The 57,671-nt window shown below is 59.8% G+C and carries 40 protein-coding genes (2 of these 40 only partly in view); 25 read left to right on the forward strand and 15 right to left on the reverse strand.

What is annotated here, in order from left to right; translation table 11 throughout:
• A protein-coding gene (locus V6582_RS13525; RefSeq protein ID WP_337739239.1) for a TetR/AcrR family transcriptional regulator crosses the window boundary here: on the forward strand, positions 1-81 show its final stretch. It extends 540 nt beyond the left edge of the window; 81 of the gene's 621 nt are visible here — the last part of the coding sequence; its start codon lies beyond the left edge, outside the window; the stop codon is at positions 79-81.
• A 2-nt stretch (positions 82-83) separates the two neighbouring features.
• Here the strand turns inward: V6582_RS13525 and V6582_RS13530 are convergent, their stop codons facing one another.
• The 7 genes from V6582_RS13530 to uxaC form a co-directional block, all read right to left on the reverse strand.
• Positions 84-1,643, reverse strand: coding sequence for a UxaA family hydrolase (locus V6582_RS13530; protein ID WP_420360184.1), 1,560 nt, complete (start codon positions 1,641-1,643; stop codon positions 84-86).
• Complete coding sequence (uxuA, locus tag V6582_RS13535) at positions 1,627-2,820, reverse strand: mannonate dehydratase (RefSeq protein ID WP_156631738.1); 1,194 nt, start codon at positions 2,818-2,820, stop codon at positions 1,627-1,629. Before uxuA ends, V6582_RS13530 begins: the two co-directional genes overlap by 17 nt.
• Positions 2,817-4,286, reverse strand: coding sequence for a mannitol dehydrogenase family protein (locus V6582_RS13540; RefSeq protein ID WP_156631850.1), 1,470 nt, complete (start codon positions 4,284-4,286; stop codon positions 2,817-2,819). The genes uxuA and V6582_RS13540 overlap by 4 nt, the downstream gene beginning before the upstream one ends.
• Positions 4,264-5,010, reverse strand: coding sequence for a 2-dehydro-3-deoxy-D-gluconate 5-dehydrogenase KduD (kduD, locus tag V6582_RS13545; protein ID WP_337739241.1), 747 nt, complete (start codon positions 5,008-5,010; stop codon positions 4,264-4,266). The genes V6582_RS13540 and kduD overlap by 23 nt, the downstream gene beginning before the upstream one ends.
• Entirely contained in the window at positions 5,007-5,828 is an 822-nt protein-coding gene (gene kduI, locus V6582_RS13550; RefSeq protein WP_156631739.1) for a 5-dehydro-4-deoxy-D-glucuronate isomerase, read from the reverse strand. The genes kduD and kduI overlap by 4 nt, the downstream gene beginning before the upstream one ends.
• A gap of 18 nt (positions 5,829-5,846) precedes the next feature.
• Positions 5,847-6,170, reverse strand: a complete 324-nt coding sequence (locus tag V6582_RS13555; protein WP_156631740.1) for a cupin domain-containing protein — start codon at positions 6,168-6,170, stop codon at positions 5,847-5,849.
• A 407-nt stretch (positions 6,171-6,577) separates the two neighbouring features.
• Positions 6,578-7,978: a glucuronate isomerase gene (gene uxaC, locus V6582_RS13560; protein WP_156631741.1), complete on the reverse strand. Its 1,401-nt coding sequence runs from the start codon at positions 7,976-7,978 to the stop codon at positions 6,578-6,580.
• A 282-nt stretch (positions 7,979-8,260) separates the two neighbouring features.
• Between uxaC and V6582_RS13565 the strand changes: the two genes are divergently transcribed.
• The 8 genes from V6582_RS13565 to V6582_RS13600 all read left to right on the forward strand — a co-directional run bounded on the left by V6582_RS13565 (position 8,261) and on the right by V6582_RS13600 (position 16,462).
• Positions 8,261-8,956: a GntR family transcriptional regulator gene (locus V6582_RS13565; protein WP_156631742.1), complete on the forward strand. Its 696-nt coding sequence runs from the start codon at positions 8,261-8,263 to the stop codon at positions 8,954-8,956.
• 15 nt (positions 8,957-8,971) lie between these two features.
• Positions 8,972-9,904: a sugar kinase gene (locus V6582_RS13570; RefSeq protein WP_156631743.1), complete on the forward strand. Its 933-nt coding sequence runs from the start codon at positions 8,972-8,974 to the stop codon at positions 9,902-9,904.
• A 212-nt stretch (positions 9,905-10,116) separates the two neighbouring features.
• Positions 10,117-11,169, forward strand: coding sequence for a dipeptidase (locus tag V6582_RS13575; protein ID WP_156631744.1), 1,053 nt, complete (start codon positions 10,117-10,119; stop codon positions 11,167-11,169).
• 52 nt (positions 11,170-11,221) lie between these two features.
• Positions 11,222-12,865 carry an ABC transporter substrate-binding protein gene (locus V6582_RS13580; RefSeq protein ID WP_156631745.1) on the forward strand — a complete coding sequence of 548 codons (1,644 nt, stop codon included), beginning with the start codon at positions 11,222-11,224 and terminating at the stop codon, positions 12,863-12,865.
• Positions 12,866-12,952: 87 nt separating this feature from the next.
• On the forward strand, positions 12,953-13,951 hold the full coding sequence (locus V6582_RS13585; protein ID WP_156631851.1) for an ABC transporter permease: 999 nt from the start codon (positions 12,953-12,955) through the stop codon (positions 13,949-13,951).
• On the forward strand, positions 13,948-14,877 hold the full coding sequence (locus V6582_RS13590; protein ID WP_420360183.1) for an ABC transporter permease: 930 nt from the start codon (positions 13,948-13,950) through the stop codon (positions 14,875-14,877). The genes V6582_RS13585 and V6582_RS13590 overlap by 4 nt, the downstream gene beginning before the upstream one ends.
• Complete coding sequence (locus tag V6582_RS13595) at positions 14,874-15,707, forward strand: ABC transporter ATP-binding protein (protein ID WP_156631746.1); 834 nt, start codon at positions 14,874-14,876, stop codon at positions 15,705-15,707. The genes V6582_RS13590 and V6582_RS13595 overlap by 4 nt, the downstream gene beginning before the upstream one ends.
• Positions 15,704-16,462, forward strand: a complete 759-nt coding sequence (locus V6582_RS13600; protein ID WP_156631747.1) for an ABC transporter ATP-binding protein — start codon at positions 15,704-15,706, stop codon at positions 16,460-16,462. The genes V6582_RS13595 and V6582_RS13600 overlap by 4 nt, the downstream gene beginning before the upstream one ends.
• Here V6582_RS13600 and V6582_RS13605 read toward each other — a convergent pair.
• The 3 genes from V6582_RS13605 to V6582_RS13615 all read right to left on the reverse strand — a co-directional run bounded on the left by V6582_RS13605 (position 16,459) and on the right by V6582_RS13615 (position 19,188).
• On the reverse strand, positions 16,459-16,908 hold the full coding sequence (locus V6582_RS13605) for a GNAT family N-acetyltransferase (protein ID WP_156631748.1): 450 nt from the start codon (positions 16,906-16,908) through the stop codon (positions 16,459-16,461). The genes V6582_RS13600 and V6582_RS13605 overlap by 4 nt on opposite strands.
• The gene (locus V6582_RS13610) at positions 16,908-18,068 is read right to left on the reverse strand and encodes an alpha-D-ribose 1-methylphosphonate 5-triphosphate diphosphatase (RefSeq protein ID WP_234889666.1); all 1,161 of its coding nucleotides are present in this window, start codon (positions 18,066-18,068) and stop codon (positions 16,908-16,910) included. Before V6582_RS13610 ends, V6582_RS13605 begins: the two co-directional genes overlap by 1 nt.
• A gap of 118 nt (positions 18,069-18,186) precedes the next feature.
• Entirely contained in the window at positions 18,187-19,188 is a 1,002-nt protein-coding gene (locus tag V6582_RS13615) for a P1 family peptidase (RefSeq protein WP_156631750.1), read from the reverse strand.
• Between the two features lie 202 nt (positions 19,189-19,390).
• Here V6582_RS13615 and V6582_RS13620 point away from each other — a divergent pair, with 202 nt between their 5' ends.
• Genes V6582_RS13620 through V6582_RS13630 form a run of 3 tightly spaced genes read left to right on the forward strand, consistent with a single transcriptional unit; the run spans position 19,391 to position 24,314 of the window.
• Complete coding sequence (locus tag V6582_RS13620; RefSeq protein WP_156631751.1) at positions 19,391-20,431, forward strand: HlyD family secretion protein; 1,041 nt, start codon at positions 19,391-19,393, stop codon at positions 20,429-20,431.
• 11 nt (positions 20,432-20,442) lie between these two features.
• Positions 20,443-23,187, forward strand: coding sequence for a ribosome-associated ATPase/putative transporter RbbA (gene rbbA / locus V6582_RS13625; protein WP_156631752.1), 2,745 nt, complete (start codon positions 20,443-20,445; stop codon positions 23,185-23,187).
• A gap of 5 nt (positions 23,188-23,192) precedes the next feature.
• Positions 23,193-24,314 (forward strand): ABC transporter permease, encoded by a 1,122-nt coding sequence (locus V6582_RS13630; protein WP_197434371.1) that lies wholly within the window; start codon positions 23,193-23,195, stop codon positions 24,312-24,314.
• Between the two features lie 25 nt (positions 24,315-24,339).
• Here the strand turns inward: V6582_RS13630 and V6582_RS13635 are convergent, their stop codons facing one another.
• The 4 genes from V6582_RS13635 to V6582_RS13650 form a co-directional block, all read right to left on the reverse strand.
• Entirely contained in the window at positions 24,340-25,260 is a 921-nt protein-coding gene (locus tag V6582_RS13635; protein ID WP_156631753.1) for an ABC transporter permease, read from the reverse strand.
• Positions 25,253-26,263, reverse strand: coding sequence for an ABC transporter permease (locus V6582_RS13640; RefSeq protein WP_015917205.1), 1,011 nt, complete (start codon positions 26,261-26,263; stop codon positions 25,253-25,255). Before V6582_RS13640 ends, V6582_RS13635 begins: the two co-directional genes overlap by 8 nt.
• A gap of 123 nt (positions 26,264-26,386) precedes the next feature.
• Positions 26,387-28,093 (reverse strand): peptide ABC transporter substrate-binding protein, encoded by a 1,707-nt coding sequence (locus tag V6582_RS13645; RefSeq protein WP_156631754.1) that lies wholly within the window; start codon positions 28,091-28,093, stop codon positions 26,387-26,389.
• 364 nt (positions 28,094-28,457) lie between these two features.
• A complete protein-coding gene (locus V6582_RS13650) occupies positions 28,458-30,179 on the reverse strand; it encodes a peptide ABC transporter substrate-binding protein (RefSeq protein WP_156631755.1) in 1,722 nt (573 codons plus the stop codon).
• 279 nt (positions 30,180-30,458) lie between these two features.
• Between V6582_RS13650 and V6582_RS13655 the strand changes: the two genes are divergently transcribed.
• From V6582_RS13655 to V6582_RS13685, 7 genes are all read left to right on the forward strand, one after another.
• On the forward strand, positions 30,459-31,622 hold the full coding sequence (locus tag V6582_RS13655) for a M20 aminoacylase family protein (protein WP_070166908.1): 1,164 nt from the start codon (positions 30,459-30,461) through the stop codon (positions 31,620-31,622).
• Positions 31,623-31,710: 88 nt separating this feature from the next.
• Positions 31,711-33,552 carry an ABC transporter ATP-binding protein gene (locus tag V6582_RS13660; protein ID WP_156631756.1) on the forward strand — a complete coding sequence of 614 codons (1,842 nt, stop codon included), beginning with the start codon at positions 31,711-31,713 and terminating at the stop codon, positions 33,550-33,552.
• A gap of 114 nt (positions 33,553-33,666) precedes the next feature.
• On the forward strand, positions 33,667-34,305 hold the full coding sequence (locus V6582_RS13665; protein WP_156631757.1) for an exopolysaccharide biosynthesis protein: 639 nt from the start codon (positions 33,667-33,669) through the stop codon (positions 34,303-34,305).
• 223 nt (positions 34,306-34,528) lie between these two features.
• Positions 34,529-39,145, forward strand: a complete 4,617-nt coding sequence (locus V6582_RS13670) for a beta strand repeat-containing protein (RefSeq protein WP_156631758.1) — start codon at positions 34,529-34,531, stop codon at positions 39,143-39,145.
• A 141-nt stretch (positions 39,146-39,286) separates the two neighbouring features.
• Positions 39,287-39,676 (forward strand): DUF6165 family protein, encoded by a 390-nt coding sequence (locus tag V6582_RS13675; RefSeq protein ID WP_070166904.1) that lies wholly within the window; start codon positions 39,287-39,289, stop codon positions 39,674-39,676.
• 182 nt (positions 39,677-39,858) lie between these two features.
• Entirely contained in the window at positions 39,859-44,883 is a 5,025-nt protein-coding gene (locus tag V6582_RS13680) for a tetratricopeptide repeat protein (protein ID WP_197434373.1), read from the forward strand.
• Positions 44,880-46,391 (forward strand): tetratricopeptide repeat protein, encoded by a 1,512-nt coding sequence (locus V6582_RS13685; protein WP_156631760.1) that lies wholly within the window; start codon positions 44,880-44,882, stop codon positions 46,389-46,391. Before V6582_RS13680 ends, V6582_RS13685 begins: the two co-directional genes overlap by 4 nt.
• On the opposite strand, the gene V6582_RS13690 is transcribed toward V6582_RS13685, so the two are convergent.
• Positions 46,375-47,577, reverse strand: coding sequence for a glycosyltransferase (locus V6582_RS13690; protein WP_156631761.1), 1,203 nt, complete (start codon positions 47,575-47,577; stop codon positions 46,375-46,377). The genes V6582_RS13685 and V6582_RS13690 overlap by 17 nt on opposite strands.
• Before the next feature lie 278 nt (positions 47,578-47,855).
• Here V6582_RS13690 and V6582_RS13695 point away from each other — a divergent pair, with 278 nt between their 5' ends.
• From V6582_RS13695 to lysS, 6 genes are all read left to right on the forward strand, one after another.
• On the forward strand, positions 47,856-50,066 hold the full coding sequence (locus V6582_RS13695; protein ID WP_156631762.1) for a peptidase domain-containing ABC transporter: 2,211 nt from the start codon (positions 47,856-47,858) through the stop codon (positions 50,064-50,066).
• A complete protein-coding gene (locus tag V6582_RS13700; protein WP_156631763.1) occupies positions 50,038-51,408 on the forward strand; it encodes an HlyD family type I secretion periplasmic adaptor subunit in 1,371 nt (456 codons plus the stop codon). The genes V6582_RS13695 and V6582_RS13700 overlap by 29 nt, the downstream gene beginning before the upstream one ends.
• On the forward strand, positions 51,405-52,742 hold the full coding sequence (locus tag V6582_RS13705; protein ID WP_156631764.1) for a tetratricopeptide repeat protein: 1,338 nt from the start codon (positions 51,405-51,407) through the stop codon (positions 52,740-52,742). The genes V6582_RS13700 and V6582_RS13705 overlap by 4 nt, the downstream gene beginning before the upstream one ends.
• Positions 52,743-52,957: 215 nt before the next feature.
• Entirely contained in the window at positions 52,958-54,718 is a 1,761-nt protein-coding gene (locus V6582_RS13710; RefSeq protein ID WP_156631765.1) for an SLC13 family permease, read from the forward strand.
• A 397-nt stretch (positions 54,719-55,115) separates the two neighbouring features.
• Entirely contained in the window at positions 55,116-56,570 is a 1,455-nt protein-coding gene (gene gltX, locus V6582_RS13715) for a glutamate--tRNA ligase (protein WP_156631766.1), read from the forward strand.
• A 118-nt stretch (positions 56,571-56,688) separates the two neighbouring features.
• A protein-coding gene (gene lysS / locus V6582_RS13720) for a lysine--tRNA ligase (RefSeq protein ID WP_156631767.1) crosses the window boundary here: on the forward strand, positions 56,689-57,671 show its 5' portion. 514 nt of this gene lie beyond the right edge of the window; only the first 983 of its 1,497 coding nucleotides appear in the window; its start codon is at positions 56,689-56,691; the stop codon falls past the right edge of the window.

Raw genomic sequence — 57,671 nt, forward strand, 5'->3', positions numbered from 1 at the left:
GCACGACGCGGTACATTGCAAACGACAGACGTCAGGAGTGAGCTGATCCGGTTAATTCAATCCTATCTATCAGTGGCTTAACATCACATCACCGCCCCAACCTGCCAAGGCACAAATTCGTTATCCCCCAGGCCCAAAATCTCCGACTTTGTCTTCTGCCCCGAAGCTGAGGCCAGCACGAGATCGAGAATCTCCCGGCCTTTTTGCTCCACCGAAATCCCGGCACTGATGATGTCGCCGCAGTTGAGGTCCATGTCGTCGGGCATGTCCTCGTAGAGTTTGCTGTTGGTGGCGAGCTTGATGGTGGGGGTGGGCTTGGAACCGAAGGCGGAACCGCGCCCGGTGGTGAAGACCAGCATTTGCGCGCCGCCAGCGATCTGGCCGGTGGCAGAGACCGGGTCGTAGCCGGGGGTGTCCATGAAGACGAAGCCGGGGGTTTCGATCCGTTCTGCATAGTGCAGCACGTCGGTCAGCGGCGTGCTGCCTGCCTTGGCCGATGCGCCCAGGGATTTTTCGAGAATGGTGGTCAGCCCGCCCAGTTTGTTGCCGGGGCTGGGGTTGTTGTCCATCGAGCCACGGTTCATTTTTGTATAGTCTTCCCACCAGCGAATGCGGGCGATCAGCTTCTCGCCGATTTCGCTTGATGCGGCGCGGCGCAGCAGCAATTGTTCGGCACCGTAAATTTCCGGTGTTTCCGAGAGAACCACCGTGCCGCCCAGGCCGACCAGCAGGTCGGAGGCGATGCCAAGGGCCGGATTGGCGGTGATGCCGGAAAACCCGTCAGAGCCGCCGCATTGCAGCGCGAGTTTCAGCTCCGAGGCCGGGATCGGTTGACGCTTGATGGCGTTGACCACGGGCAGGATGGATTTGATGTGTTCGACCAGATGCGCGATGGTCGCAGCGGTGCCCCCACTGTCCTGAATGGTCAGGCCGAAGAACCGGTTTTCGTCATTGCCACCATAGAGCATTTTCATCCGGGCGAGTTGCATGACTTCGCATCCCAGACCGACAAAAACCGCAGCGCCGACATTGGGATGGGTGGCGTAGCCCCAGAGCACCCGTTGCAGAATATCCGCCCCTTCGCCGCCTGCATCCATGCCGCAGCCGGTGCCATGCGCAAAGGCAGCGACCCCGTCGATATTGGGGTAGTCTGCCAAAATGCCAGAACGGTTGATGTCATCGGCAGCGCGCCGGATGACGGTGGCGGAACAGTTGACGGTGGCGCAGATGGCGATGAAATTGCGCGTTCCCGCCTGTCCATTCGCCCGGCGATAGCCCATGAATGTCTCAGGTTTAACAACGGGAATGGCGGCCAGCGCCTTCTGGTAATCGGCACCCACCTCATACTGCTGGTCATGGGCGCCGAAGGAACAGTTGTCGGTATGCACATGCTCACCCGCCCGGATCGGGCGGCTGGCATAGCCAATCACCTGTCCGAACTTGATGATATTGCCACCCGCATCCATATCCTGCCGGGCAATCTTGTGGCCACGCGCCACCGAATGATCAAGGGGCGCGCCAAATCCAAGCGGCTGCGTGCCTGCCGGGGCGGGATTGGTCAGGATGGCGACGGTGTCATCCGGGTGCAGCAGCACTGTCCCTGTCTCTTTGCCTGTCCGTGGGGCTTCAGCCATAATGGACATGTCCGTGAGAGAGGGCGCGAATGACCCCGCGCAGTTCTGCCAGCCCACGCAGGCGCCCGACCAGCGGATAGCCGGGATGGGTGCCACGGCTGACATCGTCAAGCAATTCGTGGCCGTGGTCAGGCCTGAAGGGAATGTCGAAATCGGCGCGACCGTCTGCCTTTCGGCGGCGCTCTTCGGCAATCAGCACGGCAATCAGCGTCACCATGTCGGTATCGCCGTCCAGATGGGCGGCCTCCTGGAAGGAACCGTCCGGCTCCTTGGCCACATTGCGCAGATGGGCAAAATGGATGCGATCGGCAAAGCGTGCGGCAATGGCCGGAACATCGTTTTTCGGATTGGCGCCCAGCGAGCCCGCGCATAGCGTCAAGCCGTTGGCAAGGGCCGGTTGCTGTTCCATAATCCAGGCAATGTCGTCTTCGCAGGAGACGATGCGCGGCAGGCCGAGAATATCGCGCGGCGGATCGTCGGGATGTACGCAAAACCGCATGCCAAGCTCTTCTGCCGTCGGGATGACCTCGGCCAGGAAACGGGCATAATTGGCGCGGATCTCATCGCGGCTGATGCCGTGATAGCGCTTCAGTGCCTCGCGCAACCCACGGATGTCGTAGCGGTCAAAGGCGCCGGGCAGTCCGGACATGATGCTGTTCAGCAGGTTTTGCCGCAGGCCCTCGCTGGAGGCGTCGAACCAGGCCTTGGCGGCCTCGCGCACCTCTGGCGAATAGTCGTTTTCAGCACCGTCGCGCTCCAGCATATGGATCTCGAAGGCGGCCATATGCGGTTCGGAAAACCGCAGGGCGCTGCCGCCGCGCGCGACCGGCGCATCCAGCTGGGTGCGGGTCCAGTCCAGCAGCGGCATGAAATTATAGCAGATCGTATAGATACCGGCATCGGCGAGATTCTTCATCGACTGGCGGTAATTGGAAAACAGCCGCTCAAGATCGCCTTCGCCGCGCTTGATATCCTCATGGATCGGCAGGCTTTCCACCACATTCCAGGTCTGGCCTAAGCCGCTATTGGCGATCTCGTCGCGGCGGGCCTCAATGGCATCGCTGCTCCAGACTTCGCCATAGGGTATTTCGTGCAGCGCGTTGACGATGCCGGAGGCGCCGGTCTGGGCGACCTCGGCCAGGGTAATGCGGTCGAACGGGCCGTACCAGCGCCAGCTCTCTTTCATGCGGACATGTCCTCTATTGTTTGTCTTGACCCTTTGGCGGCGAGGCTTTGATAAGCTGTCGTCAGCGCGTTGCGGAAAGTTGGGTTATCGGCCAGCGGTGCAGGGAAAATCTCGCGCACCGAAAGCAGGGCCGCTACCTTGTCGACAGGCTCGGCAGCGCCATCGCTCAAGCTTTTCAATCGCGCGGCCAGCGGGTCGCGGACGTCGATGGCGTCGCCCTTTTCATCCACGCCACCAACATAGCGCATCCAGGCGGCAACGGCCAAAGCCAATCCCTTGATCGGCCGGTTGGCGGCGAGGTTCTCAGTCAGGGTGCCGAGAATCCGCTGCGGCAGCTTCTGCGAGCCGTCCATGGCAATCTGCCAGGTGCGGTGGCGGATGGCGGGATTGGCGTAACGGTCAAACAGCGCAGCTGTATAATCGCCAAGGCTCACGCCCGGCGGGGCTTTCAGGCCGGGGGTGATTTCCGTGTCCCACAGCATTTTGCAGAATCGGGCAAAGACCGGGTCGGCGACCGTCTGGGCAATGGTTTCGTGACCGGCGAGATAGCCGAGATAGGCAAGTGACGAATGGGTGCCGTTCAGGCAGCGCAGCTTCATATGCTCAAACGGCGTCACATCCTTGACCAACTCGACCCCGACGGCTCCGAGATCCGGCCTTGCCCCATCAACGAAACGGTCTTCCACCACCCATTGCCGGAAAGGCTCATGCATGACGGGGGAAAGATCCAGCACGCCGGTGATCTGCGCCAGCCGGTCGATATCCTCCGGCTTGGTGGCAGGCACGATCCGGTCCACCATGGTCGAGGGAAAGGCACCTTCACTGGCAATCCAGCCTTGAAGATCGGATGAGATCAGCCCGGCCAGTTCCAGGACGACGCCCCGCACCACCTTGCCATTTTCCGGCAGGTTGTCGCAGCACAGCACCGTGAAGGGACGCAGGCCAGCCGCATGGCGCTTTTCCAGCGCCCGCACCAGAAAGCCGAGTGCGGAGAGGGGGGCTTCGGGATGGGTCAGATCATGCTTGATGTCGGGATGGTTACGGTTCAGCTTGCCGGTGGAGGGTTCGTGGCAATAGCCTTTTTCCGTTACCGTCAGGCTGACGATCTTGACAGCCGGATCGCTCATCACGTCGATCACGGCTCTCGGATTTTCCCGTGCCACCAGCACATCGTTGATCACGCCGATCACATGCGGCGTTTCGCCATCCGGCCCAAGCTCGACGGCGGTATAGGCGAAATCCTGGGGGGCGAGCGCATCGCGCTGGTCTGGCCGCATCAGGCTGACGCCGATAATGCCCCAGTCCCCGCCGGATTTCTCCATGGCCTGTTCGATATAGATCGCCCCATGGGCGCGGTAAAAGGCACCGAGGCCGAGATGGACGATACCTGTCTGCGGTCTGGTGCCTTCGGGGCGGTGCAGCCGTTGCGGATTGGCGGACATATCAGCGGGCAAGCCAGCCTCCATCGACATTGAGAATGGCGCCATGGATATATTTGGCCGCCCTTGAGGAAAGAAACACCGCAGCGCCGCCAATGTCTTCGGCCTCGCCCCAGCGACCCGCCGGAATGCGCTCCAGGATTGCTTTGTTGCGGGCCGCGTCATTGCGCAGCGCCTCGGTATTGTTGGTTTCGATATAGCCGGGGGCAATGGCGTTGACATTGATGCCCTTGGCCGCCCATTCATTGGCGAGCAGCTTGGTCAGCCCTGCGACGCCGCTTTTCGACGCCGTATAGGATGGCACCCGGATACCGCCCTGGAAGGACAGCATCGAGGCGATATTGACGATCTTGCCGCCCGATTCTCGGGCAAACAGCGCCTTGGCGAAGGCCTGGCAGAGGAAGAATACCGCTTTCAGGTTGACATCCATCACCGCGTCCCAATCGGCCTCGGTGAAATCCACCGCATCGGCGCGGCGGATGATACCGGCATTGTTGACGAGAATATCGACCGGGCCGAGATCTTCGAAAATGCCGCTGCCCGCCATCGGGTCGGAGAGGTCGAGGGTGAGGCCGGATGCCTTGCCACCGGCATTGGTAATCTGCTCGATAGTTTCCGCCACCGGAGAGCGGCCCGCACAAATCACGCTGGCGCCAGCTCCGGCCAGCGACAGGGCAATGGCCTGGCCGATGCCGGTATTGGCGCCTGTCACCAGCGCCGTCTTGCCCTTGAGGGAAAACAGATCGCTCACTTCAGCGTCTCCATCGACACCACTTCCACATCCTTATAATCGACATTGTCACCGGCCATCGCCCAGATGAAGGTATAGTTGGCGGTGCCTGCGCCCGAATGGATCGACCAGGGCGGCGAGATCGCGCCTTCCTCGTTTTTCAACACCAGATGCCGGGTCTCGTCCGGCTCGCCCATCATATGGAAAGCGCGCTGGCCTTCCGGCAGGTCGAAATAGAGATAGGCTTCCATGCGCCGGTCATGGACATGGGCAGGCATGGTGTTCCAGACGGAGCCTGGGGCAAGCTTGGTCATGCCGACCACCAGCTGGCAGGCCTTCATCACATCAGGATGCACGAACTGGTAGATGGTGCGCTCATTGGAGGTTGCCTGCGAGCCGAGCGTCACATTGGCGGCTTCCTCAATCTTGATGAGGCGCGACGGATAGGTGTGATGGGCCGGGGCCGAGAGAATGTAGAACCGGCCAGCGCCTGAAAAGGTGATCTTGCCCGCGCCCATGCCGAGATAGAGCATGTCACCCTTGCCCATTTCATAGGTGGCATCCGCCTCGACCGTGCCTGTGCCGCCGATGTTGACGACGACAAGTTCGCGCCGGTCGAGAATGGAGGCGGTGCCGCATTCCTTCACATGGTCAAGCACCAGCGGAGCGCCGCCGGGTACGGCGCCGCCGACGATCATCCGGTCGTAATGGGTATAGATCAGCCGGATTTCGCCCTCCGCAAAAATATCGCCGACATGGAAATGCTTGCGCAGGGCCGTGGTGTCGAAGCCTTTGGCGGTCTGCGGGTCGATAGCGTGGCGGGTTTCAACGGTCAGCATGGCTTAACTCCTCAAATATCAAAGAAAATCGTCACGCCGGGGCGTGAATGTGTCGATCAGCACGCCGGGCTCGATTGCCCGGCAGCCGTGAAAGGCAAGGGAAGGAATAACGAAACTGTCGCCCGGGCCGACGGTGAACGTCTCGTCGCCGATGAAAAATTCGAACCGGCCGGACTGAACATAGGTGGATTGCACATGCGGATGATGGTGGCGCAGGCCCTCCGCTCCCTTGGCGAAGGTGAATTTCACCACCATCAGTTCTGGGCTGTCGGAGAGAACCTGGCGGGTCACCCCGTGGCCGGCTTCGACCACCGGAAAGGTCCTGACGAAGTCTGTATCCATGGCTGGCTGCTCCTCCATCGAGGCTGTCTGGTTCAGTCTGAACCCAGAGTACACGACACAAAGGTCTTGCGGCTTTGCCGCCCCCCTCAACCGGCTGCCGCCACCTTCTCCCCGATGGGGAGAAGAGACTTGCCGCAGCGCCCAGCGCTTTCTCTGGTGCTGCAAAGAGCGAGTAAAGCCCTTTTCCAACATCAGAATAAGGCTGATTGCTATCGCCTTTGCCTCTTCTCCCCAGCTGGGAGAAGTCCCCGTGCAGGGGGATGAGGGGGGCGAAGCCCATAAATCCTTTGGGCGTGTACTGTGGTCCGAACCAGAAAACCTCTCGCTTTCCTTTGTTTTCGTTTGTCTTTTCGGGGAAATCGGTATCCAGTTTTCCCTGAAAAACGCTAGGCCCCGCTGCTCCTCAGCTAGAGCCGATATGCCTTTTTCGCCAATCCATAGGCGAGATCGCTTGCCAGCTCAAAGGCTTCGTCCTCCTCCAGACGGCCCGTCAGCACCAGTTCGGACAGATAGGCGCAGTCCACCCGCCGGGCCACATCATGGCGGGCCGGGATGGAGCAGAAGGCGCGGGTATCGTCGTTGAAGCCGACGGTATTGTAGAAACCGGCGGTCTCTGTGGTGGTTTCGCGGAAGCGGCGCATGCCATCAGGGCTGTCGAAGAACCACCAGGCGGGGCCGAGCTTCAGGGCCGGATAGGCACCTGCCAACGGCGCCAGCTCGCGTGAATAGCTGGTTTCGTCCAGCGTGAAGAGAATGACCGTCAGATCCTTTTCCATGCCGACCGCATCCAGAAGTGGCTTCAAGGCGCGGACGTAATCGGTGCGGGTCGGGATATCGAAGCCCTTGTCGCGGCCATGTTTTGCCATGATGCCTGAGGAATGGTTGCGGTAGGAACCGGGATGGATTTGCAGCACCAGCCCGTCTTCCAGGCTCATCCTGGCCATTTCCGTCAGCATATGACCTCGGAAGGCATCAGCTTCTTCGGGGGTGATCCGCCCGGTCAGTGCCTTATCGAACAGCGCCTTGGCCTGATCCTGTGGCAGATCCTCGGTGCGGGCCGTGGGATGGCCATGGTCGGAACTGGTGGCACCATAAGATTTGAAGAAGGCACGGCGGTTGCGATGCGCTTCCAGATAGCCGCTCCAACTGGTGGCATCGACATTAGCCAATTGCCCGAACCGCTCGATATTGGTGGTAAAACCTTCAAACTGCGGATCGACCACCGGATCGGGTCGATAGGCGGTGACGACGCGGCCATTCCAGCCGGAGGCGCGGATCGCCTCATGCCATTTCAACTCGTCCAGCGGACTTTCCGTGGTGGCGATCACTTCGATGTTGAAGCGCTCGAACAGGGCGCGGGGGCGAAATTCCGGTTTTGTCAGGCAATCGGCGATATGGTCATAGGTCTGGTCCGCCGTTTTGGCTGAAAGCCTTGTGGTCAGTCCGAATACGTCTTCGAAGGCATGGTCCAGCCACATGCGGCTCGGCGTGGCGCGAAACAGGTGGAAGTTTTCGGCAAACAGCCGCCAGATCTTGCGGCCATCGGTTTCCGTCATGCCGCCATCGACACGCGGCACGCCAAGCGCCGTGAGGTCGATACCCTGGGAATAGAGCATGCGAAACACATAATGGTCCGGCACCACGAAAAGCTGGGCCGGATCGGGAAAAGCTTCATTTTCCGCAAACCAGCGCGGGTCGGTATGACCATGCGGACTGACGATGGGCAGGTCACGGACCGTGTCATAAAGCGTGCGCGCCAGCGTGCGTGCTGCGGGGTCAAGGGGAAAAAGCCTGTCTGGATGAAGCAATGCCGTGGTCTCCGCGTGCGCCCCGTATTTCTAATACTGCATAATATCGCAAGCCGATTTCGGTCCGGCGTATTATGGCCTAAAACAACTGCCGCCCCTTGCATTGGCCGTCGTCTTTTGATCGATGGCCTGAGCGGTGGCAGTGGTGGCGAAACGCAATTGCATTCCGCCGTCAATCTAATATGTTAGTATGCAAATTGTGTCAATGCGGTCCGAGGGATGATCCCGGGTCCTTGGCCAGGCTACTTGGAGTGACGATGGCGGTGGTATTCGGAGGTTGGGATGATTGATACGGTCAATGTGCGCACGCTGGACGTTCAGCGGCAACCTTCGGTCACCGAGCAGGTCTTCGAGCTGTTATATCGGCAGGTGGTTGAACTGGAGCTGCCGCCGGGGGCAAAATTGTCGGAAGTGGATGTTGCCAAGCAGATGGGCGTGTCTCGCCAACCGGTGCGCGATGCCTTCTATCGCCTGTCCCAGCAGGGGTTCCTGATGATCCGCCCGCAACGGGCAACCGTGGTAACGCATATTTCCGAACGTGGGGTTTTGCAGGCCCGCTTCATCCGCACGGCACTGGAAATGGAAACCGTGCGGGCCGCCGCCGATCGGTTGAGCAAGGAGCAGATCGAGGCGCTTGACGAACTGGTCCAGCGGCAGATCAAGGCCATGGACGCTGGCGACAAGATGCTGTTTCACGAGCTGGACGACGAATTTCACCGGCAGATCTGCAAGATGTCGGGCCATGAATTCGCCTGGGCGCTGATCCGCGACAGCAAGGCGCATATGGACCGGATCCGTTATCTCAGCCTGTCCTTTGGCGCACAAAGCGCAATCGACGATCACATCGATATCATGGCCGCCCTCAAGGCGCGTGATGGTGAGCGGGCAGCGGCAGGCATGCGTGTGCATCTGTCGCGCATCCTGTCGATCATCAGCCGGATCAGGGAAAGCCACGGCCAGTATTTCGCGACCGAATGAGGATGGCAGGATAAGATGAGCAGCAGACGGATTTTGACCATCGGCGAATGCATGGTGGAAATGGCACCACGCGAAGACGGTGCCTATCATCGCAATTTCGCTGGCGATACGTTTAACACCGCCTGGTATCTGCGCCGCCTTCTGGGCGCAGACGATGTAGTGGATTATTGCTCGGCCATTGGTGTCGATGGCATTTCGCAGGCCATGCTCGCCTTCATGCAGGCGGCGGGAATTGGCACGGGGCATTTGCGCCGTCTGGAGGATGCGACGGTCGGGCTTTATATGATCGAGCTTGCCAATGGCGAGCGCAGTTTCAGCTATTGGCGCGGCCAATCCGCCGCCAAGCGTTTAGCAGACGATCGTCAGTTTCTTTTAGAGGCTGTACGGGGCCGCGATCTCATCCTGTTTTCCGGCATTACCCTCGCCATCCTGTCCCCGGCGGGCCGTCAGCAATTGCTGGAGGTTCTGGCGCAGGCACGCGATGCCGGCAGCCTGATCGCCTTCGATCCCAATATGCGCGCCCGGCTTTGGCCGGACCGTGACAGCATGTGTAATGCGGTGTCAGAGGCGGCCAAGGTTGCCGATATCGTCCTGCCGTCCTTTGACGAGGATGGGCCGAATTTCAACGATGCTAACCCGGATGCCACGATTATCCGATACCGAAAAGCAGGTGCGTTAACCGTGGTGGTCAAGAATGGCGCTGGCCGTGTTCATGCCTTTGACGCCACGCAAGGGCCAGTGACATTCGATCCCGTGCCGGTCGCGGATCTCGTGGATACGACAGCGGCTGGCGACAGTTTCAATGCCGGCTTCCTGTCGGCCCGTCTTTCGGGTGTGGCGATGGCCGAGGCGTTGGCGCAGGGGGCTGCCGTTTCCGGCCAGGTGATCCGCAAGCGAGGCGCCCTGGTGGAGATCGAAAATATCCCTGAAAACATCGTTGTCCGATAGACACGCGTAAAGCCGTGTCCGAAAACCGATGTCGCAAAAATGCTCGCTTCTTTGTGTTGCGATGCAAATTATTTTCGCTTGAACCCTTGCAGCTTTTGATTCTACTCTGCGCCTGAAATAGGAGATTGGCGATATTTCCCTTTTTTGTCATGGGCTTGCGGCTTCTGTCAAAAAGGACTGGCCAGTCGCAATGCGTCAAAAGGTGAGCGTTCATGCAATTGGTTTTCGACGGGCATAATGATGTCCTCCTGCGCTTGTGGAGGGCTCATGCAGCGGGCGTCGATCCGGTGCGGCAATTCATCGATGGCACACGGGAAGGTCATATCGATGCGCCACGCGCCCGCCGTGGCGGGCTTGGTGGCGGTCTCTGCGCGATTTATATTCCCTCCGATGGCGAGTTCGTGCTGACCGAGCCGGATGACAAGGGCCATTACAATACCCCTGTCGATAAGCCCTTGGCGCGGGCATCCTCACTCGATATCGCCTTGCAGATGGCGGCCATTGCGCTGCGGCTCGAGCGGGCTGGCGGCTGGCGGCTGTGCCGCTCGACATCGGATATTCGCGCTGCCATGGCCGACGGCACCTTTGCCGCCGTGCTGCATATGGAAGGCTGCGAGGCCATCGATGCCGATCTGGCAGCCCTTGAAGTGTTTCACCAGGCAGGCCTGCGCACGCTCGGCCCGGTCTGGAGCCGCCCGAATATTTTCGGCCATGGGGTTCCCTTCGCTTTTCCGATGTCGCCGGATACAGGGCCGGGCCTGACGACGCTTGGTTTTGAACTTGTGAAAGCCTGCGACCGGCTGGGCATTGCCCTCGACCTTGCCCATATCACCGAAAAGGGCTTCTGGGACGTGGCGAAAACCTCCGATAAGCCATTGATCGCCAGCCATTCCAATGCGCATGCGCTGACGCCGGTGGCCCGTAACCTGACGGATCGGCAGATGGACGCGATCCGCGAGCGCAAGGGCATTGCCGGTCTCAACTACGCGGTGACCATGCTGCGCGCCGACGCCCGCGATTTTGCCGAGACCCCGCTGTCAGATATGGTGCGCCATATCGATTACATGGTGGAACGCATGGGCATCGATTGCGTCGGCCTTGGCTCCGATTTCGATGGTTGTACCGTGCCCGGTGCAATCGGCGATGCCAGTGGTAACCAGAGGTTGCTTGAAGCGTTGCAATCGGCTGGATACGGTGATGCAGATATTGCTAAGATTGCCCATGAAAACTGGCTGCGTGTGCTGGGGACGGCCTGGGGCGAGTAATCCGGCGTTAGTCGGCAAAATGAACTATTTCAGAAAAAAGGGGACCCTGTTGATGACGATCAAGATCGGACGGCGCGATTATTTGTTGGCAAGTGGCGCGGGACTGGCAGCCATGCTTGCTGGTGGGGTAGGTAGCGTGTTTGCGGCAACGCCGAAGGATACGTTGGTGCTTGGCTGGCAGATCGATGACATCATCACGTTCGATCCTGGTGAGTCCTTTGAGATTTCGGCGCAGGAAATTGCCTCGGTAATCTATGATACGCTGGTCAAGCTTGATCCGGATGATCCGTTGAAGATCCAGCCACGGCTGGCCGAGAGCTGGACAACGTCGGATGATGTCCTGACCTATACATTCAAGCTGCGTTCGGGCATGAAATTCGCCTCGGGCAATCCGATAACGGCGGCGGATGTGGCTTACTCGATTGAGCGTGCTGTCAAGCTCAACAAGAACCCCGCCTTCATTCTTCAGCAATTCGGGCTGACCGCCGACAATGTGACCGAAAAAGCCAAGGCATTGGACGAGTTGACCTTTCAGCTCATTGTCGACAAGCCCTACGCACCAAGCTTTGTCCTTAATTGCCTGACGGCCAAGGTCGGTTCAGTCGTGGATAAGGTTCTGTTGGAGAAAAATGCGGCGACGGTAACGCCAACGGATGATTACAAGTTTACCACCGATTTCGGCAATGGATGGTTAAAGACCCATTATGCTGGCTCCGGCCCGTTCAAGCTGCGGGATTGGCGCGCCAATGAAATCGTCGTGCTGGAGCGCAATGATGCCTTCTGGGGCGAAAAGCCGAAGCTGCTGCGGATCATCTATCGCCACATGAAGGGCAGTTCCGGCCAGCGGCTGGCGCTTCAGTCTGGCGATATTGACATTGCCCGCAATCTGGAGCCGAACGATATCGACGCGGTTACCAAGCAGAAGGAGATCAAGCTGATCGCCGCTGCTCAAGGCACGTCCTATTATTTCAGCCTCAACCAGAAAAATCCGATTCTGGCGAAGCCCGAAGTCCGCGAGGCGCTGAAATATCTTGTCGATTACGATGCCATCGGCTCGACCCTCATCAAGAGTGTCGGCACGATTCATCAGGCCTTCCTGCCCTCCGGCATGCTTGGGGCCGTCGATGACAATCCTTACAAGCTGGATGTTGCCAAGGCGAAGGAACTGCTGGCTAAGGCTGGACATGCCGATGGCTTTTCGGTGACCATGGACGTTCGTAGCGTCGAGCCGTTGACCGGTATCGCCCAGTCCGTTCAACAGACTTTCGCCCAAGCAGGGATCAAGCTTGACCTTATTCCGGGCGATGGAAAGCAGACACTGACCAAGTTCCGGGCCCGCAACCACGATATCTATATTGGCAATTGGGGCACCGATTACTGGGATCCGAATTCAAACGCCCAGGCTTTTGCCTCCAACGAGGACAATTCTGACGGCACCAAGCTGAAGACGCTTGCTTGGCGGAATGCCTGGGATATTCCCGAGCTCACCAAGCAGACCCAGTCCGCTTTGCTCGAACGCGATACGGAAAAGCGCGCCGCACTTTATCAGGACATGCAGAAGAAGGTTCTGGCGGAAAGCCCCTTCGTCATCATCTACCAGAAGGTGGAAACATCTGCGGTTCGCGCCAATGTCAACGGCTTCCGGCTTGGAGCCACCTTCGATAGCGCGATGATCGCCGACGTGACCAAGAGCTGACCGGCCGTGGTCCAGGTATCCTCCGTTGGAGAGATCAATGTAGCAGCCGGGCGCAAGCGCGCCCGGCATGGTCGTCGCCTCAAGGCCATGGCTGGATTTATCATCACTGTTCTGACCACCTATCTTGGTCTGCTGGCTGTGACGTTCTTTATCGGTCGAATTATTCCAATTGATCCAGTTCTGGCGGTGCTGGGCGACCGGGCTCCGGAATCCATGGTGGAACAGACGCGCCGGGCTATGGGGCTTGATCAGCCGCTCTATTATCAATTCTTCATCTATATCAAGCAGGCCTTGTCGGGTGATTTTGGCACGTCTGTGCTGACCACCAATCCTGTCATGACGGATATTGCCAGGGTCTTTCCGGCAACCATTGAGCTGGCCACAGTCGGTACAATCATTGGCGCGGCGCTTGGTATTCCGCTGGGGGTGCTGGCGGCCGTCAAGCGCGGCAGCTTTGTCGATCAGGTGGTCCGGGTCGTTGGTCTGGTTGGCTATTCTGTGCCAATTTTTTGGCTAGGCCTGCTTGGGCTGTTGGTGTTTTATGCCAAGCTGCAATGGGTTGCCTATCCTGGCCGTCTCGATGTGGTCTATGAATATAGTTTCATGCCCGTCACCGGTTTCTACCTGCTTGATGCGGCCATGCAGGGCCAATGGGATGTGGTCTGGGATCTGTTTCGCCACATCATCCTGCCGGGTGCCCTGCTTGGCTATTTCTCGCTTGCCTATATCAGCCGCATGACGCGGTCTTTCATGCTCAACGAGCTTTCGCAGGAGTATATCACTGCGGCCCGCGCCAAGGGCCTGTCCGAAGCCCGGATCATCTGGTTCCACGCCTTGCGCAATGCCGCTGTGCCGTTGCTGACGGTGATTGCTCTATCTTATGCAGGCCTACTGGAAGGCTCGGTGCTCACAGAGACGATCTTCTCCTGGCCGGGCATCGGCCTCTACATTACCAATTCGCTGCAAAATGCCGATATGAATGCGGTGCTGGGCGGAACCATCATTATCGGTTCGGTGTTCATCGCAATCAACATCCTGTCGGATCTCCTCTACAAAACCCTTGATCCGAGGACGCGCAGCCGATGATGACGACGCCCTCCACGCACGGCACCCTTCGAGACTGGCTGCTGTCGGACCGTCCCCAATCGCGCCGGCAGGCCCGGCTTGGCCGCGCCTATGTGATCTGGCGGCAGTTTTCGGCCAATCGGTTGGCATTGCTTGGCCTTGGCATCATTATCGCGCTCATTCTGGTTGCTGCCTTCGCCAATCTGCTGGCCACCCACAATCCGGTGCAGGGTGATCTTGCCAATGCAAGATTGATGGCACCCGGGACCGGCGGTTTCTGGCTCGGCAGCGACGACCAGGGCCGCGACATCTATTCCCGGCTGATCTACGGGTCGCGGCTGACATTGATGGTGGTGGTGCTGGTGGCAATCATTGCCGCGCCCATCGGTCTGCTGGTCGGCACGGTGGCCGGTTATGCGGGCGGCTGGGTCGATGCGGTACTGATGCGGCTGACCGATATTTTCCTGGCCTTTCCGAAGCTCGTTCTGGCTCTGGCGCTGGTCGCGGCCCTCGGCCCCGGCATCGAAAACGCCATTCTGGCCATCGCCGTCACCTCCTGGCCGCCCTATGCGCGTATTGCCCGGGCAGAAACGCTGACGGTGCGCAATTCCGATTATATCTCTGCCGTCAAGCTGATGGGCGCTTCGCCCTTTCGCATCGTGTTGCGTCACATCATGCCGCTCTGTCTCTCGTCGCTGATCGTCCGCGTTACGCTGGATATGGCGGGCATTATCCTGACGGCTGCCGGTCTCGGTTTCCTGGGCCTTGGCGCCCAGCCGCCCCTGCCGGAATGGGGGGCAATGATTGCCGATGGCCGCCGCTTCATTCTCGATCAATGGTGGGTTGCCGCCATGCCGGGCTTTGCCATCCTGATCGTCAGCCTTGGCTTCAACCTGCTGGGTGATGGCTTGCGCGATGCGCTGGACCCGAAGGAGGCCGGCCAATGAGCGCGCTGCTAACGGTAGACAATCTCAAGGTCAGTTTTCCGACCCGCACGGGTCTGGTGGAAGCCGTGCGCGGCGTGTCCTTCACACTGGGCAAGGAGCGGCTGGGCATTGTCGGCGAATCCGGCTCCGGCAAATCCCAGACCGGGCGGGCGATCATGGGTCTCACCCCCGCCCATGCGCGGATAACCGCCGATCACTTGCATTTCGGCGATACGGATCTGCTGGCGATTTCGGCTTCGAAGCGCCGGGCGCTGCGCGGCAAGCGGATGGCGATGATCCTTCAGGACCCGAAATATTCGCTGAACCCGGTTATGCCGATTGGCAAACAGATCGTCGAGACCTTGTTGACCCATGAGCGGATGACGGGAAAGCAAGCTAGGCACAGGGCGCTGGCCATGCTGGAAGCGGTGCAGATCCGCGATCCCGAACGGGTGTTCAAGCTTTACCCGCATGAGGTTTCCGGCGGCATGGGCCAGCGGGTAATGATCGCCATGATGCTGGTCTGCGGGCCGGAACTGCTGATTGCCGATGAACCGACCTCGGCGCTGGATGTGACAGTGCAGCTGGAAGTGCTCGATATTCTCGACATGCTGGTGCGTGAGCGCGGCATGGGGCTGATTTTCGTCAGCCATGATTTGCGGCTGGTCTCTTCCTTCTGCGACCGGGTGCTGGTGATGTATGCGGGCCGTGTCGTCGAGGAACTGAATGCCGCAAACCTGTCCGAGGCGAAACATCCCTATACCCAGGGTCTGCTGAATTGCCTGCCGCGCCTGGAAGGCAACCAGCATCCGCTGCCGGTCTTGCAGCGTCAGGTGGAGTGGGCTCAATGAGCAAGGCCCTGATTGTTGAAGAGATGGGCGTGCGCTTCGACGAGTTTCTGGCGCTGGACGGTGTCAGCATTGCCGTTGAACAGGGCGAGAGCTTTGGTCTGGTCGGGGAATCCGGCTCGGGAAAATCGACGCTGCTGCGGGCGATTGCCGGGCTGAATACCTTTGAGAGTGGCAAGCTGACTGTCGATGGCAAGAGCTATGACAGCAGGCGGCGCGACAAAAGCTTTTATCGCACCGTACAAATGGTGTTTCAGGACCCATACGGCTCGCTGCATCCGCGCCAGACTGTGGACCGCTTGCTGCTGGAACCTTTGGCCGTGCATGGATTTTCCGATGTCGACAGCCGGATTGCCCGCGCTCTGGATGAGGTTGGCCTCGGTTCCGGCTTCCGCTTCCGGTTTTCGCACCAGCTGTCCGGCGGCCAGCGTCAGCGCATCGCCATTGCTCGTGCCTTGATCGTCGAGCCGAAAATCCTGCTGCTGGATGAGCCAACCTCGGCACTCGACGCCTCAATCCAGGCGGAAATCCTCAACCTCCTCGAACAGGCCCGCAAGGATCGCGGCCTGACCTTCCTGATGGTCAGTCACGATCTGGCTGTTATCAGCCATATGTGCGACCGGCTGGCGGTGATGCGCACCGGGCAGGTGGTGGAAGTCATGGATGTCGAAGCGCTGCGCAGACGCGATGTGCAGGTGGATTATACACGGCAATTGATGGTGGCGAGTGAGGGGTTTCGGCGGAAAGCTGACCGTTAAGATGTTGTCCGGGACCAGACATAGAGCACGTCCGGCTGTTTTTCTTCGTTCTCACCACCGTCCGTCATCAGGTCAGGGGTGAAGCCGTGGTACTCATAAAAGCGTCGTGCATTCTGGTTTTGCTGAAATGTCCAGAGCTTCAGATGGGTTGCATCCGCCATTGCATTGGTGAGTAAGCGTGATCCCATGCCTTTACCGAGATGGTCCGGGTCAATGTAGAGATGGTCGATCCAACCGTCCTTGACTGCGATAAAGCCGCATATCCTGTGGTTTTCAATCGCAACCCGCACAGAATTTTCAGCAAGAACGACGGTTTCAATGAAATGCCGATCTTCCTCGGCAGTGTGCAATTTCGGCAAAAAAACCAACAGGGATCGAGAGCGGGTAAAGACCGAAGCAATGGCATCCGTATCTTGGTTTTCCGCAAGACGAATGTGATCGGCCATCACCCAACCCGCACCCCGCCGCGCCAGATCTGCTTGATGAACGGATGGCCGCCGTGCTGGCCAATCTGCAAGAGGTCGGCGCGCTTGCCCGGCGCGATCTCGCCGCGGTCGTTCAGGCCAGCGGCTTCTGCCGGGGTCTTGGTGACCATGCGGATGGCGGCGGGCAGGTCGTAGGCGAGATCCGGATCGGCGGCGATGGCGAAGGGCGCGTCCAGCAGGGCGCGTGGTACATAATCGGAGGCGAGGATATCGCAAAGGCCTTCGAGCAGCAGATCGCGCACCGCGATATTGCCGGATTGTGAGCCGCCGCGCACGATATTCGGTGCGCCGCCGACAATCTGCATGCCCCGCTTGCGGGCCTCGCGGGCGGCCTCCAGCGTGCAGGGAAATTCGCTGATCGATACGCCTTCGTCCGCCGCCAGATCGACATGCTCGATATCGGTATCGTCATGGCTGAGCAGCGGCTTGTTGTGGCGCTTGGCGATATCCACCACCTGCGGGCGGATCCGGTTGCCAATGGCCTGTTTGGCGGTGATCAGATCCGCAACCCGAGCCGTGGTGACAGCAAGCGCTTCGCCGCGCAATTTCGCGACCTTGGCCAGATAGGTGTCGAGATCCCGTGTCTGGCGGATGCCGGGCAGGTGCTCCATGACAGAGACGACGCGCACCAGAGCATGGCCAATATTGGCTTCCATCAGCGCAGGCGTTTGTTCATCGATCACTTCGCAGCGCAGATGCACGAAATGCTCGGCCCTGAGCATGCCAGCGCTTTGCGCCTTTTCCAGCGCCTCGATCATCGGCCCCAGGATTTCCGCCCGCTCGCTGCCGTCTTCCGCCGCACCGACGCAGAGGCTGTCGAACACGGTGGTAATGCCTGCGCCGATGATTTGCGCGTCATGGGCAAGGGCCGCCGTCGTATAATTCCAGCGGACGTGGTGGCGGGGAAAGACATGCTTTTCGAAATGATCGGTGTGGATATCGACAAGGCCTGGGATCAGCATATCGCCACCAAGATCGATGGCGTCGCTGGCATGGGTTATCGGGCCGATGGCGATGATCTGGCCGTTTTCGATTTCGACCGTGCCGGTCTGTATGCGGTCTGCAAGGACGATGGCGGCATTGGTCAGGACCAGGCGTTTCAAAGGTGTCTTGCCGCTCATGTCCATCCCGATCTCTCCGCTTTTTCTCTCACATAGCATGGTTCAGACGATTCGAGCCGTGCCGCGACAGGCGCGGTGTAAATCTCTGTGATGACCGTTCTATGTCAGCGATCGGAAATCAGACACGAAGATCACGCCAGGCCGGTTGCGAACAGTCGTAAGGCAGGGCTTGCGCTTCATAAACGCCACGGGCGATGGCGCGGGCCATGGTGAGGGTGGCGAGATGGCAAAGCTCCATGAAACTGGCAAGGTCCGGCGGCGGTTTTGCGCCGGTGGCGGCGGCAAACACCGTATCGCCATCGGCAGGCAGATGGGCAGGCAGCAGCGCCCGCGCCAATCCGTCATGGGCCATGATTGACAGGCGGTGGCATTCCGCCTTGGTCAGATCAGCATCGGTGACAATAGCGCCAATGGTGGTGGCGATCGGGTCGCGGCCCTTGAGGCGCAACGCGCTATCATCAGGGCCGAAGGAGGAGGGCATGCCGAGGCCGCCGAATTCACCCTCCTGCTCGAAAGGAGCGGCCCAGAAATGCCGTGACGAACCGATCGTGGCCGTGCCGAGCGCATTGACGGCGACGATGGCCGCCACGGTATGACCGCTGGCGGAGACGGCGCTGGCCGAACCGAGCCCGCCCTTGACGGTGGCAGTGGTGGCGCCTGTTCCAGCCCCGATTGTTCCTAACGGGAAACTGCCCGGTTTGCGGGCCACGAAAGCCTCATAACCCATATCGCGATAGGGGGAGTGGAGGCCCCAGTTCTTGTTGCCGCCATTCAGCAGATCCATCAGGATCGCCTGCGGGACGATGGGGACGTTCATATCACCGACCGGAAATCCCTGGCCAATCTGGCGCAGGCCCGCCTGCACGCCGCCTGCCGCATCCAGCCCAAAGGCGGAGCCGCCCGACAGGACCAGCGCATTGACCTGGGTGACCAGCGACAGCGACGGATCGAGCAAACCCGTTTCACGCCCACCGGGCGCCCCGCCCAGCACCGAGCCGGATGCGGTGGCCGGTTGATCGAAGACGATGACAGTCACCCCGGAGCCGAGCGCCAGATCGGTGGCATGACCGACCGAAAGACCGGCAACATCCGTCAGTAGATTGAGAGAGCCGGGCTTCATGCGTGATGCTCCTTCGGACTGTGTTGCGGAAGATTTGATTTCAATCAAGGACGCACCGGCAAAGGCCAGTAAGTTTGACGCATAAAGCGTTATACCCTGAAGGCGCTCGTAACAAGTTTATACAGTAAATTTAGTGTCTTACGGTTTGATCGATCGTTGGATTCCCGCGCTGTCCGCCCCTTTTTCGAGATTTGAGCTATCCATGCAGAAGCCCCAGAAATTCGCCCTAGCCTTCGTTGTCGTTCTGCTTGCCGCATCCGGCGGCACCTATGCCTATTTGAAATTCGGACGAGCCGATACGCTGCCGTCAGGCATCGTCACCGGCAATGGCCGGATCGAGGCGACCGAGGTCGATATCGCTAGCAAAAGCGCCGGGCGTCTGGTGTCCGTCGAAGTCGGCGAGGGCGATCTGGTCACCAAGGGGCAGGTGCTGGCGCGCATGGATACGGTGGAATTGCAAAGCCAGCTGCGTGCCGCAAAGGCCAAGATCGCCGAAGCCGAACAGAGCCGCGATGCTTCGGCCTTCAAACTGTCCCAGGCGCAGAGCCAGTTCGATCTCGCCGACAAGGATCTGGAGCGCAAGCTGGTTCTGCTTGGCAAGGGCTTCGTTTCCGATCAGGCGGTCGATAGCCAAAGGTTGAGCCGCGACAGTTCCAAGGCGGCGGTCTCGGCGGCCGAGAGCACGTTGAACAGCGTGCAGGCGACCATCGACAATGCCAAGGCGGAGGCCGACCGCATCTCCCAGACCGTTTCCGATGCAACGCTTGTTGCACCGAAGGACGGGCGGGTGCTTTACCGGCTGGCGGAGCCGGGCGAGGTGCTGGCGGCGGGCGGCAAGGTACTGACGGTGCTCGATCTGTCGGATGTCTATATGACGATCTATCTTCCGTCTGCCGACGCCGCCAAAACCGCAATCGGTGCCGAGGGCCGTATCCTGCTCGATATTCTGCCGGACCGGGCCATTCCCGGAACGGTGTCCTTCGTCTCGCCGCAGGCTCAATATACGCCGAAACAGGTGGAGATCCGCAGCGAGCGCGACCGATTGATGTTCCGTGTCAAGATCAGCGCACCGAAGGAACTGGTGAAGCAATATCTGCCGCTGGTCAAAACCGGGATCACTGGTCTCGGCTATGTGAAGACCGATGCGAATGCGGTCTGGCCGGACCGGCTGCAATCCGATCTGACGACAGCGCCTCTCGACCCTTCGGCTTCGAATACCCAACCTTCCGCCAGTAAGCCGTAAGCGGGGCAGCCATGGAAAACGCTGTCGAACTGGCAGGCCTGTCCCATTCCTATGGCAAGCGCCAGGCCTTGAGCGCCATCGACCTTGGCATCGAGGCCGGATCGCGGGTTGCCCTGGTCGGGCCGGATGGGGTGGGCAAATCCACGCTTCTGGCGCTGCTGGCGGGCGCAAAGAAAATCCAGCAAGGCCGGATCACGGCGCTTGGGGCGGATATGGCGAGGGCCGGTGCGCGCACGGAAGTCCAGCCGCGCATTGCCTATATGCCGCAGGGCCTGGGCCGCAATCTTTATCCCAACCTGACCGTCTGCGAGAATATCGACTTCTTCGGTCGGCTGTTTGGGCAGGACGCGACGGAGCGGGCCGGGCGTATCGACCGGCTGCTCAAGTCGACCGGGCTCGATCCGTTCGGTGACCGGTTGATGGGCAAGCTGTCGGGTGGCATGAAGCAGAAGCTCGGCCTGTGCTGCGCCTTGGTGCACGATCCCGATCTCCTGCTGCTCGACGAGCCGACGACCGGTGTCGATCCCTTGTCGCGACGGCAATTCTGGGATCTGGTGGAGAGCATCCAGGCCTCGCGGCCCGGCCTGACCATTATCACCGCCACATCAGATATGGACGAGGCGAGCCGGTTCCAGCGCGTGGTTCTGCTCCATGAGGGCCGTACTCTGGCGGATGGCACCTGCGAGGCGCTGCTGCAACAAACCGGGCAGAAGACCCTGGAGCAGGCCTTCATCGCGCTTTTGCCGGATGCGGCAAAACAGGGCTATGGCGATCCGCCGCCCAGGCTTGCCTTCGTGGACCGGGGCGAGGTTGCCATCGAGGCCAAGGAGTTGACCCGTTCATTCGGTGCTTTTACCGCCGTCGATCATGTCAGCTTCCGCATTCCCAAGGGTGAAATTTTCGGTTTCCTCGGTTCGAATGGCTGCGGAAAATCCACCACCATGAAAATGCTGACCGGGCTTTTGCCTGCCAGTAGCGGCGAGGCGCGGCTGTTTGGCCAGCCGGTCGATGCCAAGACGGGCGCTGGCGATGTCGATGCCCGCCGTCAGGTCGGTTACATGTCGCAGGGCTTTTCGCTCTATGGCGAATTGACGGTGCAGCAGAATCTCAACCTGCATGCAGCGATTTTCGACCTGACGGGAGCGGCGGCCAAGGCGCGGATCGAGACCTTGGCGCATGAGTTCGGTCTTCAGCCCTATTTGCAGTTCCTGTCGAGCGATCTGCTGCTTGGAGTGCGCCAGCGCCTGCAACTGGCCGTGGCGCTGATCCATCAGCCCGATATCCTGATCCTCGACGAGCCGACATCCGGCGTCGATCCGCTGGCGCGTGACGGGTTCTGGAATGATCTGGTGGAACAGTCGCGGCAAAACGGCGTGACGATTTTCGTGTCCACCCATTTCATGGCCGAAGCCGAGCGCTGCGACCGCATCGCCTTCATGCATGCCGGCAAGGTGATTGCCTGCGGTACGCCACAAGAGCTTAAAGAGCAGACCGGCAGCGCCAGCCTGGACGATGCCTTCATCGCCTTCATGAAGGCGGGAGGGCGGCAGGAAAGCCTGACTGACGCAGCAACCCAGCCGCAAACCGGTGCCGCGACGGAGGCCGAGAACTCTGCCGGCGCCCTGGTAAAAAAGGGGTTTTCGCCTGCCCGGCTGATGGCCTATGCGCGGCGCGAGGCGATGGAACTGATGCGCGACAAGATCCGGCTCGGTTTCGCCCTGGCTGGCACGGCGCTGCTGATGCTGATTTTCGGCTACGGCCTGACGCTGGATGTCGATCACCTGCGGTTTGCCGTGCTTGACCGCGACCAGAGTGCCGAAAGCCGGGCCTATATTGATGCCTATGCGTCCTCCTCCGCCTTCACCTTGCAACCCGCCATCTCCGATGAAGCCGGGATGTTGTCGCGGCTGAAGGCCAATGACATCATGCTGGCGCTGGATATACCCGAGAAATTCGGCGCCGATCTGCGGGCGGGCAAGCGGCCAAACGTGCTGGCCATGCTGGATGGTGCCATGCCCTTCCGGGCTGAGACGGCGCTCGGCTATGTCTCGGGCGCTCACCAGCGGTTCTTGCAGGAGATTGTCCGTCAATCGGGCGGAACGATCCGGTCGGTGGCTGGCGTGGAAATGCGCTATCGCTACAACCAGGCTTTTCTCAGCCTGAATGCCATGGTGCCAGCGGTCATCGCCTTGCTGCTGGTGTTCATTCCTTCGATCCTGACGGCGCTCGGCGTTGTCTCGGAAAAGGAAATGGGATCGATCAGCAATCTCTACGTGACGCCGGTGACCAAGCTGGAATTTCTGCTGGGCAAGCAATTGCCCTATGTGGCCATCGGCTTCATCAATTTCCTGATGATGTTCCTGCTGGCCGTCTGGCTGTTCGGCGTGCCGTTGAAAGGCTCGCTTGCCGGTCTATCGGTCGCTGCCTTCGTCTATGTGCTGGCGACGACGTCGATCGGTATTTTAAGTTCCACCTTCACCTCGACCCAGGTAGCAGCCCTGTTCGTCACCGCCATCGGCACGATGATGCCCGGCACCCAGTTTTCCGGCCTGTTGCAGCCGGTGTCGTCGCTCCAAGGCATGGGCCACGCCATCGGCCTGGTGTTTCCCACCACCTATTTCATGCGCGCCAGCGTCGGGGCTTTCACCAAGGGGCTGGGCTTTGTCGAGCTGATGGGTTTCGTCTGGCCGCTGGCTCTGTTCTGGATTGGTGCCATCGGGCTTGGCTGGTCGCTGTTGCGCAAGCAGGAAAGGTAGAGGATATGGATCTTCGCACGGTATTTGCCCTGTTTCGCAAGGAACTGATCGGGCTTTTGCGCGACAAGGTGCTGATGGCGATGGTCATCTATGCCTTCAGTCTGGCGATCTATACCCAGGCGACCGGACTTTCCCACGATCTGCGCAATGCGACGCTGGCCGTGGTGGACCGTGACATGTCGCAATTGTCCTCTTCCATTCTCGACGGGCTGATGCCGCCGCGCTTTCAAAAGCCGGTGGCAATCGCGCCCCAGGATATCGACCGCGCCATGGATCAGGCGCGCTACACCTTTGTGCTGGATATTCCCGAACGCTTCGAGGCCGATGTTCTCTCGGGGCGTAGCCCCTCGGTGCAGTTGCTGATCGACGCGACCGCGTTGATGCAGGCGGGGGTGGGTTCGAGCACGATTCAACAGATCGTCAGCCAACAGGTCGGGCTTTATGCCCAGCGCGTTGGCGTCTCAAGCACTCAGGCGGTGACGGTGGAAACGCGGCTTGCCTTCAATCAATCGCTGAATTCGGATTGGTTTTCCGGCACGATGGCGCTGATCAGCAATATTACCATGCTGGCCATCCTGCTGGCAGGCGCTGCTTTGGTGCGTGAGCGGGAACACGGCACGCTGGAACACCTGCTGGTCATGCCGGTCAGGCCTATCGAAATCATGGTCAGCAAGCTTGCGGCCAATGGTCTGGTCATTCTGGTGATGACGCTGGTTGCCATCGTCACCGTGTTGGTCAAGGTGCTCGGCATGCGCATCACCGGTTCGCTGACGCTCTACATGGCAGGAGTGGCGCTCTACCTGTTCTTCGTCACCTCGTTCGGTCTGTTTTTAGGGACGCTGGCCCGCAGCATGCCGCAACTGGCGCTGCTGTTCATCCTCACCGCTTTGCCGATGAATATCCTGTCGGGCGGGTTCACACCGCTGGAAAGCCAGCCGCAATGGTTGCAAAACGCCATGCAGGTCTCACCCTCGACCCATTTCGTCGCCTTTTCGCAGGCCATTCTCTATCGTGGGGCTGGCTTCGATGTGGTCTGGCCGCAGTTCTCCGCGACGTTCGGCATCGGTCTGGTGTTCTTCCTGTTCAGTCTCAGCCGGTTCAGGACGTTCATCGCCGCGCAGCAGTGAATGAACGTCCTTGAGCGGATAAAGATCAGCGCTTCATCGAGCGCGGATCGAGCGCATCGCGGATGCCATCGCCGATATAGTTGACGCTGAGCACGGTGAGCGAAATCGCCAGACCCGGCCAGATGGCGCGGGCAGGGGTGATTTGCAGGAAGTTCACACCGTCATAGAGCAAACGGCCCCAGGTGGGAAAATCGGAGGGAAAGCCGAGGCCAAGGAAGCTCAGCGCCGATTCCGTGATGATCGCCGAAGCGATGCCGAGCGTTGCCGACACCATGACCGAGCTGAGCACATTGGGGATGATATGCTTGAGGATCACCCGGTATTCGCGCATGCCGCTCGCCTTGGCGGCCAGCACGAATTCCTGGTTCTTCACCGTCAGCACATCGCCGCGCACGATGCGGGCGGTGTGCATCCAGCTGGTAATGCCGATGACGAAGACGATCAGGATGAAAATCCCGGCCTCCGGGCCGAAGGCGGCGCGCAGCACATCGCGAAACAGCATGGTGATGACCAAGAGCAGCGGCAGGATCGGCAGAGCCAGGAACAGGTCGGTGATGCGCATCAACGGCCCGTCGATCCGCTTGAAATAGCCTGAGAGGACACCGACCAACGTGCCGACGAACAGCGAAATCAGCATGGCCACCATGCCGACCGCCAGCGAGATCTGCCCACCAGCCAGGACCTGCGCAAACAGATCATGGCCAAGATTGTCGGTGCCGAAGGGATGCACCCAGGACGGTCCCTGGTTCTTGTCGCGGATATTAAGCTTGTTGGGATCGACGCGGTGGATCAAAGGTCCGACATAGACGGCCAGAACGATCAGCACGAAGACGGCAAGGCCGATCACCCCGCCGGTATGGCGGCGGAACTGGCCCCAGAGCTGGGCGCTGAAGGATTGCGAGCGGTCGGCTTTGGCCTGGGTGGCGAGGGTGGGCGCATCAGTCATAGCGGATCCTCGGATCGAGAATGCCGTACAACACGTCGGCAATAAGATTGAAGAGTACGATCAGCACGGCGAAGATGAAGGTCAGCGTCTGCACCAGCGGCAGGTCGCCGCTCTGGATGGCGGTGATCAGCAATTGGCCAAGACCGTTGACCCGGAAAATCTGCTCGGTGATGATCGCGCCGGAAAAGATTGTCGGCACGCCGAGCGCAATCACGGTCACGACAGGGATCAGGCTGTTGCGCAGCACATGCACCAGCAGCACGGTCTTTTCCTTGACGCCCTTGGCACGCGCGGTGCGCACATAGTCCTGGTGCAGATTATCCAGCATGGAAGCGCGCACGAAACGGCTGATCTGCGAGGTATTATAAAGCGTCAGCACCATGACCGGCAGCACCATCTGCTTGACCTGGGCAACGAAGCTTGTCCAATCCACGACCTGGAGATTGGTATCGTAGACCGAGGGAAACCAGTGCAGGGTCGAGGAGAAGATCACGATCAGCAGTACGCCGGTAAAGAAGGTCGGCACGGAATAGCCGACCATGGAAACGAAGGTGCCGATCTGGTCGAAGATCGAATATTGCTTGTAGGCTGAGATAACGCCAAGCGGAATGGCCAGCAGCACGCCGAACACATAGGACAGGCCGACAACCCAGAGTGTCTGTGGCATGCGCTGGACGATCAGATCGACGACGGGGCTGCGGGTGGTCCACGACAGGACCCGCAGGCGCTGGCCGGAGCCGACGGTCAGGCCGGTGATCTGCTCGAAAATATTCAGCGGTTCATTGATGAAGAACTGCTTCAGCCACAGGAAGAAGCGGACAATCATCGGCTGGTCGAGGCCAAGGGCGGCGCGCATCTGTTCGCGCACTTCCGGCGGGATCGTCAGCGGCAAATCACCGAGCGGATTGTTGGGCGCCATCGCCAGCAGCGCGAAAATGATGAAGCTGATGATCAGCAGGGTCGGGATGGCAAACAGCAATCGCCGGATCGTATAGGTAAACATTATTTTTTATCTCCGGGCGCGCCAGGGAGGAGAGACAAAGCTGGAACGGGGCGTCGGCGCCCAGGGGGTGCCGACAACCGCCAGCTCACCGGACCCGTGTCATGCGGGCCCGGCAAGGCGCTGTTACTTGGTGCGCGACCAGTCGGCGATGTTCCACAACTCGCTGTCCCAGCCAGTCATCTTGATGCCCTTCAGACTTGCAGCAAAGGCCGAAGGCTGACCGCGATAGACGAGCGGCAGATGCGCGCCGGCTTCCGTCAGCATGTCGTTGAGCTTCTTGACGATCTCGACGCGCTCTTCGATCTTGGCGGTCTGGGAAAGCTTGGTAACGAGCTTGTCATAGTCTGGGTTGCAATAGCGCGGCATGTTCTGACCCTGCCAGCCGTTTGCCGGGCTTGGGATCTTGTCGCACATCCATTCGGCCATATAGGCTTCCGGATCGGTGCCGTCGAAATTGTTGGTGTACATTTCCACGTCGGCGTAGAATTTCTGGTAGGTGTCCGGGCTGGACGGATCGCCGCCGAAGAACACCGAGGCCGAGACGTTGCGCAGTTCAGCGCCAACGCCGATCTGCGACCACATATCCTTGACCAGTGCCTGGGTGCCCTGGCGGACGGAATTGGTCGAGGTCAGGTAGAGGAAGTTCAGCTTGACGCCGTTCTTGGCGCGAATGCCGTCAGAGCCCTTTTTCCAGCCGGCATCGTCCAGCAGCTTGTTGGCGCCGTCGATATCCTGCTTCAGGCACCAGTCATTGGTGGTGGAGACATAGATATCCGGGCCGGGGACGATGTTGCAGGTCGGCTTGCCGGCGAGGCCATAGCCAGCCTCGACAATCACGTCGCGGTCGATGGCCATGGAGAGCGCCTTGCGCACGGCCGGGTCGGACAAGGCGGGATGTGGTCCACCTTCCTTGGTGGAGCGCTTGTCGCCCAGCGCCGGATCGGGATTGGTGAAATTGAGGTTGATACGCTCGACCTGGCTACCGAAAGCGGTGATGATCTTGCCCTTGCCGGCAGCTTCCATGGTTGCCAGCACTTCAGGCTCGACCTGCATGTTCCAGGCATAGTCATATTCGCCGGTTTCCATCACGGCGCGGGCCGCTGACAGCGCATCGCCGCCGCCCTTCAGCGTTGCGGTTGCAAAGGCGGGCTTGGCCGGATCGCGGTAGTTTTCATTGGCCGTGAAGGTGATCACGTCGTTCGGCTTGAATTCCTTGACCTTGAAGGGACCGGTGCCGATAGGGGCAAAGTTGGCAGCCGTGCATTCCGGCGCCTTGGGGCCGAGGCAATCCTTGAACTGGGCCTTCTGGATGATCGGTGCCTGCGAGCCGACAAAAGCCGAATAGGGATAGGGCTTTGGCGAGGTGAACGTCACCTTGATGGTCTGCGGATCAATCGCTTCGACGCTCTTTACGCCATCGTATTTCTGCTTCTGGGCGCAACCGCCGCCGTCTGCCGTGCAATATTGCCAGGTGAAGATCACGTCATCGGCGGTAACCGGCGTGCCATCCGACCACTTGATGCCGTTCGACAGTTTCCAGGTGATGGTGGTCAGGTCCTTGGAGACGCCGCCGTTTTCCACGGTCGGGATGGTGTCGACCAGCTTGGGAACCAGTTCGCCTTTTTCGTCGAAGCCGGCCAGCGGCTCGATGACGATGGAGGATGCATATTGTTCCTTGGTGCCACCGGACAGATAGATGTTCATGGTGGACACGGCCTGCCAGAAAAGCAGTTTCAGATCGCCATCACTGCCGCGCTGGGCCATGGCTGGCGCGCCCGTCATCATCAATGACGCGACGGATGCCGCCAGAATCAACCGGATGTTACGCATGGTTTGCTGTTCCCTTGTTAATCTCGTGGTCGAGAGTTTTCTTCTGGCAGCGTAAGCAAGGACGCTGCCAATTTTCCCCATTGCCTCAATGGCATTGAATTTAAAGAGTATACGGCCCTATGATCCCCTCTGGGCCTGGTCGGATTGCCTGTCCTGATTATTGGTTTGCCCAAATTTTGGGCTATAAAATCACAAGCTTATTTTTCATTCAAGATGGAAAATGCGAGACCGTGCATCAACTGTGGATAGGGTGCGGGCCACGGTACCCTTCACAAGGTACCATTCAGCGGCAAGGCGCTTCGGACATGCTGGCGTCACTGGCGCCAGCATGTCGCGTGTCAATATGCAGTTCTTATCATGGACCTTACTTGCTACGGGTCCAATCCGCAACATTCCACAACTGTGAATCCCACGGATTGAGCTTTGCACCCTTCAGCGTGTTCGAGATGGCCGAGGGTTCACCGCGATTGACCAGCGGAATGACCAGGCCGTCATTGACGATCATGTCATTCAATGTGCGGACCAGTTCGGCGCGTTTTTCGGTACCGGAGGTCCTGCGCAGCTCCCCTACCAGCTTGTCATAGGCCGGATCGCAGTAGCGGGCGATGTTTTCACCCTGCCAGTTGTTGGCGGGAGTGGGGATCTTTTCGCAGGTGAAGCCGCCCATGAATTTCTCCGGATCGGTGCTTTCAAAGCCGCTGGCATACATTTGCACGTCGGCATAGAACTTCTGGTAGGTGTCGGGGCTGGCCGGGTCGCCGCCGAAGAACACTGAAGCGGAGACATTGCGCAATTCGGTTTCGACGCCGATCTGCGACCACATGTCCTTGACCAGAACCTGCGTGCCCTGGCGCACCGAATTGGTAGTGCTCAGGAACAGGAAGGACAGTTTGCGACCGTCTTTTGCGCGGATGCCGTCGGGGCCTTTTTTCCAGCCGGCTTCGTCCAATAGCCTGTTGGCCCCTTCAAGATCTTGGCGTCCGCACCAGGTCTTGGCCTTGGAGGCGAAAATATCCGGGGCCGGAATGATGTTGCAGGTCGGCTGGCCGGCAGCGCCATAGCCTGCCTCAACGATCACGTCGCGGTCGATGGCGAGCGCCAGCGCCCGGCGCACCCTGGGGTCTGACAGGGCTGGATGAGGACCGGCCTCCTTGGTGGAGCGTTTGGCGCCGAGAGCCGCATCGACGGCATAGGGGTTGAGTTGGATGCGCTCAACCGTGGAGCTGAAGGCCGAGGTCATGGTGCCCTTGCCGGCTTTCAGCATGGATTCCGTTACTTCCGGCTCTACCACCGTATTCCAGGCAAAATCATATTCGCCGGTTTCCAGCACGGCGCGGGCCGCCGACATCGCATCGCCGCCACCTTTCAGGGTGATGCTCGCAAAAGCCGGCTTGGCCGGATCGCGGTAGCGCGGATTGGCGTCAAACAGCACGACGTCATTGGCTTTGAAATCCCGGACGATAAAGGGTCCGGTGCCATGCGGCTTGAAATTGGCTTCGGTGCATTGCGGTGCTTTTTCGCCCAGGCAATCCTTGAACTGGGATTGCTGGATAATTGGCGAGAGCTGGCCGACAAAGGCACTGTAGGGAAAGGGTTTGGGAGCGTCGAAGGTCACCTTCACGGTCAGCGGGTCGATGGCCTCCACCGATTTTACCCCGTCGAACTTGGCCGCCTGGGCGCAGCCGCCGCCGGGCGCCATGCAATATTTCCAGGTGAACACCACGTCATCGGCGCTGACAGTGCCGCCGTCCGACCAGGTCAGGCCTGGTTTCAATTTCCAGGTGATGGACGTCATGTCCTTGGCGATGCCGCCGTTGTCAACAGTGGGGATTTCGGCAGCAAGCCGGGTAAACAGATTGCCCTGCTCATCGAAACCGGCCAGCGGTTCGATCACCATCGAGGCGGCATAGACTTCCTTGCTGCCGCCCGAAAGATAGGGATTGAGATTGGAGACGGCCTGCCAGAACAGGATCTTTACGTCGCCGTCCGTGCCGCGTGCGGCTATGGCAGGGGTGCTGACAAGCGCACCCGTCGCTACGAAAATGGCGGCTGCCGATAGCGCCCTTAAGGGGCTGTTATATGTCATGGTTGCCGTGTCCTGCTTTGATTGAGATGATCGCATTGCTTCGCAGCGCGGCGCCCAGAGTCAAGAACGCAGAGGTTTAATCTACTAAAATAATAGACAAGATGACGGAGCGCTTTGGTGCCCAAGCGTGGCCCGGCGCAATGATTTGATTAAGTTTTGAGCCGCTACCATTTCAGGCTATTTTTTGTTCATTCATTGCATTTGCGACTTGCAAAACGCTAAAGTTGATGAACAGTATGCCATCGAAAATCGGATGGGAACAGCAAAAAGAGGTCATTCATGCCCATTTTGAACCGTGCCAGCGCCTTGCAGGAAGAGGTCGCAGGCTGGCGGCGCCATTTGCACCAGACACCGGAGCTGTTGTTCGATGTGCATCAGACAGCAGCTTTCGTCACGCAGAAGCTGAAGGAATTCGGTTGCGACGTGGTGGAAACAGGCATTGGCAGAACGGGTGTCGTCGGCATCATCAAGGGCAATCGCGGCGAGGGCACCACCATTGGCATGCGTGCCGACATGGATGCCTTGCCGATCACCGAAATCACCGGTGCGCCATGGGCCTCGACGGTGCCGGGCAAGATGCATGCCTGCGGCCATGACGGCCACACCGCCATGTTGCTGGGCGCGGCGAAGCACCTGGCCGAAACCCGCAATTTCGCGGGCTCGGTTGCGGTGATCTTCCAGCCAGCAGAAGAAGGCGGCGGCGGTGGTCTTGCCATGGTGCAGGACGGAATGATGGACAGGTTCGGCATTTCCCAGGTGTTCGGAATGCACAATGCGCCGGGCGTGCCGCTTGGCGATTTCGCCATTCGCAAGGGGTCGCTGATGGCGGCGTCCGATACGTTCGAGATTGTCATCAAGGGCAAGGGCAGCCATGCCGCCCAGCCACATATGTCGGTCGATCCGGTCCTGGTTTCGGCGCATGTGATCATTGCCTTGCAATCGATCGTGTCGCGCGGCGTCGATCCGCTGGAATCGCTGGTCATCAGCGTCACCACCACCCATGGCGGCGATGCCTATAATGTCATTCCGATGGATGTGACCCTGACCGGCACTGTGCGGACTCTGCTGCCACAGATCCGCGATTTTGCCGAAAAGCGCGTGCAGGAAGTGGCAAGTGCCACGGCCATGGCGCACGGCGCTATCGCTGAAGTGCATTATCACCGGGGCTATCCGGTCACCTTCAATCACGCGCAAGAGACGGAGTTTGCCGCGTCGGTTGCCGCCAGGATCTCCGGTGAAAATCGGGTGAAGACCGACATGGCGCCGAAAATGGGCGCCGAGGATTTTTCCTATATGCTGGAAAGCCGTCCGGGCGCCTTCATTTTCCTAGGGGTCGGCGATACGGCCAATCTTCACCACCCGGCCTATGACTTCAATGACGAGGCTATTCCCTACGGCATCAGCTATTGGGTGGAATTGGCCGAAACCGGTTTGGCAGCCTGACTGGCTGTCTCCCGTGTTTGTTGCGGCGGATGAATAATAAAGTGCCTCGGTCGTGAAATCGAGGCCGAAAACAGGGGAAAACGAGCCTATGGCTGAAGATCTCACCACGCAGAACGGACATGTCCAGCCCGTTCTGTCCGTGCGCAATCTGACCACTTCGTTTCGGATCGGCGACCAGTGGTCTTCCGTGGTGCGCAACATGAGCTTCGATGTCGCGCCGCGCGAGACCGTCGCCATTGTCGGCGAATCCGGCTCGGGCAAGAGTGTGACCTCCCTGTCGATCATGCAATTGCTGCCGAAGAATTTCAGCCGGATCGAGGGCAGCATCAAGCTGAATGGTCGCGAATTGCTGACGCTGGCGCCGGAAGAGATGCGCCGGGTGCGCGGCAATGATATTTCGATGATCTTCCAGGAGCCGATGACCAGCCTCAACCCGATTTTCCCGATCGGCAAGCAGATCGCCGAGGCCATCCTGTGCCACCGCGATATTTCCAGGGCCGAGGCGAAATCCGAAGTGATCCGGCTGTTGGAAAAGGTCCGCATTCCCAATGCCAAAAGTCGGTTCGATGAATTTCCGCACCAGTTTTCCGGCGGCATGCGCCAGCGTGTGATGATCGCCATGGCGCTGGCCACCAAGCCGAAACTGCTGATTGCCGACGAACCGACCACGGCGCTGGATGTGACCATCCAGGGCCAGATCCTCGACCTGATTAAGGTCCTGCAGGAAGAAGAAGGCATGTCGGTGCTGTTCATCACCCATGACATGGGAGTTGTGGCAGAGGTCTCCGACCGCACCATCGTGATGTTCCGGGGAGAAATGGTCGAAGGCGGCACGACGGACGATATTTTCAACCGTGGTCAGCATCCCTATACGCGGGCACTTCTGTCGGCGGTGCCGAAACTCGGTTCGATGCACGGCCATGCCTTGCCGATGCGGTTTCCGGTGATCGACATCAAGACGGGCGACACCCTGGTCGAGGAGGCGGAAGTGGGCGCGCTCGACATGGTGCCGCGCCCGATCCTCGAAGTGAAAAACCTGACGACACGCTTTGCTATCCGCTCCGGCCTGCTGGGGCGCAAGTCCGGCGCTGTGCATGCGGTGGAAAATGTCAGCTTCGATCTCAGGCCCGGCGAGACCCTGTCGCTGGTCGGTGAATCCGGTTGCGGCAAATCGACGACGGGCCGCTCGATCACCCGGCTGATCGAGCCGAGCAGCGGCACGATTGCGCTTGACGGTTATAATGTCATGTCGCTCGACAGTGGCACCCTGCGCAAGATGCGCCGCAGCATCCAGATGGTGTTTCAGGATCCCTTTGCCAGCCTTGATCCGCGCATGTCGGTCGGAGCGGCGGTGATGGAGCCGTTCCTGGAGCATAATCTCGGCACCAAGGCACAGGCGCGCGAAAAGGCTGCCGATCTGTTGCAGCGCGTTGGCCTCAGTGCCGATATGATGCGCCGCTACCCGCATGAGTTTTCCGGCGGCCAGCGCCAGCGCGTTGCCATTGCCCGCTCGCTGATGCTCGATCCGAAAGTCATCGTCGCCGACGAGGCGGTGTCGGCGCTTGATGTCTCGATCAAGGCGCAAGTGTGTAACCTGCTGCTCGATTTGCAGGAAAGCTTCAATCTCGCCTATCTGTTCATTTCCCATGACATGGCGGTGGTGGAGCGTGTCAGCCACCGGGTGGCGGTAATGTATCTGGGTGAAATCGTCGAGATCGGACCGCGCCAGGCGGTGTTTGACAATCCGCAGCATCCCTATACCAAAAAGCTGATCGCCGCGGTGCCGGTACCTGATCCGGCGCGTCGCAACATTACCCGGCAAATGTCGACCGATGAAATCAAGAGCCCTGTCCGGCCTCTGGGCTATGAACCGCCAGCGCGCCACTACCGGGAAGTCTCGGCGGGACATCTGGTGCAGGAAATAGCGTAAGCGCCGCTCGTCCTTACGCCATCATCTTGCCCTTGCGCTGGCGTCCGGGAGTTTCCATATGCCGTTCGCTGCGGAGCGCTTTTCGGGTTCCGTATCGACCTTTGAGGAGCGGTAATGGATCAGAAAGTGGGCGGTGAAGCAGAGCAGACGGAGGCCCTGCCACTTTCGCAGATCCTTTTTCGGATTGCTGAGGATGAAACGCGGGCGCGGGTCTCAATCGGCGATCTGTTTGCAGCGCTCGGCGACCGGGCTTTCGGCGCATTGATCCTGATCTTCGCGCTTCCCAATATCGTGCCGACCCCGCCTGGTACATCCGCCATAACAGGCGCGCCGCTGGTCTTTCTGGCGGCACAGTTGATGCTGGGCTGGCGGCCCTGGCTGCCGGGCTGGATCACCAAACGCTCGCTGGCGCGGGCCGATTTTTCCGCCATCGTCGCCAGGATCGTGCCCTGGCTTGCCCGGGGCGAGAGGCTGCTGAAGCCGCGCTTTGGCCTGCTGGTAAAGGGACCGGCGGAAAACCTTCTGGGAATCATGGCCTTCATTCTGGCCATCATTCTCGCGTTGCCCATTCCGCTCGGCAATATCCTGCCAGCCATTGCCCTGTCGCTGTTTGCTTTCGCGCTTCTGGAGAAGGACGGGCTTTACGCGCTGGCGGGCAGCGTGGTGTTTCTTCTGTCGATTGTGGTCGTCGCGGGCGTGACTGTGGCGCTCGGCAAGGCGGCTTTGTTGCTGTTCAGCATATCCTTTGGCTAAACCGAATTGCCTGTGAATGAGCGCAACGCTGCCGGAATGGCGGTAACGTGTACCAGGGCGTGTCTCGCCATTCCTTTACGGCTTTTGGGTTGCTAATCGACCACATGGCAAGTTTCGCGACAGCTTCGCTTCCTATCTTTCCCCATGATCGCCGGTCGAGCGTGTGTCGACCAAACGCTTTGTTGCTGACCTGCGTCGGCAATTACCACAATGGGGATTTGCCGTGGCAACGTCTAATAAGACAACGACTGTAAGCAGTCTTGATGGTTTGACTGGAACGAGTGCAACGGACATTATTCTCCTGACCGATCAGGTTTCGGGGGCTTACCTTGATCTTGGCGGTGGCAGCGACAAGCTGATCCTTGGCAATTTTGATAACAACGTCACGCTGTCGAATGTCGAGTCCGTTTTGGGCGGCACCGGTGGGGACGAGATTTTCTACGATACCAAGGCTACCTCAGGTTACATCGACCTGGGCGCCGGCATCGACAGCCTGACCTTTTCAGACCTTGGCGTCACCGCAACCATCCTCAATGTGGAAACGATCGTCGCTGGCCAGGGCAATGACTATTTGACGATGAGCGCCCAGGCGCTCGGAACCTATATCGATCTCGGAACCGGTTCGGACCGGGTAATCCTTGGCAAATTCGATAATACTGTCACCCTGATCAATGTCGAGACGGTTACCGGCAGTACCAAGTCCGATATCGTGACGATGCAGAGTGAAAGCGGCGACCAAACGCGCCGCGTGGACCTCGGTTCCGGCAACGACTATGTCAGTCTCGGCGATGGCGGCGGCACGGTCTATGTCTCCAATACCGAAACAATCGTGGCGGGCAGCGGCGACGACCGTATTCAGCTGAACAGCAAGGCTTCCAATTTCAGTATCGATGCCGGTGATGGCGATGATACTGTCCTTCTCAGCAATTATACCAACAAGCTGACAATTTCCAATGCCGAAAGCATCGTCGGATCGAGCGGAAGCGATCACGTCACGATCGGGAGTGCGTTTACCGGCGGATATGTTTCTCTGAATGGCGGCAATGATACGCTCGTTCTGGGAAATTACACCAATTCCGTCAGTGTCTATGGCGTCGAGACCATTTATGGCGGCACTGGCAGCGATTTTATCTACATGCAGGAAGCCAAGTCCGGCGGCTTGATCGATCTCGGAGCCGGCGAAGATACCCTGGTCTTCAATGAGGACGGCGGCACGGCCACCTTGAAAAATGTCGAGAATATCATCGGCAGTGAAACCAAAGACTATATTATTTTCAAAACGCAGGTAACCGGCGGCCTGATCGATCTGGACGACGATGGCGACCGCGTAACACTGGCCAAGTACAATAACACTGTCACTTTCGCTAATGTCGAAACCATTACCGGCGACAGTTCCAGCGATATCATCACGCTGACCACCGAGCTGACCAAGGGTACGATCAATCTCAGCACCGGCATGGACAAGCTGACGCTGGCCGATGGTTCCAACACGATCAACATTTCCGGTGTCGAAACCCTGATCGGCGGTGATGGTGAAGACACGATCAGTTTTTCGGTCGCCTCGACGGGTGGTGAAATCGACCTTAAGGGCGGCGATGATACATTGACGCTTACCGGTTCCGGACGAACCTTGACCATTTCAAACGTCGAGACAATTCTGGGCAGTTCCGCCAGCGAGCAGATCCTTTACAAGACCCTGTTGACCGGCAATCTGATCTCGCTCGGCTCCGGCTCCGACAAGCTCACGATGGGTGATTTTGATAATACCGTTTCCATCGCCGGGATTGAAACCATCGTCGGCGGCACCTTGACCGATCAAGTGTATATCACCAGCGCCATTACCGGCTCTCTGATCGATCTGGGTACTGGCATCGATACGCTGACCATCATGAAAGGCGGCACGGTCACGGCCCGCAATATCGAGACCATCATCGGCGATGACGGCATCGATGTAGTCAAGTTTGATCGCGCCGCTCAAGGAGTCTATCTCGACCTAGGCTCGGGCAATGACAGCGTCACCTTCGGCAATTTCAACAATGAAGCCACGCTTCTGAATGTTGAGACCATTAATGCCGGCACGTCCAGCGACATCATCACGCTCGGCACCGACATGTCTGCTGGTACGATTGACCTTGGCAAGGGCCTTGACAGTCTAACGTTGAGCGATGAGGGCGGCACCCTGACCGCGGTCAATATCGAAACGATTATCGGCGGTGCTGCGGACGATGTCGTGACGGTTTCAGGAACCGTGACCATTGGCACGATCGACCTCGGTGCGGGTGACGATACGTTGACGATCGGTGGCAGTGCGACTGTGACCGTACAGAATGTCGAAACGCTGGTCGGCGGTAGTGGAACCCAGAAAATCATCCTTGCCAGTGGGTTCAAGGGCAGTATCGATCTTGCCGACGGTGTCGATACCATCATCATGGCCGATGTCGATGACGCCGACGCGACCGCCATGAAGAACCTCATCACGATTTCCAATGTCGAAACCATCACCGGCGGTTCCGGTTCGGATACGGTCGTTATCGGCACGGTCGGCGGCGCGACCATGATCGATCTGGGCGATGGCATCGATACCTTGAAATTCCAGGATAATGGCGGATCGGTGACGGCTGCCAATGTGGAGACGATCATCGGCGGGACCGGCGATGAAGTCATCCGGTTCAATGCGACGGTCACTGGCGTCAATATCGACCTCGGCGATGGCAATGACACCGTCATCTTTGGCAATTATGCCAATACGGCCATACTTGCCAATGTGGAAAGCATCTCTGGCGGCACTAACAGCGACGTGTTCACGCTGGCCTCCAGTACGACCGGCATGACCCTCAATCTCGGCAATGGTCTTGACAGTCTGACGCTGGCGGGTGAAGGCGGTACGCTGACGGTCTCCAGCATCGAAACGATTGTCGGGTCGGCTGTCGACGACATCATTACCCTTTCAGCCTATATGACCGGTGGCACGATTTCGCTTGGTGCCGGCAATGACCAGTTCATCATCGGTGATGTCGGCGGCACGGCGACCGTTTCAGGCGTTGAAACAGTGACGGGTGGTGCTGCCGCCGATCTTATCACCCTTGCCAAAGACGCATCGGGCTATATCAACCTGGGCGCAGGTCAGGATGGCGTGATCTTCTCGGCATCCGGCAACACGGTGACCCTGTCGGGTGTCGAAACGGTGACCGGTGGTGAGGGAGACGATACGGTCGAGTTTTCCGACGCGATAACGGCAACCACGATCAAGCTTGGGGCCGGCAACGATGTTCTGCAAATGTCGGAACTGGGCGGCACTGTCACCGTCACCGGCGCAGAATCCATCCTCGGCGATGTCGGCAGCGACGTCATCACCCTTGGCGAACAGATTACGGGTGGCTTCATCAATCTCAATGCTGGCAGTGACCGCCTGATCCTGTCTTCCGCCAACAATACGGTGACGGTGGAAAATATCGAAACGGTGACTGGCGGCTCGATGATCGACGACATCACCTTGTCTGGCGTCTATACCGGCGGCACGCTGGATCTGGGCAGCGGCAATGACCTGCTGACGTTCGGCGAATCCGGAACCGTCACGATCGCCAATGTAGAAACGGTGGTCGGGTCAACCGGCGACGATGTGCTGACTGTCAGCGGTTCGATCGGCGGGGCAACTCTAAATCTGGGCGATGGCCAGGATACCCTGAGCTGGAGCGCGGGCCTGACGGCAACGGTTTCCAACGTTGAGACGGTCAATGGTGGCTCCAATGCCGACATCATCACGCTGGCCACGCAATGGACCGGTGGATTTATCGATCTGGGCGATGGTTCCGACAAGCTCACGCTGGCCGACACAACCAATACGGTGACGGTGGCGAATGCAGAAACCATCATCGGTCAGTCCATGGCTGACTATATCGCCATCAACAGCACGACCTATAGCGGCTATATTTCACTGGGTGGGGACAAGGACGAAGTCAAGCTGGCTTCTTCTTCGAGCACGGTGACAATCGTCGGCGTTGAAACGGTCACGGGTGGTTCCGGCGACGACAAGGTGACATTGGGTGCTCAGGTGTCGGGCATCGAACTCAACCTGGCCGACGGTAACGACGTGGTCACGCTCGGCAATTATTCCAATATGATCAGCCTCTATAATGTCGAATCCGTTACCGGCGGCAGCAATACCGATGTGGTCTATATCAGGGACACGGAAATCTCCAACGGCCAGTATTTCTTGGGTACAGGCGCGGATTACCTGAACTTTGAGAAAGCCGCGACCGCGACTGTTTCCAGTGTCGAAACCCTGGTCGGTTCTGCCTATGACGATACGATCACCATTTCCGGCCAGTATACCGGCGTGACGATTGATCTGAGCACGGGATCTGACACGTTGACGCTCGGTTCCGCCTCGACGCTGACCACGGCCAATATCGAGTATATCACCGGTAGTACGGGGGCCGATTTGATCGTGCTGTCGGGCAGCACCAATACGACGGTGGACTTGGGGTCTGGCAATGACACGATCTATATGAGCAGCGGCTCCGATACAGTGACGGGCGGGGCCGGATCCGACCTCTTCACCTTCACCTCCGCGGACAAGTCGACCACGTCGAACCCGGACAAGATCACCGACTTCGTCAATGGTGAGGACAAGCTGGTGATCAGCGGGCTGACCGGCACCTTCTCCTACCTTGGGACATCAACTAGCCTTTCGGCCAGCGGCAATTCGGAAGCCTATTTCGTCAATGATACGGCAACTCTGTTTGTCGATACCAATGGTGACGGGACGGTAGATATGCAGATGACCTTGTCCGGCAAGACCGCCGACAACATGTCGGGCAGCGACTTCCGCTGGAGCTGATAAAGCAGTGCTCCCGGCCCTGGGTTTCTTGACCTGGGCCGGGCAACTGTCTGTGTACGAGCATTGCACGGCATCGAAAACCGGTTCCCAGTGTTCGCTTCGGTGTTGTATCGTGGCATTTCCACGAATCGGAGACCTACAATGATTGAAGTTCCGGTGTCCTGGGGTGAGTTGATCGACAAGATCACCATTCTCCAGATCAAGTCAGAGCGGATCACGGATGAGGCCAAGCGCACCAATGTCGAGCGCGAGTTGTCTCTGCTCAATGAACGGCTGAAGCCGGTGGCCGATCATCAGGGTGTCGTCGCCATCAGCCGTGATCTTCTGTCCGTCAATACGGCGCTCTGGGAGATCGAGGACGATATCCGCGATTGCGAGCGCGACGGCGATTTCGGTCCGCGTTTCGTGTCTCTCGCCCGTTCGGTCTATGTCACCAATGACCGGCGTGCCGAGTTGAAGCGGCAGATCAATGTCGAGCTGGGCTCTGACATCATCGAGGAAAAGTCCTACAAGCCTTATGCTGCGGCCTGATTGATAGCGCATGGATCGTCCTCGGTCCATGCTTGGGATTTTTTGACCTTTAGGCGAGGATGCGTGAGCATGTTTTCGCCTGGATATGAAATGGCCGACGCGCCGATTTTGGGTAAACAGGACCATGACGGTTCGATGTTCCTGGCCTTGGATCAGGCCAATGGATGAAAGAAGAGCGCGTTATGACGACGCATGAGGTTTCGCAGTGCCGTTCGCTGTTGGCGCAGGGGCGCGTGGCTGAGGCCTTGCAGGGCTTGACGGCTCTTTTCGAGGCCCATCCAGATCATGCCGAGACCGCTCATTACTATGCGCTCGCCCTTCATCTTTCCGGCCGCTCGCCTGAGGCCGTTCCCGCTTTCGAACATGCTTTGCAACTTGCACCAGACCAACCCGGCCTGCTGCAAAACATGATTCTTCCGCTGATTGCAGTGGGTGAGCATCAGCGCGCCATCGATATGGGTGCTCGCGCCGTGACGCTTGACGATAAAGCCGTTGGCGCCTGGTCCAATCTGGTTCTGGCCCTGACATCGGCAAAACGATGGGATGAAGCCCTTAATGCGGCTCAACAGGGTCTGGCGATTGACGGTGATGAGCCGTCGCTGCTGGCTCAAATGGGCGTCATCCTGCTGGAGCTTGGCGACAGTGCGGGAGCCGAAGCCCATCTGCGCCGGGCGCTGGAGCTGAAGCCGGATGCCGAGGCTTTCTATAATCTCGGCGTGCTGTTGCATGGATTGCAACGCGAACCCGAAGCTTGTGACAGCTATACAAAGGCGCTGACGCTCGATCCCTCGCATCGACGCGCCGCCAATAACCTGGCGGCAAGCCTGCGTATTCTGGGCAATTTGAAGGGTGCGGACCGGATTCTAAAGCAATTGATCGGCAGCGGCGATGCCCCCGTTCACCGCTTTAACCGCGCCTGCCTGCAATTGCTGGAAGGCCAGTGGAGCGAGGCCTGGACCGATTACGATTTGCGTGATCAGGCCACCGGAAGTTCCGCCTCGCCCTTGCTGATGCAGGGGCCGCGCTGGCAGGGCGAAGCGCTGCAAGACCAGACGCTGCTGGTGTTTTATGAGCAGGGATTGGGCGATACCATCCAGTTTATCCGGTTTTTACCGCGCATCGCTGAGCGGGTTGGGCATGTGGTTTTCGTCTGCCAACCGCAACTCTACCGTCTGCTAAGCCTTTCCGAATTTTTCGCGACACCGTCCATCACGCTCTTGCCTGATGGTGCGGAGCTGCCCGCTTACGCGGCCTGGGTGCCGCTATTGTCGCTGCCGGGTATTATTAACCTCCTGCCGGAGGCGACAGGCCAGCGCGTTCCCTATCTCACCCTGGAAAAACCGCTTTTCGAGCGTTGGCGCGACTGGCTTGGCGAGTTTTCTCCAAGGCAGGAGCAAGAGCAGAAGACACGTTTTCGCATCGGTCTGTCCTGGCAGGGCAATCCAAAGGCCTATGGTGAGCCGGGCCGCTCACTGCCCCTGGAACTCTTCCAGCCGCTTGCCGAATTCTCGGACGAAATTGACATCATCTCCCTGCAAAAGGGGTTAGGAGCCGATCAGCAAGCGCCAGAGGGATTGCTGCTGCACCCCGTCCCTGGTCTGGATGACGGTCCCGATGCCTTTGTCGATACGGCGGCCTTGATGGCGTCGCTTGATCTGGTCATCACGTCAGATACGGCCCTTGCCCATCTTGCGGGCGCCTTGGGCAGGCCGGTTTGGCTGCTGCTGAAGAAAGCCCCTGACTGGCGCTGGGGCATGGACGGCATTTTGACCGATTGGTACCCAACCATGCGGCTGTTTCGCCAGACGGAGGCGGGGCAATGGCAACCGGTCCTTCAGGACGTGGCACATGAGCTGAAAGTGCTGCTGTTTGCCGGACGCGCCACGGATGATGCGCCGGATGAGGCCGGTGACGGATTGAACGAGGCGATCAAGCGCCATCAGGGCCGCGATTATGGCCGGGCCGTGCAGCTTTACCGTCATGTGCTGACACAGGATTTTCAAAGAGAGCGGGTGCTCAACCTGCTTGGCATGGCGTGCCTGGAGGCGGGGGAGCGCTCATCGGTGGCAGGGCGGCAGGCCATTCCCTTTAGCGCCCGCGCGGTGGCGATCCGCCCCTCGATGGCCGATCACTGGAGCAATTTTGCCATTGCGCTCGATGCTGCGGGGCTCGTGAACGATGGGATGCGGGCTCTGCGCCATGGGCTACTCTACGATACCGGCCACGCGCCGTGCCTTTTGGCGCTGGCCCGGCGCGAAACGTCGGTGGGCGAAGCCGAAACAGCCTTGCTCCGCGCAGGCGAGGTGCTGAAAGCCCAGCCACGCTCAGGCCACGCCCTGTCGGTTTATGCAGCGGCGGCGCTGGCGCTTGGCCGGTTCAACGTGGCGGAGGAAGCTCTGCGACGCGCCTGCCGGATCGAGCCGGAATTGGCTTCGCATCACGTGCAACTGGGCGCGGTGCTGCTGAAAGCCAAGCAGCCGCAGGCCGCCGCCCGCGCCTGGGAAAAGGCTTTGACGCTTGACCCCTGCAATGCCGATGCCTGGAGCAATCTGGGTGTGGCGGAGCGCAATCACGGCTATGCCGATCTGGCCTGCTGGATCCAGAGGCAAGGCGCGCTAGCCAAGCCCGGCCATGCCGAATCCTGGAGCAATCTTGGCATCAGCCTGATGGATACCGGCCGCGAGGACGAGGCGATATTGGCCTTTGGCAAGGCGATTGAGGCCCGTCCCGGCTATGCGGATGCGGAAATGGCGCTGGGCATGTGTTTGCTGAACGAGGGCGATTATGCCCGTGGCCTGCCACTTTACGAGCGCCGCTTCCTGGTGGAAATCCTCGGCATAGACCGTACCCGGGTTCGGCTGCCGGTCTGGCAGGGCGAGGATCTGGCGGGCAAGTCCATTCTGGTCCTGGCCGAACAGGGCTTTGGCGATGCTTTCCAGTTCGTCCGCTACGCCGCGCTCCTGAAGGCAAAAGGTGCTGCCAAGGTGATGATTGGCTGCCGCCGCAAGATTGCCGCGCTGCTGCAAACCGTGCCTGACGTCGATGGCGTCGTCTGCGAAAGCGATCCCGTTCCGCCGCTCGATTACCACGTGTTCATGATGAGCCTGCCGCTGCTCTGCAACACGGTCGTCGAGACGATCCCGGCCTTTCCCGCCTATCTGTTTGCCGATCCGCTTCGGGTGCGGCGCTGGGCGGGCTGGCTTGCGGCAAAGCCGGGCTTTCGCGTCGGCCTTGTCTGGCAGGGCAATCCCGATCCGCAGGTCGACAAGGGCCGCAGCTTTCCCTTGCAGGTGCTGGCGCCGCTTGCCGCCATCGACGGTGTGCGCCTGATCGCCTTGCAAAAAGGGGCAGGCGAAGAACAGTTGGATACAGTGGATTTTGCCGTCGAGCGCCCGCCGGAGGATTTCGACACCGGCGCCGATGCCTTTGCCGATACGGCAGCGATGATCATGAATCTCGATCTCGTCATCACCTCCGATACGGCGGTGGCGCATCTGGCTGGCGCGCTTGGCCGCCCGACCTGGGTGATCCTCAAGTCGCATGCCGAATGGCGCTGGCTGCGTGGCCGCAGCGATAGCCCGTGGTATCCGGCAAGCCGGGTGTTTCGCCGGGTGGCCGATGAAGTGGAGGCGGAGCCCTTTGCCGGTGTCGTCTCCCGCGTGGCCCAGGCGCTTGGCAGTCTGGTCGACGGGGACAGGGCGCAGCTGTTTGAAGCCGCCGAGCCGGTGGTTGCCGTTCCGGCCCAACCGGGTCCGCAGCAACGGCTGGCCGCCGCCATCCGCACCCATATGGCCGGAAATGTCACTGCCGCCGAGGCGACCTATGCGGCGCTGGTGCATGAGGACGAAACACGGGCCGAGGCGCTGCATATGCTGGGCGGGCTGGCGGTCGAGCGTCTGCATTACCATCGCGGCTATGTCCTGCTGCGGGCAGCGGCGGTACTGGGGCTTTCAACGCCGATCTTCCACACCAATTATGCCATAGCCCTTCGCCATGTCGGCAAGCAGGACGAGGCCGAGGTCTGCCTGCGCCAAAGCCTGGACGCCAGCCCCAGCGCCGAAGCCTATATGACGCTGGGCAATCTTTTGCGCGACACGGACCGCTATGGGCAAGCGCTGGAGGCTTACCGCGCCTCCATCGAGCTGCGCCCGGATCTGTCCAAGGCCCATCGCGGGCTTGGCAATGCATTGCGCGAAATGGGCCGGGTCGAGGAGGCAATCGCCAGTCTGGACACAGCGCTGGATCTGCTGCCCGGCGATGTCGAAACCCTGATCGACCGGGCGCATGCGCATCTGATGGCGGGCAATCTGCCGCAGGGCTTTGGCGATTACGAGGCACGCTGGCAGGGTGCCGAAATGGTGGCGCGCACGCTGCCCATGCCGCGCTGGACCGGCGAGGCGCTGCCGGACAAAGTGCTGCTGATTCACGGTGAACAGGGGTTGGGCGACCAGATCCAGTTTGCCCGTTTCGTGCGGCAGGCCGCTCTCAAGGTCGGCCATGTCATTCTGGAATTGCGTGAGCCGCTGATCGGCCTGTTTTCAACGCTGGTGGTGGAGAGGCGCAACATTACCCTGCGCCGCCAGGGCGTCGATGCCATTGACGATGCAGATGTCGAGGCACCGATCATGAGCCTACCGCTGATTTTTGCAACCACGCTGGAAACGCTACCCGGCCCAGCCAATTTCCGGCCTGACCCCCGCCGGGTGGCGGATTGGGAAGCGCGGTTTGCGCATCGTGAGGCTTTGCGGGTCGGGTTGATCTGGCAGGGCAATCCGGTTGCCCGCGCCGACAAGGGGCGTTCGCCGCCTTTGAAAGTGCTGGAGCCGCTGTTTGCTGTCGAGGGTGCGCATTTCATCAGCCTGCAATTCAAGGACGGGCTGGAACAGATGGCAGGTCTGGATTTTGCCAAGGCCATGCAGGCGCCGGGGGCGGAGCTTGGTGATTTCGGTGAGACGGCGGCAGCGATTGGCGCGCTTGATCTGGTGATTTCCTCCTGCACCTCCACGCTGCATCTGGCGGCATCGATGGGCGTGCCATGCTTTGCGCTGCTGAAATATGGCGCGGACTGGCGCTGGATGACCGGTCGAGACGATAGCCCCTGGTATCCGGGTCTGAAACTGTTTCGCCAACCGCAGCCGGGCGATTGGGCAAGTGTGGCCAAGGCGGTGACAGAAGACCTCAAGCGGCTGGTGGAGCGTAAGCCATGACGAACCAAACTGCGTCGGGCGAAAGGCTGATCCAGGCCTTTCAGCTGCACAAGGCTGGCATGCTGGACGAGGCGATTGCCCATTACCGCGCCATTCTGGAGGAAGAGCCTGATCAGGTCGATGCGCTCAGATTGCTGGCCTCGGCGGAACGCTCGCGCGGCGATCTGGCGCAATCATTGTCGCTTTATGCCCGGGCGCTCAGACTTGCGCCTGAGGAAAGCGATATCTGGTACAATCTCGGCAATGCGCTGGGTGAGGCCGGGCGCAAGCCGGATGCGCTGGAAGCCTATCAACGCGCCGCGCAATTGGCGCCTGACAATGCCCCCTGTTACGCCAATATCGGCGTAACCCATGCCGATCTCGATGATTATCCCGCGGCGATTGCCGCTTATCGTCAAGCTCTGGTGCTCGATCCCCAAAACCGGATAGCGCTCCACAATCTCGGCAATGCGCTTGCCGAACTGGGCGAGGCGGAGGCGGCGATGGCGCTGCTGTCCAAGGCCCTGGAGATTTATCCGTCGTCTGCCGAGGCCCATTATAATCTTGGTATCAATCTGCTGCGGCTCTCCGATTATACCATTGGTTTTGCTGAGTACGAATGGCGCTGGCAGGCCGAGGGCTTTCCGGGAGAAGCACGTCACACTGAGATCGCCGATTGGAATGGGCGGCCTTTTCAAGGCAAACGGCTGCTGGTCCATGCAGAACAGGGGCTTGGCGATACGATCCAGTTCGTTAAGCTGTTACCCCTGGTCAAATCGCTTGGCGGCGAGGTGATCCTGCAAGTGCCAAACAAGCTGGTCGGGCTGCTGGCGGAAGTGCCGGGGGCAGATCGGGTACAGGCAGAGAACCCGCCAGCAGGAAGCGTCGATTTTCAGGTTCCGCTGCTTGGTCTGCCACATCGGCTGAAACTGACGCCGGGCAGCGTGCCGAAGGCTCGCGCCTATTTGCAGCCACAGGCGGAGCGGGTTTCGCTGTGGCGCGAACGGCTGGATTTGAAACAAGGCGAGAAAGCCCTGGGCTTTGTCTGGCGCGGCAATCCCCTGTCTCCAGCGGAAAAAGGCCGCAGTCTTGCCGGTCCCGAACAGCTATCGCCCTTTGCGGGCCTTGGCGGTACGCGGCTGATTGCCCTGCAAAAGCTTGATGAGGCGGCGTTGGAACCTGCCGATACACCGTCGGGCTATAAAGTGGCGGGCCTGTCCTTCACGCTGGAACATCCAGGCCCGGATTTCGATGCCGGAGCGGATGCCTTTCTCGACACGGCTGCCATCCTCACCCAGCTTTCGGCCTTCGTCTCGGTCTGCACCGCGCCGCTGCATCTGGCCGGTAGCCTTGGCGTGCCGACCATCGGCCTTTTGAAGAAAGTGCCGGATTGGCGCTGGGGTACTGAGGGCAGAACGTCGCCCTGGTATCCCTCCATCCAGCTTTGCCGCCAAACCGAGGCGGGGGATTTCAGCACCGTGATTGCGCAGGCGGTGTCGCTGGCTGCGGCGATTACAAATAAGTCCTAATAATCTTTTTCATCGCGTCCGCTGTGCGCGACCAGGTATAGCCAGCCAGTTTTGCCGCGCCGCGCTCGCCACGTCGGCGGGCTTCGTTGCGATCGCGCCAGACCCGTTCTAGCGTCTCTTCGATTTCATCGACGCTGCTTTCTCCCCAGCCGGCCACGGAGCCGACGCCAGCGCCTTCGCCAGCAACGGGGGCCTGATGTTCCAGCGCATAGCAATTGCTGCCATCAATCAGGTCGAGATGACCGGTATTGGCTGACAGAATGGTTGGCACGCCGCAGGCCATGCATTCCATCGCCACCAGATTTGTGCCGCCTTCGGAACGGTTGGGGAAGACCGCCACGTCCATCTCGCGCAGGATCGGCGCCATCAGGGCGTTGGGCACAGAGCCGAGATCGAGGAATTGATGGGCCGCGATATCGTTGGCGGCAATCCAGGCGGATTGGTCGATGGCGCCCTTTTCATTGGTGGTGATGGCGGTTGCCTTGCCGGACCGGTTGAGCGTCAGGGCAAATTGCGGCCAGGGACTGTGCCAGGCGGAAACCAGCAGGGCCTCGGGATGGCGTTTGGCAAACCGGGCAAACGCGGCAACCACCAGATCCTGCCCCTTGCGCAATTCCAGCTTGCCGCCTGAAAACACCAGGAACCGGTCGGCCAGAACGCCTTGGCGCGGGCCGGGATGAAACAGCGTCTGGTCGATACCCTGGATAACGGTGGTGACATTGTTGAGGCCATGGGCGCGCATGATCTCTTCGTTCCAGCTCGATCCGGCAATCACCAGCGGCAATGCTTTGGCTCTGGCTTTCGTGGCCTCTGACAGTTGTGGCAGTTCAAAGAACACCACGCCCAGCGTCGGGCTGCCGGAAAGCGCCACGCCTTTGGGGCCGGGCGACATGGTGAAATCATTGCCGAGCCCGGCGAGAAGCGGGGTGTTGACCGTCAGGGACTTTTCGCTTTGGGCGGCGATGCGGGTCGAAAGGTCAGCGCTGGCCCGGAAAAACCCGCCAAGTGCGCGTTGTCGCAATGGATCGACGACGATCTGGTCGGATTGCAACGGAAAGGATGTGACCGGCTCCAACTGCGGATCGGTGGACCAGTTGAGCGCCAGGTTGAGGCCATAAATGCCCCAGCCGAAAAAGCTGGATATGCCCCAATGGATGATCACGGGCCGTCTGGGCGTCTGGGTCACGGCTGCATATCTCCGGGCTTTGCGGTTTGAAGGGCGATTCGCCCCGGTTTCAAAAGCTTAACCTGCTTTTTAAGCCGCTGGAACGCTGCGGGTCGCGTTATCAACCGCCGGATGGGACCATTGCTGTTTCGCAGCCGGCGAGACGGAAATCCAGCATGGCGAAAGCTTCGGCTTCTACGGTCGGGTTGAATGGGTCCGTTCCCGGCTTGTGGGGCAGGGCGGATCCTCACGAAAAACTCGCCATGTGTGCTTTCGGCGATGGATGATGAGGTGTGTCGATGAATGCTGAAGACAGAGATCTGGCGGATGAGGGGCAGGCCAGATCCGCTCTTGCTGCATTGGCTCTTGCCACGCAAAAATTGGGCTTATCCCTCTCGGTCGAGCAATTGTGCCGCGATTACGGTGATGAGGAATGCTTTTCGCTACCGCAACTGGCCGAAATCATCCGCGATCATGGGGTAAAGGCCAAGCCGATCCGCATGAACTGGAAGCTGTTGAGCCAGATGGAAGGCGCTGTCGCCGCTGTCATTCAGCTCAATGACGGATCGCTTCTTGTCTTTGAAAACTTTGTCGATGATCCGCAGACGCCGCGCATGGTGTTTCGCGATCCAGCCGATTCGAAAGCCGCCCGGTTTGTGATCGACGAATTGCGGCTGTCGGAAAACTGGAGCGGCCATGTCCTGCTGATGAAGCGGGAAATTGCCGAGGCAAGTGCGCGCGAGGAGTTCGGCTTTCACTGGCTGCTGGCCCAGGTGATGCAGGACCGCCGCATGGTGCGCGACGTGTTCATTTCGGCCATTTCGCTCGGTATTCTGGCGCTGGTTCCATCGCTGTTCTACATGGTGGTGATCGACAAGGTCATGGTGCATCATCGCTTGTCGACGCTGACATTGATGGCCGTTGCCATTCTGGTCGTCCTGCTGTTTGATATGTTGCTCGGCTATATGCGCCGCACCGTTACCGCCATCGTCACCGCCAAGATCGATGTGCGGCTGAACCTGATGATCTTCGACCGGCTGTCGCGCCTGCCGATTGAATTCTTCGAGCAGAATGCCACTGGCGGCATCGTCCACCGGTTGGGAGAAGCCCGTCGGTTGAGAGCTTTCGTCACCGGTCAATTGTTCGGCTCGGTGCTGGATATGCTGTCACTGTTCGTGCTCATTCCTGTCATGTTCCTGCTCAGCCCCGGCCTGACCTTCTGGGTTCTGGGGCTTGGCGCGCTGATGAGCCTGGTGCTGTTCATCTATATGAAGCCGATCCGCCGCGCCTATGCGCAGGTAATGGGCAGCGAACACCGCCGCACCGCCATGCTGATCGAGATGATCAACGGCATCCGCACTGTGAAATCACTGGCGCTCGAAGGCCGCAAGCGGCGCGAATGGGACCAGAGAGTTGCCGAAGCGGTCAATAACCAGACAAACCTGCTGTTTCTGGCCAACCAGCCGCAAACCTTGCTGGCGCCTTTGGAAAAGCTGATCTATGCCGGTTCGTTGCTGATCGGCGCCTATCTTGTCATCGTCAACGAGCATACGGTCATGACCGGCACGCTGGTGGCCTTCACCATGATTGCCATGCGCGCCACCCAGCCGCTGGTGCAGATGGCCGGCATGATGCAGCAGATGGAAGAGGCGCGCGGTGCGCTGCGCCAGGTCGCCTCCGTCATCAATGCCGAGCCGGAACCGCGCCGTGAACACGGGGTACGCCCGGAATTTTCCGGCCGGATCAGCTTCGAGGATGTGCGCTTTGCCTATGCGGGCACCTCGTTGCCGGCGCTCAACGCCATCAATTTTCACGTCAAACCAGGCAATATCGTCGGGCTGATGGGCCGTAGCGGTTCGGGCAAGACCACGGTGACGCGGCTGTTGCAGGGTCTGCATCAGAGCTATTCCGGGCTGATCCGTCTCGACGGCGTCGAGTTGAAGGAGGTCGATCTCTATCACCTGCGCACCAATGTCGGCGTCGTGCTTCAGGAAAGCTTCCTGTTTCGCGGCACGATCCGCGACAATATCCTGATCGCCAAGCCGGATGCCTCGCCTGAGGAAATGATCGAGGCGGCGCAGCTGGCCGGGGCCGATGAATTCATCGAGCGTCTGCCGCGCGGCTATGACACGATGCTGGAAGAACATGCCAGCAATCTCTCCGGTGGCCAGAAGCAGCGGCTGGCAATTGCCCGTGCGTTGATTGTCAACCCGCCGATCCTGATCTTTGACGAGGCCACCAGCGCGCTCGATCCGGAAAGCGAAGCGATCATTCTGCGCAACCTGAAGCGCATTGCCGAAGGCCGCACCGTGCTGATGATTTCGCACCGCCTGTCCTCGCTTGTCGATTGCGACCAGATCCTGGTTCTGGATCGCGGCCAGCTGAAGGACAGCGGCACCCACCACGACCTGCTGCGCCGCTCCGGCGACTATCGCCACCTTTGGAACCAGCAGAACCGCCACCTGACGACGGGAAAAGATCATGACGAAAACCTTGACGCTGTCGCCTGACGAGCATCGTTACGCGGTCCGCACGACAGCGGAATTCCTGTCCGAAAGCGCCAGCATCCTGCATCGCACTCCGCCCAAATCGGCGCGGATGACGATTGCCACGGTGGCGGCCCTGATCACCAGCGCGATCCTGCTGTCGGTGTTCATGCCGGTCGAGCGGGTGGTGAGTGCGCGGGGCCGTGTTGCCTCCGAAGCGCCCAATACCGTAGTGCAGCCGCTGGAAACCTCGATCGTTCGGGAAATCCTGGTGCGCGAAGGCCAGGATGTGAAGGCGGGGCAATTGCTGGCCACGCTCGACCCGACCTTTTCGCGTGCCGACCAGACCACAGCCAGCCGGCAGATGGCCAGCCTTTCGGCCGAAGTCGAGCGGTTGAAGGCGGAAATCGATGGGCGTGATTACCAGCCGCGCGACGGCGACAGTTTCGGCAAATTGCAGCGGCGGTTCTTTGAAGCCCGCCGGTCGCAATATGAAGCGTCGATGTCGACCTTCAAGGCCAAGATCTCTTCGCTGGAGACCACGCAGGCGCAGTTGCAGCAGGAACTTGCTGTCAATCGCCAGCGCCTGTCGCTCAGCGAGGAAAGCGAGGCGATGAAAAGCGCGCTGGTCGAGAAGAAATATGCCTCCCGGGCCGATGGCCTGAAGGCCAAGGATTGGGTGCTGGAAGTGACCGGCACGATCCGCGAAGTCGAAGGCAAGCTGGAAAGCGGCGCCCATGACATTCAGTCGGTGCAGTCGCAGATGGAAGATCAGGCCCAGCAATGGCGCTCCGACGCCATGGGCCAGCTGGTCAAGCAGCAGGTGGCGTTGAATGCAGCGATCGAGGAGCTGAACAAGGCCGACAAGCGTTCCGACCTGATCGAACTGAAGGCGCCGGAAGACGCAACCGTGCTTCAGATCGGCGAAATTTCCATCGGTTCGGTGGCGCAGACGGCACAGAAAATGTTCGTGCTGGTGCCCAAGGCAGCGCGGCTTGAAGTGGAAACGGAAATTTCCACCCAGGACCAGGGCTTTATCAAGGTCGGCCAGCCGGTCGATATCAAGCTCGATGCCTGGCCTTTCGCCCGCTTTGGCGGCTTGCGCGGCACGGTCAGGGCTGTCAGCCCCGATAGTCTGAAAGTCTCGCGCGGCGACGGCGCGGCAACGCAAGGCGCATCCGAGCGGACATTCTATATCGCCAAGATCACCATTGACGACCCGCATTTGAAAAGCAATCCGGCCGATTTCAATCTGATTGCCGGGATGACGCTGGTGACGGACGTGGTTGTTGGCGACCAGACTGTGGCGGCCTATCTGTTTGACCGGGTTGTGCCTGTTATGAGCGAGGGAATGCGCGAACCATGAAGCAATTGCTGTCTTTTGTGCCCTTTTTTGTCCGAGGCGCGGCAATCCGGCAGGCTTATCGCCATGGCATGAAGAAGCTTGGGGCGGGCCGAATGCCGCTGGCCGCAAGCGCCCTGCGCAAGGCGGCCAAGGGCGGCCATGTCGGGGCATCCTATGAACTGGCGCGGCTTTATGAAACGGGGCGCGGGGTGATTTCCGATCTGGCCGAGGCCCGCCGGTTGGCGCGCTATGCCGCCGATGCGGGGCATGTCGGCGCCATGGCCCTGACGGCCCGGCTCTATCTGATTTCACCGCGTCAGGACATGCCGGCGTCTCCGGCGGCCATGCGGCTCTATGGCGATGTCATGCAACTGGTTTGCGAGCCGGAACTGGCTCGCGACTATGCGCTTCGCGCCCATGAGCACGGCAATGTCGATGGTTCGGCGCTGGCCGGTTATCTTCTGGCGTCCGGCATTGGCGGCGAGGCCGATCCGCATACGGCGCTGATCTGCTACGAGCCAGCGGTGACGGCGGGCAGTGTGCGGGCGCATCTGGGCATGGGAACGCTGCTGGCCGGTGGGCATTTGGGCGAGGTGGATTATGCCCGCGCCCTGCCATATTTCAAATATGCGGCGGCGGCTGGCAATAGTACGGCGCGCCATTACCTTGCCATGCAATATCTTAACGGTCTTGGCACCGCACCCGATGAGGAGAAGGCGTTGCGCCTGCTCAGCGCCGCTGCCGCCAAGGGCTACCGCTCTTCTATCGAGGAATTGGCGAAATATTATCTCCACGAAGCCTATCCCGAGCGGGATCGCGCCCGGGGCGTGCGCTGGCTGACGGCGCTTGGCCGCATGGGCGACAAGCGGGCCTGCCGTGACCTGGAACGGCGCTATCGCCATGGCATCGACGTCAAGGCCAATTCGGTGGAAGCGCTGATGTGGCTGGAAAAGGCGGCACTGAAAGGCGACGTCGCCGCTCAGTTCCAGATGGCAGTGGTGGCCGCGACCGGTGCAGGCGAAGGGGAGGGCGATCTCAACCAGGCGCGCATATGGTTCGAAATGGCGGCTGAAAACGGCCATGCCCTTGCCATGGTCAATCTGGGACGGTTCCGTATGAAGGGCATTGGCGGCATCGTCGATCTCGATGGCGCGCAAAATATGCTGGAACTGGCTGTCGAGGCTGGCGAAATGGCGGCCTATGCGGTGCTGGGCGAATTCCACGCCTATTACGCCGATCCCTCCGATGTCGAGGCGGCCCGTGAGATCCTGATGCACGGCGTCGAAAAGGAAGATGCTGTCTGCAAGGATATTCTGGCCCGGCTGGAAGAAAAGCTGTTGGCCAGGGTCGCCTGAAGGCCCCAAGGGCGCCTGAAGGCCCCAGGGTCGCCTGAAGGCTGTAGACTTGATCATCATGCTCGAATTGTGAAATGTCACAGTCGCGTTGATGTTGTTGTCTCGTGTGCATGCTACTCTCAAAGAGTGCAGGGTGCCGGAGCGACGGCGTAACGGTAAGGAACAAACCGGCACTTCAAGCCTTTTGAGCCCAACTCTGACCAATCCGGACATGCATGACGACTCAACAGATTTTGGCTTTCTCCGTCATCGGCCTGATGATGGTGGCTTTCATGTGGGACCGTATCCGCTACGATGTGGTGGCGGGGCTGACCCTTCTAGCGGCAATCGCTCTCGGTCTGGTGCCAGCCGACAAGGCGTTTTCCGGGTTCAGTGACGATATCGTCATCATCGTCGGCAGTGCCCTGGTGGTCAGCGCCGGGGTGGCGCGGTCCGGCCTGGTCGATGCCGCCATCAAACGGTTCTTCCCCAACCTGACATCGATGCGCGCCCAGATACTGCTTCTGGTGCTGACGGTGACAGTGCTGTCGGCCTTCATCAAGAATATCGGCGCATTGGCCATCATGATGCCGGTCGCTTTCCAGTTCTCGAAGAAGTCAGGGACGCCGGTCTCCGCCTTCCTGATGCCGATGGCGTTTGGCGCGCTTTTGGGCGGGTTGATGACCCAGATCGGCACTTCGCCCAATATTGTCGTGTCCAAGCTGCGGGGCGAACTGACCGGGACGCCTTTCACCATGTTCGACTTCACCCCTGTCGGCGCGATCCTGGCCGTTGCCGGGGTGATTTTCCTGATGCTGTTCTATTGGCTGGTGCCCAAGCGCCAGAACCAGAATCCGACCTTGCAGGAAGCGCTTGGCAATTCCAATTTTTCCACCGAGGCGACCCTGCCCGAAGGCTCGGCACTATCAGGCAAGCCGCTGCGCGATCTGTTGAAAGCCACCGCCGGCGAGGTGATCGCCACCGCCATCCTGCGCGGCCACAGCCGTATTTCGCCTTTTCCGGATATGGTGTTGAAGGAACAGGACACGTTGCTGCTCGAGGGGCCATCCGATGCGCTCGACCGGCTGGTCAGCCAATCCGGCCTGAAACTGTCGGGCCGGGAGATCGGTTCGGGTGGTGAAATCACCGCCATTGAAGCGGTGGTCGGGCCGGGGTCGCCGCTGGAAGGCCTGACGGCCCGCGATGTTTCGTTGTTCAATACCTATGGCATCAATCTGCTGGCCGTCAGCCGTCGTGGCAAGCGGCTGAAGGAGCGGCTGGCGCATGTGGCCTTGCGCGCTGGCGATGTCGTCGTGCTCCAGGGCCGACGCACCGCTCTGCCAGCCGCGTTGCAGACACTGGATTGCCTGCCGCTGGCCGAGCGCGAAATCCTGCTCGGCACCAGCCGCAGCGCGCTTATCCCGGTGCTGATCCTGATTGCCGCGATGGGATCGACGGCGCTCGGTCTTGCCCCGGTGCCGATTGCCTTCTTTGCGGCGGCCCTGGCGATGGTGGTGTTTCGGGTCATTCCGCTCAACGATTTTTATCAGGCCGTCGATGGTCCGATCCTCGTCATGCTGGCGGCACTGATCCCGGTCAGCGATACCTTGCGCAGCACCGGCGGAACCGATGTCATCGCGGCTTGGCTCGGTCATGTTGCCCATGGGCTGCCGCCTTATGGTGCACTGGCACTGATCCTGGTGACCGCCATGGCGGTAACGCCGTTTCTCAACAATGCCGCCACGGTTCTGGTCATGGCGCCGATTGCCGCCAGCTTTGCCCATAATCTCGGCTTCCGGCCCGACGCTTTTCTGATGGCGGTGGCAATTGGCGCCGGTTGTGATTTCCTGACCCCGATCGGTCATCAATGCAACACGCTGGTAATGGGGCCGGGCGGTTACAAATTCAGCGATTATCCACGCCTTGGCCTGCCGCTGTCGCTGTTGATCATTCTCGTTGCCATCCCGGCACTGATCGTCGTCTGGCCATTGAAATAGCCATGGCGCAGCGGGCCCCGAAAGGTAGAGGGCCTGAAATGCCGAAAGCCTGCGTTGGCGGAACGCAGGCTTTCAAGCGGGGGACGGGGGTTTTAGGTTCACGGGGTTCACAACCGTTTTCCTGCACGTCTAACGGACGGCACCGGAAATGGTTCCGCCAAATCTGATATTTTTTGATTTTTTTCGCGATCCTTTTTCAAGATCCCCTATCACCGGCCCTTGCGTTCCGGCCAATGCTTGGGTTTTCCTTGACGCTTGGCCTTAGATATGGCCTAAGGCCAGCCAAAGGATTATCGCTGGAAGCCTGCCTTGAGCGTGGCTTTCACCGCGTCCAGATCATCAAAATGCGATGGCTTGGCTCAGCCCGATCCTCGCCTCCATGACCACGAGCAAAATCATGACCACTTCCGGCGTCCGCGTCCGTATCGCTCCTTCTCCCACCGGTGAACCGCATGTGGGCACAGCCTATATCGCGCTGTTCAACTATCTGTTCGCCAAGAAACACGGCGGCGAATTTATTCTGCGCATCGAAGATACTGATGCGACCCGCTCGACCGCGGAATTTGAGCAGAAGGTGCTGGACGCGCTGAAATGGACCGGCCTGACCTGGGCCGAAGGTCCTGACGTCGGTGGCCCCTACGGTCCCTACCGCCAGTCCGAGCGCAAGGACACCTACCGCCCCTTCGTCGACAAGATGGTGGCAGAAGGCAATGCCTTCCGCTGTTTCTGCACGCCCGCCCGGCTGGACCAGATGCGTGAGGCGCAGCGCGCGGCGGGCAAGCCGCCCGGCTATGACGGTCTCTGCCTGCATTTGAAGGCGGAAGAAGTCGATGCCCGTGTTGCGGCAGGCGAGCCCCATGTCGTGCGCCTGAAAATTCCGACCGAAGGCTCCTGCGATTTCCATGACGGCGTTTATGGCGACGTGTCGATCCCGTGGGAAAGCGTCGACATGCAGGTTCTGTTGAAGGCCGATGGCATGCCGACCTATCACATGGCCAATGTGGTCGATGACCACCTGATGAAGATCACCCATGTGGCGCGCGGCGAGGAGTGGCTGGCCTCTGTGCCGAAGCATATCCTGATCTACAAATATCTCGGTCTTGAGCCGCCGGTGTTCATGCATCTCAGCCTGATGCGCAATGCCGACAAATCCAAGCTGTCGAAGCGCAAGAACCCGACCTCGATTTCCTATTATTCGGCGCTGGGCTATCTGCCAGAAGCACTGATGAATTTCCTTGGCCTGTTCTTCATGCAGATCGCCGAGGGCGAAGAGCTGTTGACCATGGACGAGCTGATCGCCAAGTTCGACCCGGATAATCTCTCCAAGGCGGGCGCGATCTTCGATATCCAGAAGCTTGACTGGCTGAACGGACGCTGGCTGCGTGAAAAGCTGACGCCGAACGAATTCCTGGGCCGCGTTCTGACCTGGGCCAGTGAAAACGACCGGCTGACCGAAGGCCTGAAGCTCGCCCAGAGCCGGATCACCAAGCTTGGCGAATTGCCGCCGCTGGCAGGCTTCCTGCTGGCCAATGATGTCGGCCTGACGCCTGCCTCATTCGGCGGATTGAAGACCAGCCCGGCGGAAACGCTTGAGATTGTCACCACTGTTCAGGCCGATCTGGAAAAGATCCTCGAATGGAATGTGGCGACCATCGAGGAAGAGCTGCGGGCCATTGCCGACCGGTTGGGCAAGAAGCTGCGCGTCGTCACCCCACCGCTCTTCGTTGCCGTTTCCGGCAGCCAGCGGTCGCTGCCGCTGTTCGACAGCATGGCGCTGCTGGGCCGTTCCGTGGTGCGCCAGCGCCTCAAGGTAGCCATTCAGGTCTTGACCTCCATGGCCGGTGCTGCCTGACAGGCAAGATCCTCCAGTTTTTGAGCTCTCCCCTTTATCAGGGAGGGCTTATCATAGCCCTTTTCAGCCGCTATGCTCCACAATTGATCCAAGAATTTCGTGCCCGATAGGCGAACCAATGACCGAACAAAACACCGAAACCGCCCTTTCCTCCGACGCCACCGAAGTGCGCCGCCAGAAACTGGCGCTGCTGCGCCAGCAGATCGGCGATGTCTATCCGGCTCACTTCCACCGCACCGCCACCACGGCCGAACTGGCCGAAAAATATGCGGATCTGGCACCGGATACGGAATCGGGCGATACGGTCACGGTTGCCGGGCGCATTTATTCCTCGCGCAATTCCGGCATGTTCATGGACCTGCGCGATGCCTCGGGCAAGATCCAGATCTTCAGCCATAAGGACATGACGCCGGAAGCGGCGCGCGCCATGCTGCCGATGATCGATCTGGGTGACATTATCGGTGTGACCGGTAAGGTTCGCCGCACCAAGCGTGGTGAGCTGACCATCAACGCTGAAACCATCACCATGCTGACCAAGACGCTGCTGCCGATGCCGGAGAAATACCACGGCGTAACGGATATCGAAGTGCGCTATCGCAAGCGCCATCTCGACATTCTGACCAATGACGAATCCAAGCTGCGCTTTCAGCAGCGCTCGAAGATCGTTTCCGGCATCCGCCGCTTTATGGAAAGCGATGGCTTCATGGAGGTGGAAACCCCCATGCTGCAATCCGTCTATGGCGGTGCGTCTGCCGATCCGTTCAAGACCCATCACAACACGCTGAAGCAGGACATGTATCTGCGCATTGCGCCGGAACTGTTTCTGAAGCGCACGCTGGTGTCTGGCCTTGCCGACAAGATTTTCGAAATCAACCGCAACTTCCGCAATGAAGGCGTGTCCACCCGGCACAATCCTGAATTCACCATGATGGAATGCTACTGGGCCTATGCCGACTACGAAGACGTGATGGATCTGGTCGAGCGCCTGTTTGCCGACCTCGCGATGCGCATTCACGGCTCAACCGAATTTGCCTTTGGCGATAAGGAAATTTCCTTCAAGGGTCCGTTCAAGCGCGTTCCCATGCCGGATGCCGTCAAGGA

Origin of the sequence: Agrobacterium vitis (assembly GCF_037039395.1) — a bacterium.
Classification (GTDB): Bacteria; Pseudomonadota; Alphaproteobacteria; order Rhizobiales; family Rhizobiaceae; genus Allorhizobium; species Allorhizobium vitis_E.

Bases quoted from the DNA above. Each gene is read 5' to 3' on its own strand.
- V6582_RS13580 (WP_156631745.1), top strand. From the start codon at position 11,222: ATGACGATCAAGATCGGACGGCGCGATTATTTGTTGGCAAGTGGCGCG.
- V6582_RS13695 (WP_156631762.1), top strand. From the start codon at position 47,856: ATGAATGCTGAAGACAGAGATCTGGCGGATGAGGGGCAGGCCAGATCC.
- V6582_RS13605 (WP_156631748.1), bottom strand. From the start codon at position 16,908: ATGGCCGATCACATTCGTCTTGCGGAAAACCAAGATACGGATGCCATT.
- uxuA (WP_156631738.1), bottom strand. From the start codon at position 2,820: ATGAAAGAGAGCTGGCGCTGGTACGGCCCGTTCGACCGCATTACCCTG.
- kduI (WP_156631739.1), bottom strand. From the start codon at position 5,828: ATGCTGACCGTTGAAACCCGCCACGCTATCGACCCGCAGACCGCCAAA.
- gltX (WP_156631766.1), top strand. From the start codon at position 55,116: ATGACCACTTCCGGCGTCCGCGTCCGTATCGCTCCTTCTCCCACCGGT.
- V6582_RS13530 (WP_420360184.1), bottom strand. From the start codon at position 1,643: ATGTCCATTATGGCTGAAGCCCCACGGACAGGCAAAGAGACAGGGACA.
- V6582_RS13565 (WP_156631742.1), top strand. From the start codon at position 8,261: ATGATTGATACGGTCAATGTGCGCACGCTGGACGTTCAGCGGCAACCT.
- V6582_RS13575 (WP_156631744.1), top strand. From the start codon at position 10,117: ATGCAATTGGTTTTCGACGGGCATAATGATGTCCTCCTGCGCTTGTGG.
- V6582_RS13640 (WP_015917205.1), bottom strand. From the start codon at position 26,263: ATGTTTACCTATACGATCCGGCGATTGCTGTTTGCCATCCCGACCCTG.
- V6582_RS13685 (WP_156631760.1), top strand. From the start codon at position 44,880: ATGACGAACCAAACTGCGTCGGGCGAAAGGCTGATCCAGGCCTTTCAG.
- V6582_RS13700 (WP_156631763.1), top strand. From the start codon at position 50,038: ATGACGAAAACCTTGACGCTGTCGCCTGACGAGCATCGTTACGCGGTC.
- V6582_RS13620 (WP_156631751.1), top strand. From the start codon at position 19,391: ATGCAGAAGCCCCAGAAATTCGCCCTAGCCTTCGTTGTCGTTCTGCTT.
- V6582_RS13705 (WP_156631764.1), top strand. From the start codon at position 51,405: ATGAAGCAATTGCTGTCTTTTGTGCCCTTTTTTGTCCGAGGCGCGGCA.
- V6582_RS13585 (WP_156631851.1), top strand. From the start codon at position 12,953: ATGGCTGGATTTATCATCACTGTTCTGACCACCTATCTTGGTCTGCTG.
- V6582_RS13655 (WP_070166908.1), top strand. From the start codon at position 30,459: ATGCCCATTTTGAACCGTGCCAGCGCCTTGCAGGAAGAGGTCGCAGGC.
- rbbA (WP_156631752.1), top strand. From the start codon at position 20,443: ATGGAAAACGCTGTCGAACTGGCAGGCCTGTCCCATTCCTATGGCAAG.
- V6582_RS13645 (WP_156631754.1), bottom strand. From the start codon at position 28,093: ATGCGTAACATCCGGTTGATTCTGGCGGCATCCGTCGCGTCATTGATG.
- V6582_RS13540 (WP_156631850.1), bottom strand. From the start codon at position 4,286: ATGGAGGCTGGCTTGCCCGCTGATATGTCCGCCAATCCGCAACGGCTG.
- V6582_RS13665 (WP_156631757.1), top strand. From the start codon at position 33,667: ATGGATCAGAAAGTGGGCGGTGAAGCAGAGCAGACGGAGGCCCTGCCA.
- V6582_RS13610 (WP_234889666.1), bottom strand. From the start codon at position 18,068: ATGAGCGGCAAGACACCTTTGAAACGCCTGGTCCTGACCAATGCCGCC.
- V6582_RS13660 (WP_156631756.1), top strand. From the start codon at position 31,711: ATGGCTGAAGATCTCACCACGCAGAACGGACATGTCCAGCCCGTTCTG.
- V6582_RS13630 (WP_197434371.1), top strand. From the start codon at position 23,193: ATGGATCTTCGCACGGTATTTGCCCTGTTTCGCAAGGAACTGATCGGG.
- V6582_RS13595 (WP_156631746.1), top strand. From the start codon at position 14,874: ATGAGCGCGCTGCTAACGGTAGACAATCTCAAGGTCAGTTTTCCGACC.
- V6582_RS13650 (WP_156631755.1), bottom strand. From the start codon at position 30,179: ATGACATATAACAGCCCCTTAAGGGCGCTATCGGCAGCCGCCATTTTC.
- V6582_RS13635 (WP_156631753.1), bottom strand. From the start codon at position 25,260: ATGACTGATGCGCCCACCCTCGCCACCCAGGCCAAAGCCGACCGCTCG.
- V6582_RS13600 (WP_156631747.1), top strand. From the start codon at position 15,704: ATGAGCAAGGCCCTGATTGTTGAAGAGATGGGCGTGCGCTTCGACGAG.
- V6582_RS13710 (WP_156631765.1), top strand. From the start codon at position 52,958: ATGACGACTCAACAGATTTTGGCTTTCTCCGTCATCGGCCTGATGATG.
- V6582_RS13555 (WP_156631740.1), bottom strand. From the start codon at position 6,170: ATGGATACAGACTTCGTCAGGACCTTTCCGGTGGTCGAAGCCGGCCAC.
- V6582_RS13590 (WP_420360183.1), top strand. From the start codon at position 13,948: ATGATGACGACGCCCTCCACGCACGGCACCCTTCGAGACTGGCTGCTG.
- V6582_RS13680 (WP_197434373.1), top strand. From the start codon at position 39,859: ATGACGACGCATGAGGTTTCGCAGTGCCGTTCGCTGTTGGCGCAGGGG.
- V6582_RS13675 (WP_070166904.1), top strand. From the start codon at position 39,287: ATGATTGAAGTTCCGGTGTCCTGGGGTGAGTTGATCGACAAGATCACC.
- V6582_RS13615 (WP_156631750.1), bottom strand. From the start codon at position 19,188: ATGAAGCCCGGCTCTCTCAATCTACTGACGGATGTTGCCGGTCTTTCG.
- V6582_RS13570 (WP_156631743.1), top strand. From the start codon at position 8,972: ATGAGCAGCAGACGGATTTTGACCATCGGCGAATGCATGGTGGAAATG.